The 55,805-nt window shown below is 65.4% G+C and carries 50 protein-coding genes and 2 pseudogenes; 33 read left to right on the top strand and 19 right to left on the bottom strand.

The window, feature by feature from the left end; all coding sequences use genetic code 11:
- Positions 1 to 1,089: undecaprenyl-phosphate glucose phosphotransferase (locus G3N61_RS16950; RefSeq protein WP_241017780.1), on the top strand; the 1,089-nt coding region annotated here is incomplete at its 5' end.
- Positions 1,090 to 1,199: 110 nt separating this feature from the next.
- Here G3N61_RS16950 and G3N61_RS16945 read toward each other — a convergent pair.
- Complete coding sequence (locus G3N61_RS16945; protein WP_043183486.1) at positions 1,200 to 2,123, bottom strand: LysR family transcriptional regulator; 924 nt, start codon at positions 2,121 to 2,123, stop codon at positions 1,200 to 1,202.
- Between the two features lie 213 nt (positions 2,124 to 2,336).
- Between G3N61_RS16945 and G3N61_RS16940 the strand changes: the two genes are divergently transcribed.
- From G3N61_RS16940 to polX, 9 genes are all read left to right on the top strand, one after another.
- Positions 2,337 to 2,999 carry an amino acid ABC transporter permease gene (locus tag G3N61_RS16940; protein ID WP_043183487.1) on the top strand — a complete coding sequence of 221 codons (663 nt, stop codon included), beginning with the start codon at positions 2,337 to 2,339 and terminating at the stop codon, positions 2,997 to 2,999.
- Positions 2,996 to 3,757, top strand: a complete 762-nt coding sequence (locus G3N61_RS16935) for an amino acid ABC transporter ATP-binding protein (RefSeq protein ID WP_205823124.1) — start codon at positions 2,996 to 2,998, stop codon at positions 3,755 to 3,757. Before G3N61_RS16940 ends, G3N61_RS16935 begins: the two co-directional genes overlap by 4 nt.
- Positions 3,758 to 3,803: 46 nt before the next feature.
- A complete protein-coding gene (locus G3N61_RS16930) occupies positions 3,804 to 5,117 on the top strand; it encodes an aspartate aminotransferase family protein (protein WP_205823123.1) in 1,314 nt (437 codons plus the stop codon).
- An 11-nt stretch (positions 5,118 to 5,128) separates the two neighbouring features.
- Entirely contained in the window at positions 5,129 to 5,809 is a 681-nt protein-coding gene (locus tag G3N61_RS16925) for a 3-oxoacid CoA-transferase subunit A (protein WP_043183493.1), read from the top strand.
- Positions 5,784 to 6,446 carry a 3-oxoacid CoA-transferase subunit B gene (locus G3N61_RS16920; protein WP_241017779.1) on the top strand — a complete coding sequence of 221 codons (663 nt, stop codon included), beginning with the start codon at positions 5,784 to 5,786 and terminating at the stop codon, positions 6,444 to 6,446. The genes G3N61_RS16925 and G3N61_RS16920 overlap by 26 nt, the downstream gene beginning before the upstream one ends.
- On the top strand, positions 6,443 to 7,645 hold the full coding sequence (locus tag G3N61_RS16915) for an acetyl-CoA C-acyltransferase (protein ID WP_205823122.1): 1,203 nt from the start codon (positions 6,443 to 6,445) through the stop codon (positions 7,643 to 7,645). The genes G3N61_RS16920 and G3N61_RS16915 overlap by 4 nt, the downstream gene beginning before the upstream one ends.
- Positions 7,646 to 7,715: 70 nt before the next feature.
- A complete protein-coding gene (locus G3N61_RS16910) occupies positions 7,716 to 8,489 on the top strand; it encodes an ABC transporter substrate-binding protein (RefSeq protein ID WP_235995908.1) in 774 nt (257 codons plus the stop codon).
- A 335-nt stretch (positions 8,490 to 8,824) separates the two neighbouring features.
- Positions 8,825 to 9,217: a TraR/DksA family transcriptional regulator gene (locus G3N61_RS16905; RefSeq protein ID WP_043183498.1), complete on the top strand. Its 393-nt coding sequence runs from the start codon at positions 8,825 to 8,827 to the stop codon at positions 9,215 to 9,217.
- A 155-nt stretch (positions 9,218 to 9,372) separates the two neighbouring features.
- The gene (polX, locus tag G3N61_RS16900) at positions 9,373 to 11,139 is read left to right on the top strand and encodes a DNA polymerase/3'-5' exonuclease PolX (RefSeq protein WP_205823121.1); all 1,767 of its coding nucleotides are present in this window, start codon (positions 9,373 to 9,375) and stop codon (positions 11,137 to 11,139) included.
- 54 nt (positions 11,140 to 11,193) lie between these two features.
- Here the strand turns inward: polX and ald are convergent, their stop codons facing one another.
- Complete coding sequence (gene ald / locus G3N61_RS16895; RefSeq protein ID WP_043183500.1) at positions 11,194 to 12,309, bottom strand: alanine dehydrogenase; 1,116 nt, start codon at positions 12,307 to 12,309, stop codon at positions 11,194 to 11,196.
- A gap of 331 nt (positions 12,310 to 12,640) precedes the next feature.
- Between ald and G3N61_RS16890 the strand changes: the two genes are divergently transcribed.
- The 5 genes from G3N61_RS16890 (at position 12,641) to G3N61_RS16870 (ending at position 19,750) form a co-directional block, all read left to right on the top strand.
- Positions 12,641 to 13,057 (top strand): DUF3995 domain-containing protein, encoded by a 417-nt coding sequence (locus G3N61_RS16890; RefSeq protein WP_043183502.1) that lies wholly within the window; start codon positions 12,641 to 12,643, stop codon positions 13,055 to 13,057.
- A gap of 841 nt (positions 13,058 to 13,898) precedes the next feature.
- Positions 13,899 to 14,636 (top strand): gluconate 2-dehydrogenase subunit 3 family protein, encoded by a 738-nt coding sequence (locus tag G3N61_RS16885; RefSeq protein ID WP_043183503.1) that lies wholly within the window; start codon positions 13,899 to 13,901, stop codon positions 14,634 to 14,636.
- Positions 14,636 to 16,414: a GMC family oxidoreductase gene (locus G3N61_RS16880; RefSeq protein ID WP_043183504.1), complete on the top strand. Its 1,779-nt coding sequence runs from the start codon at positions 14,636 to 14,638 to the stop codon at positions 16,412 to 16,414. The genes G3N61_RS16885 and G3N61_RS16880 overlap by 1 nt, the downstream gene beginning before the upstream one ends.
- Positions 16,411 to 17,823, top strand: a complete 1,413-nt coding sequence (locus G3N61_RS16875; protein ID WP_205823120.1) for a cytochrome c — start codon at positions 16,411 to 16,413, stop codon at positions 17,821 to 17,823. The genes G3N61_RS16880 and G3N61_RS16875 overlap by 4 nt, the downstream gene beginning before the upstream one ends.
- Positions 17,824 to 18,031: 208 nt before the next feature.
- Positions 18,032 to 19,750, top strand: a complete 1,719-nt coding sequence (locus G3N61_RS16870) for a cation:proton antiporter (protein WP_205823119.1) — start codon at positions 18,032 to 18,034, stop codon at positions 19,748 to 19,750.
- A gap of 75 nt (positions 19,751 to 19,825) precedes the next feature.
- Here G3N61_RS16870 and G3N61_RS16865 read toward each other — a convergent pair whose 3' ends face one another.
- From G3N61_RS16865 to G3N61_RS16850, 4 genes are all read right to left on the bottom strand, one after another.
- Positions 19,826 to 20,590 (bottom strand): SDR family oxidoreductase, encoded by a 765-nt coding sequence (locus tag G3N61_RS16865; protein WP_205823118.1) that lies wholly within the window; start codon positions 20,588 to 20,590, stop codon positions 19,826 to 19,828.
- 19 nt (positions 20,591 to 20,609) lie between these two features.
- A complete protein-coding gene (locus G3N61_RS16860) occupies positions 20,610 to 21,572 on the bottom strand; it encodes an arabinose ABC transporter substrate-binding protein (protein WP_241017783.1) in 963 nt (320 codons plus the stop codon).
- A gap of 246 nt (positions 21,573 to 21,818) precedes the next feature.
- Positions 21,819 to 23,717: a penicillin-binding protein 2 gene (locus G3N61_RS16855; RefSeq protein ID WP_205823117.1), complete on the bottom strand. Its 1,899-nt coding sequence runs from the start codon at positions 23,715 to 23,717 to the stop codon at positions 21,819 to 21,821.
- A 419-nt stretch (positions 23,718 to 24,136) separates the two neighbouring features.
- On the bottom strand, positions 24,137 to 24,481 hold the full coding sequence (locus tag G3N61_RS16850) for a DUF3564 family protein (protein ID WP_043183513.1): 345 nt from the start codon (positions 24,479 to 24,481) through the stop codon (positions 24,137 to 24,139).
- 651 nt (positions 24,482 to 25,132) lie between these two features.
- Between G3N61_RS16850 and G3N61_RS16845 the strand changes: the two genes are divergently transcribed.
- On the top strand, positions 25,133 to 26,344 hold the full coding sequence (locus G3N61_RS16845) for an SDR family oxidoreductase (RefSeq protein WP_043183514.1): 1,212 nt from the start codon (positions 25,133 to 25,135) through the stop codon (positions 26,342 to 26,344).
- Between the two features lie 55 nt (positions 26,345 to 26,399).
- Here the strand turns inward: G3N61_RS16845 and hpaR are convergent, their stop codons facing one another.
- Entirely contained in the window at positions 26,400 to 26,840 is a 441-nt protein-coding gene (gene hpaR, locus G3N61_RS16840; RefSeq protein ID WP_043183515.1) for a homoprotocatechuate degradation operon regulator HpaR, read from the bottom strand.
- Between the two features lie 152 nt (positions 26,841 to 26,992).
- Between hpaR and G3N61_RS16835 the strand changes: the two genes are divergently transcribed.
- From G3N61_RS16835 to hpaI, 7 genes are all read left to right on the top strand, one after another.
- Positions 26,993 to 27,682: a fumarylacetoacetate hydrolase family protein gene (locus G3N61_RS16835; RefSeq protein WP_205823116.1), complete on the top strand. Its 690-nt coding sequence runs from the start codon at positions 26,993 to 26,995 to the stop codon at positions 27,680 to 27,682.
- The gene (locus G3N61_RS16830) at positions 27,679 to 28,443 is read left to right on the top strand and encodes a fumarylacetoacetate hydrolase family protein (protein ID WP_205823115.1); all 765 of its coding nucleotides are present in this window, start codon (positions 27,679 to 27,681) and stop codon (positions 28,441 to 28,443) included. The genes G3N61_RS16835 and G3N61_RS16830 overlap by 4 nt, the downstream gene beginning before the upstream one ends.
- 22 nt (positions 28,444 to 28,465) lie before the next feature.
- Complete coding sequence (gene hpaE / locus G3N61_RS16825; RefSeq protein ID WP_043183519.1) at positions 28,466 to 29,929, top strand: 5-carboxymethyl-2-hydroxymuconate semialdehyde dehydrogenase; 1,464 nt, start codon at positions 28,466 to 28,468, stop codon at positions 29,927 to 29,929.
- Positions 29,930 to 30,089: 160 nt separating this feature from the next.
- The gene (hpaD, locus tag G3N61_RS16820; RefSeq protein ID WP_089453112.1) at positions 30,090 to 30,938 is read left to right on the top strand and encodes a 3,4-dihydroxyphenylacetate 2,3-dioxygenase; all 849 of its coding nucleotides are present in this window, start codon (positions 30,090 to 30,092) and stop codon (positions 30,936 to 30,938) included.
- A 33-nt stretch (positions 30,939 to 30,971) separates the two neighbouring features.
- Complete coding sequence (locus tag G3N61_RS16815; protein WP_043183523.1) at positions 30,972 to 31,364, top strand: 5-carboxymethyl-2-hydroxymuconate Delta-isomerase; 393 nt, start codon at positions 30,972 to 30,974, stop codon at positions 31,362 to 31,364.
- 20 nt (positions 31,365 to 31,384) lie between these two features.
- Positions 31,385 to 32,188, top strand: a complete 804-nt coding sequence (gene hpaH, locus G3N61_RS16810) for a 2-oxo-hept-4-ene-1,7-dioate hydratase (protein ID WP_043183524.1) — start codon at positions 31,385 to 31,387, stop codon at positions 32,186 to 32,188.
- 12 nt (positions 32,189 to 32,200) lie between these two features.
- Positions 32,201 to 33,007: a 4-hydroxy-2-oxoheptanedioate aldolase gene (gene hpaI / locus G3N61_RS16805; RefSeq protein WP_205823114.1), complete on the top strand. Its 807-nt coding sequence runs from the start codon at positions 32,201 to 32,203 to the stop codon at positions 33,005 to 33,007.
- 63 nt (positions 33,008 to 33,070) lie between these two features.
- Here the strand turns inward: hpaI and G3N61_RS16800 are convergent.
- Positions 33,071 to 33,379 (bottom strand): annotated as a pseudogene (locus G3N61_RS16800) (helix-turn-helix domain-containing protein); the annotation flags it as partial.
- A 310-nt stretch (positions 33,380 to 33,689) separates the two neighbouring features.
- On the opposite strand from G3N61_RS16800, the gene G3N61_RS16795 reads away from it, so the two are divergent.
- The 3 genes from G3N61_RS16795 (at position 33,690) to G3N61_RS16785 (ending at position 35,676) form a co-directional block, all read left to right on the top strand.
- Positions 33,690 to 33,848, top strand: coding sequence for a hypothetical protein (locus G3N61_RS16795; RefSeq protein WP_205823113.1), 159 nt, complete (start codon positions 33,690 to 33,692; stop codon positions 33,846 to 33,848).
- Entirely contained in the window at positions 33,845 to 34,870 is a 1,026-nt protein-coding gene (locus G3N61_RS16790) for a DUF6396 domain-containing protein (protein ID WP_205823112.1), read from the top strand. The genes G3N61_RS16795 and G3N61_RS16790 overlap by 4 nt, the downstream gene beginning before the upstream one ends.
- A gap of 116 nt (positions 34,871 to 34,986) precedes the next feature.
- Positions 34,987 to 35,676, top strand: coding sequence for a DUF3304 domain-containing protein (locus tag G3N61_RS16785; RefSeq protein WP_205823110.1), 690 nt, complete (start codon positions 34,987 to 34,989; stop codon positions 35,674 to 35,676).
- 174 nt (positions 35,677 to 35,850) lie between these two features.
- Here G3N61_RS16785 and G3N61_RS16780 read toward each other — a convergent pair whose 3' ends face one another.
- The 7 genes from G3N61_RS16780 to G3N61_RS16750 form a co-directional block, all read right to left on the bottom strand.
- Positions 35,851 to 36,201, bottom strand: a complete 351-nt coding sequence (locus tag G3N61_RS16780; RefSeq protein ID WP_205823108.1) for a PAAR domain-containing protein — start codon at positions 36,199 to 36,201, stop codon at positions 35,851 to 35,853.
- 29 nt (positions 36,202 to 36,230) lie between these two features.
- The gene (locus tag G3N61_RS16775) at positions 36,231 to 36,605 is read right to left on the bottom strand and encodes an ankyrin repeat domain-containing protein (RefSeq protein WP_205823106.1); all 375 of its coding nucleotides are present in this window, start codon (positions 36,603 to 36,605) and stop codon (positions 36,231 to 36,233) included.
- Positions 36,606 to 36,913: 308 nt separating this feature from the next.
- Positions 36,914 to 38,005: a porin gene (locus G3N61_RS16770; protein ID WP_205823104.1), complete on the bottom strand. Its 1,092-nt coding sequence runs from the start codon at positions 38,003 to 38,005 to the stop codon at positions 36,914 to 36,916.
- Between the two features lie 167 nt (positions 38,006 to 38,172).
- Positions 38,173 to 39,240, bottom strand: coding sequence for an ABC transporter ATP-binding protein (locus G3N61_RS16765; protein ID WP_043183528.1), 1,068 nt, complete (start codon positions 39,238 to 39,240; stop codon positions 38,173 to 38,175).
- Complete coding sequence (locus tag G3N61_RS16760) at positions 39,233 to 41,005, bottom strand: iron ABC transporter permease (protein ID WP_089453088.1); 1,773 nt, start codon at positions 41,003 to 41,005, stop codon at positions 39,233 to 39,235. Before G3N61_RS16760 ends, G3N61_RS16765 begins: the two co-directional genes overlap by 8 nt.
- A gap of 100 nt (positions 41,006 to 41,105) precedes the next feature.
- Positions 41,106 to 42,206: an ABC transporter substrate-binding protein gene (locus G3N61_RS16755; protein WP_205823102.1), complete on the bottom strand. Its 1,101-nt coding sequence runs from the start codon at positions 42,204 to 42,206 to the stop codon at positions 41,106 to 41,108.
- A gap of 218 nt (positions 42,207 to 42,424) precedes the next feature.
- On the bottom strand, positions 42,425 to 43,912 hold the full coding sequence (locus tag G3N61_RS16750; RefSeq protein WP_205823100.1) for a PLP-dependent aminotransferase family protein: 1,488 nt from the start codon (positions 43,910 to 43,912) through the stop codon (positions 42,425 to 42,427).
- A 102-nt stretch (positions 43,913 to 44,014) separates the two neighbouring features.
- Here G3N61_RS16750 and G3N61_RS16745 point away from each other — a divergent pair, with 102 nt between their 5' ends.
- From G3N61_RS16745 to G3N61_RS16720, 6 genes are all read left to right on the top strand, one after another.
- Positions 44,015 to 45,253 (top strand): multidrug effflux MFS transporter, encoded by a 1,239-nt coding sequence (locus tag G3N61_RS16745; RefSeq protein WP_205823098.1) that lies wholly within the window; start codon positions 44,015 to 44,017, stop codon positions 45,251 to 45,253.
- A 124-nt stretch (positions 45,254 to 45,377) separates the two neighbouring features.
- Positions 45,378 to 46,058 (top strand): response regulator, encoded by a 681-nt coding sequence (locus tag G3N61_RS16740; protein WP_043183537.1) that lies wholly within the window; start codon positions 45,378 to 45,380, stop codon positions 46,056 to 46,058.
- A gap of 181 nt (positions 46,059 to 46,239) precedes the next feature.
- On the top strand, positions 46,240 to 47,646 hold the full coding sequence (locus tag G3N61_RS16735; RefSeq protein WP_205823096.1) for a sensor histidine kinase: 1,407 nt from the start codon (positions 46,240 to 46,242) through the stop codon (positions 47,644 to 47,646).
- 571 nt (positions 47,647 to 48,217) lie between these two features.
- On the top strand, positions 48,218 to 50,824 hold the full coding sequence (locus G3N61_RS16730) for a M23 family metallopeptidase (RefSeq protein WP_205823094.1): 2,607 nt from the start codon (positions 48,218 to 48,220) through the stop codon (positions 50,822 to 50,824).
- 2 nt (positions 50,825 to 50,826) lie between these two features.
- Positions 50,827 to 51,492 carry a hypothetical protein gene (locus G3N61_RS16725; RefSeq protein ID WP_205823092.1) on the top strand — a complete coding sequence of 222 codons (666 nt, stop codon included), beginning with the start codon at positions 50,827 to 50,829 and terminating at the stop codon, positions 51,490 to 51,492.
- A 153-nt stretch (positions 51,493 to 51,645) separates the two neighbouring features.
- Positions 51,646 to 52,257 (top strand): hypothetical protein, encoded by a 612-nt coding sequence (locus tag G3N61_RS16720; RefSeq protein WP_205823090.1) that lies wholly within the window; start codon positions 51,646 to 51,648, stop codon positions 52,255 to 52,257.
- Here the strand turns inward: G3N61_RS16720 and G3N61_RS16715 are convergent.
- Positions 52,245 to 52,565 carry a hypothetical protein gene (locus tag G3N61_RS16715; protein WP_205823088.1) on the bottom strand — a complete coding sequence of 107 codons (321 nt, stop codon included), beginning with the start codon at positions 52,563 to 52,565 and terminating at the stop codon, positions 52,245 to 52,247. The genes G3N61_RS16720 and G3N61_RS16715 overlap by 13 nt on opposite strands.
- Positions 52,566 to 52,624: 59 nt before the next feature.
- On the opposite strand from G3N61_RS16715, the gene G3N61_RS16710 reads away from it, so the two are divergent.
- Entirely contained in the window at positions 52,625 to 53,356 is a 732-nt protein-coding gene (locus tag G3N61_RS16710; protein WP_205823087.1) for a hypothetical protein, read from the top strand.
- Positions 53,357 to 53,421: 65 nt separating this feature from the next.
- Here the strand turns inward: G3N61_RS16710 and G3N61_RS16705 are convergent, their stop codons facing one another.
- From G3N61_RS16705 to G3N61_RS16695, 3 genes and pseudogenes are all read right to left on the bottom strand, one after another.
- Positions 53,422 to 54,288, bottom strand: coding sequence for an MOSC N-terminal beta barrel domain-containing protein (locus tag G3N61_RS16705; protein ID WP_205823086.1), 867 nt, complete (start codon positions 54,286 to 54,288; stop codon positions 53,422 to 53,424).
- Between the two features lie 88 nt (positions 54,289 to 54,376).
- The gene (locus G3N61_RS16700; RefSeq protein WP_089453083.1) at positions 54,377 to 55,330 is read right to left on the bottom strand and encodes an ABC transporter substrate-binding protein; all 954 of its coding nucleotides are present in this window, start codon (positions 55,328 to 55,330) and stop codon (positions 54,377 to 54,379) included.
- Positions 55,331 to 55,367: 37 nt separating this feature from the next.
- Positions 55,368 to 55,805: pseudogene (locus G3N61_RS16695) on the bottom strand (cytochrome c); the annotation flags it as partial.

Here is a 55,805-nt window from a genome sequence, read left to right as displayed (position 1 = left end):
TTCGATCCGCTCGGCCAGGTGCTGAGCGTGGTCTGGCTCGGGTTGCTCACGTACGGGCTGATCGGCATCGGCGAAGCCGGCGTGTCGCACCCGAAGGTGCTCGCGCCGCTGGCGGGCGCCGCGGTGGTCGGTGCAACCGCGTACGGGCGTGTCGCGGTCGAGCGGATGCAACTCGCGCCGCAGGGCCCGTTCGCGGCGGTGTGCGTCTTCGATGACGATGCGCAGGCAGCCTCCGGCGGCATCGGCGGCGTGCCGGTGATCGACGACTGGAACGCGTTGCGCGACCTGATTCGCGGCGGCGAGATCGACGAGGTGTGGCTCACGCTGCCGATGTCGCACGAGTGGCGGATCCAGCGCATCGTCCGCGAGTTGCGCGACGAGTTCGTGGAACTGCGGCTGCTGCCCGACGTGCGCCAGATGGCCGTGGTCGATCGCTCGGCGACCGACGTGCTCGGCATGCCGGCGATCAATCTCGCGACCACGCCGCGCTCGGCGCCGGAGCTGTGGGCGAAGTTCGCGTTCGACCGGCTGTTCGCGTTCGGCGTGCTGATTCCGTTGCTGCCGCTGCTGTCGCTGCTGGCGATCGCGGTCAAGCTGTCGTCGCCGGGGCCCGTGCTGTTCAGGCAGCGCCGCAAGGGCGTCGACGGCCGCGAGTTCGACATCCTGAAGTTCCGGACGATGCGCGTGCATCGCGACCAGCCTGGCGTCGTGCGGCAGGCGTCGCGCAACGATTCGCGCATCACGCGCGTCGGCGCGTTCCTGCGGCGCACGTCGCTCGACGAACTGCCGCAGTTCTTCAACGTGCTGTTCGGGCAGATGTCGGTCGTCGGCCCGCGTCCGCATGCGATCGAACACGACGATTTCTACCGGCAACTGATCGACTGCTACATGTATCGCTACCGCGTGCGGCCCGGCATCACCGGATGGGCACAGGTGAACGGCTATCGCGGCGAGACCCGCAAGGTCGAGGCGATGGAAGCGCGCGTGAAGTTCGATCTGTTCTACATGCAGAACTGGAGCTTTTGGTTCGACATCAAGATCATCCTGTTGACGGTCGTGCGCGGCTTCATCGGGCGCAACGCGTTCTGACCGGCGGCCGGGCATTCCGTCAGCGGTGAATTCGAGTACGGCGTGCCATCGCGCTTGCCCGCCGCGCGTGCCGTGCTCCACATCGCGGCGCGCGGCGGCGGGAACGCGCGTCAGCGCATCACGAACGCGTCGGGATAGGCCGAGCGCTCGGCGGTATCCCTGACGCACGCTTGCGCGATGTCGAGCACGTCGCGCACGGCCGGATTGTTCTTCAGCGCATGCTGGTGAACGAGGTAGAAGTTGAACCACTGGCTCGAATCGAACGGACGCGCAACCAGTTCGCGGTTCGCGCACAGGTCGGCGGCGGTCAGCGCATTGAGCAGACTGACGCCGTCGGTGAGCCGGATGACTTCGCCGAGCGAACTCATGCTGACGCGCAATTCGTAGCCGAGCCGCCGGCGATCGCTTGAGTCGTCGTAGATCAGATGGTCGGACTGGATCGGCTTGATGTACTGCTGATCGGCAAGATCGTCGTAGGTCAGCAGCTTGCGCGCGGCAAGCCGGTTTTTGCGCGTCAGCAGCGCGACCATCTTCGCGCCGAACACCGGCACGAAGATCAGGCCCGGTTCGTGGATCTCGTAGGACACGATCGCGAGATCGAGGCGACCGCCTTCCACATCCGAGATGAGCCGTCCGCTCGCGGCGACGTCGAGCGCGACACCCGTGCCGTCATGCGCCTGCGCATACTGCTGCGCGAGCCGGGGCCCGAAGCTGTGGCACAGCCCCGGCGCGCAACCGATGCGCAGCGACGCGACGCCGTTGTCCTGCAACAGCGAAATTTCCTCTTCGATGCGATTCAGCCGGTCGAGCAACTGCACGGCCTCGTCGAGCATGTAGCGGCCGGCCGGCGAGATCTGCAGGCGCTGGTTCTCGCGCGCGAACAGCCGGATCCGCAGGCTGTCCTCCAGCCTCGCGAGGGCATGACTGACTGCCGACTGCGTGATGCCCAGCTGAACCGCCGCTTGCCGCGTGGAGCCGGCCGTGGCGATCGCATGGAAGATTTCGATGTCGCGCAGGCTGAAGTCGCTCCGCATGTTCGCTCCGGTCAATCAATTGATTAAAAAAGATCATATATTGACCGAAAAATAATTCAAAGCGAGACTGCGATCCAGTCAAACAACAGGCCGGTTCCTTTTGCTGTATTGGCTTTCGAGCCGTCGGCAGATGATGAATCAAATCGGTCACTCATCTTACGGAGACACCTTCAGCGCCGTTGCGCCGCCGCGCAGCGCGCTGTCCGCCATGCCATGTTCGATTTCCATCTCGTCTTCAAGTACCTGCCGATGCTGTTCGAAGCGGCCGCCGTGACGGTGGAGCTGACACTGCTCGCCACCGTATTCGGCCTGGTCATCGGCCTTGGCGCCGCGCTCGGCCGACTGTCGCGCCATCGTGTGCTGCGTGATGCCACGAGCGCCTACATCTGGCTGATCCGCTCGACGCCGCTGCTCGTGCAGCTCTTCATCATCTATTTCGGGCTGCCGCAGTTCGGCATCGAGCTGTCGCCGTTCACGTCCGGCGTGATCGGTCTGGCGCTCAACGTCGGCGCCTACAACGCGGAGACGATTCGGGCGGGCATCCTCGCCATTCCGCACGGGCAGATCGAGGCGTCGCGGTCGCTCGGCTTTGGCGCCGCGCGCACGATGCGGCTCGTCGTGCTGCCCCAGGCGCTCAAGCTGATCGTGCCGCCGCTCGGCAACAACCTGATCATTCTCACCAAGGACACGTCGCTCGTGTCGACCATTACGCTCGCGGAGCTGTTCATGCGCACGCAGCAACTGGTCGGCGCGACCTTCAAGCCATTCGAACTCTATTTCGCCTGCGCCATGATCTATGCATTGCTGACCACCGGTACGAGCATGGCGCTGCGCCAGCTCGAACAGCGTCTGATCCTGAAGGGAGGTCGCGCATGAACGGGGCCCAGCCGCAGATCGTCCTGCGCGACATCCACAAGACCTATGGCGCGCTCGAGGTGTTGAAGGGCATATCACTCGAGGTCCGCAAGGGCGAGGTGGTCGTGCTGATTGGCCCGAGCGGATCGGGAAAGAGCACGCTGCTGCGTTGCGTGAATCATCTCGAGACGCCGACGCGGGGCGAGGTGAGGGTGCTCGGCAGTCTCGTCAACGATCCTGCCCGCGGACACGGTGCCCAGGAGCGTTACCTGAATACGATGCGGATGAAGGTCGGCATGGTGTTTCAGCATTTCAACCTGTTCCCGCACCTGACCGTGCTCGAAAACCTGACGCTCGCGCCGATGCAGCTGCTCGGCATGGCGGCCGCGCAGGCACGCGACGAAGCGAGGGAACTGCTCGACAAGGTCGGCGTGCTCGACAAGCAGGATGTCTATCCCGGCAATCTGTCCGGTGGCCAGAAGCAGCGCGTCGCGATTGCACGGGCGCTGGTCCTCAAGCCCGACGCCATGCTGTTCGACGAACCGACGTCGGCACTCGACCCCGAGATGGTCGGCGGCGTGCTGGCGGTCATGGAGCGGCTGGCAAAGGCCGGCATGACGATGATGGTCGTCACGCACGAGATGCGGTTCGCGGAGCGCGTGGCGGATCGCGTCGTCTTCATGGCCGACGGCCGGATCGTCGAGGACGGCTGCCCGTCCGAGATCTTTCATCGGCCGTCGCACGAACGGACCCAGGCGTTCCTTGCCGACATCCGGTGAGTGCGCGCGACATCGAATTACCTTACGCAACCCGAAAAGGACGTCAATGAGCGACCATCTCTTTTATCAGTCTGCCGTGCAGCTGCCGACCATCGCGCGCGCCGAAGGCATCTATGCATGGGACACGGACGGCAATCGTCACATCGACGCGTGTTCCGGCGCCATCGTGGCCCAGTTGGGACACGGCCATCCGGCCATCCGCGACGCGATGCTCGCGCAGCTCGACAAGGTCGCGTTCTCGTACCGCACACAGTTCGAGAACCAGCCTGCCGTGGATCTCGCGGAGAAGCTCGTCGGCCTTGCCGGCGGCCGTTTCGATCGCGTGTTCTTCTCCAGCGGCGGCTCGGAGTCCGTCGAATCGGCATTGAAGCTCGCACGCCAGTACTGGGTATGCCGCGGCGCGCCGGCGCGCAGCGTGTTCATCGCGCGTCAGCCGTCCTATCACGGCTCGACGATGGGCGCGCTCGCGATGACGAGCTACACGCCGCTTACCCGGCCGTTCGAGCCGATGATCCAGCTTTATCCGAAGGTGGCTTCGCCGACGCAGTATCGCGTGCCTGCCGGGAAGACCGCGGAACAGCATGCGCTCGATTGTGCGGACGAACTCGACGCGGCGATTCGCGAAGTCGGCGCCGAACGGGTGGCCGCCTTCGTCGCGGAGCCGATCGGTGGCGCGAGCACGGGCGCCGAAGTGCCGCACGATGCGTATTTCACGCGTATCCGCGAAATCTGCTCGCGGCACGGGATCCTGCTGATTCTTGACGAAGTGATGACGGGTATCGGCCGCACGGGGCGCTGGTTCGGCTTTCAGCACTGGAACGTCGACGCCGACATCCTGTGTGTCGCGAAGGGGCTCGGCGCCGGGTACTACCCGACGTCGGCGATCGTCACCCGGGCCGAGCTGACCGACCCGATCCTGGCGTCGGGTGGATTCCAGCACGGTTATACCTACGCCGGCAATCCGCTCGCGAGCGCGACGGCGCTGGCCGTGATCGACGTGATCGAACGCGAGGGGCTGGTGGAGAACGCGGCCGTGACCGGCGACTATCTGCGCGACCTGCTCGACGATCTCGCGACGCGGCACGATTTCATCGGCGACGTGCGCGGACGCGGCTTTCTGCAGGCGATCGAGTACGTCTCGGATCGCGACGCGAAAACCCCGTTCGACCCGGCGCTCCGGTTCGGCGAGCAGGTGACGCGCGCCGCGCGTGAACAGGGCGTGATCGTCTACCCGCGCAAGTCGTTGATGGGCGAAACCGGCGACCATACGCTGATCGCACCGCCGCTGATCACGACGCGCGCGCAATGCGACGAGATCGTCGAGCGGCTCGACCGGGCATTCCGGACGCTCGGGCGATGAGGGATTCACGCATGGACAAGCGCATGCAACTGGCCGACGCGGTCGCACCGATCCCGGACGGCGCGTCGATCATGGTCGGCGGTTTCGGGTCGCCGGGCACGCCGTTCTCGCTGCTCGCCGAGTTGCAACGTCAAGGCAAGCGCGATCTGACGATCATCAAGAACGACGCGAACCAGGACAACTACGGCGTGTCGCGACTGATCGAGGCCGGTGTCGTGCGGCGGCTGCTGACGACGCATCTCGGCTTGAGCGGGCCCGCGCGGCGCGCATACCTGTCCGGCGCGCTGCAGGTCGAATTCTTTTCGCAAGGGTTGTTCGCCGAACGCATTCGCTGTGCGGGCGTCGGCCTGCCCGGCGTCGTGACCGACATCGAACTGCCGCCGGAACTCGGCGTGACGCGCGAGACGATTTCGGTCGATGGGCGGACGCTGTATTTCGAATCCGCGCTGCATGCGGATTTCGCTCTGCTTCGCGCCGACCGGGCCGATCCCGGCGGCAATCTGCGCTATCGCGGTGCGGCGCGCAACTTTTCGCCGCTGATGGCGATGGCCGCGGAGCGGGTGCTGGTCGAGGCACGCGTCGTCGACGCGACACCGATGGCACCCGACGACATCCATACGCCTGGCATTCACGTGCACGGCCTCATCCAGATCGACGGAGACAGCGATGAATACCAGCCCATCCAGCGCTGACCCGCGCCACGTGATCGCGCGCCGGGCCGCGCGCGAGGTGGCGCGTGGGCAACTGATCAATCTCGGCATCGGCCTGCCGACCCTGATTCCGTCGTATCTCGGCGATCCGCCTGCCGCCTGGATCCACTCGGAGAACGGCATCGTCGGCGTCGGTGCGCTGGCGCGCGCGGCCGATCTCGACCGCGAGTTGATCGATGCCGGCGGCGGCTACGTGTCGGTCGTGCCGGGTGGCGCGATCGTGGACAGCGCCGAGTCGTTCGGCATGATCCGGCGCGGGCTGGTCGACATCACGTTCCTGGGCGCGTTGCAGGTGTCGGCCTACGGCGACCTCGCGAACTGGCTCGTGCCGGGCGGCCTCGTGGCCGGTATCGGCGGCGGCGCGGAACTCGCGCAGAAGGCGCGCCGCGTGATCGTGACGATGCCGCACACCGACAAGAACGGCCGGCCGAAGATCGTCGAGCACTGCACGTTGCCGCTCACGGCCCGGCGCCGTGTCGCGATGGTCATTACCGAACACGCGGTATTCCGGTGCGACGCGGACGGGCTGACGCTGGTCGAGCGACTGGGAGCGATGAGCGTGGCGGACATCCGGAATCTGACCGATGCCGACTTCACCGTTGCCAGGGAGGCCGCATGACGTACACCGATCGCGACGCATGGATCGTCGGATATGCACGGACGCCGATCGGGCGTGCGTTTCGCGGCGCGTTCAACGATACGACGTCGCCGACCCTTGCGGCCCTGTCGTTACGCGCCGCGGTGGCGCGCAGCGGTCTCGATCCGGAACGGATCGACGACGTGATGCTCGGCTGCGCATTGCCGGAAGGCACGCAGTATTACAACGTCGGCCGGATGGCGGCGCTGGCGGCGGATCTGCCCGTCAGCGTAGCGGGCATGACGGTCGACCGGCAATGCGCGTCGGGACTGATGGCGGTTGCCATGGCGTCGGCGCGAATCGCCGGTGGCGAAGCCGACGCGATTCTGGCGGGTGGCGTCGAATCGATCAGCCTCGTCCAGAACGCCAACATGAATCGCTATCGTCAGCAAGACGAACAGTTGCTGGCCCGACACGCCGGCGCCTATATGCCGATGGTCGAGACGGCGGATGTGGTCGCGAGCCGATATCGCGTGTCACGTCGCGCACAGGACGACTACGCGGCGCTCAGCCAGCATCGTGCGGCGCATGCGGCCCAAGCGGGCTGGCTGCGCGACGAAATCGTCGCGGTCGACGTGCGCAAGCTCGAGCGGGACAAGGCGAGCGGCGACAGCGTGCCGCGCACGCTGCGCGTGAGCGAAGACGAGTGCAGGCGCCCCGGTACGTCGGCCGACGCGCTGGCCGCGCTCGATGCCGTGCGTGACGGGGGCACCGTGACGGCCGGCAATGCCTGTGCGCTCGCGGACGGTTCGGCCGCCTGCGCGGTCGTATCCGGTGCGATGTTGCGGACGCTGGACGCCCCGCCGCTCGGACGCATGATCGCGTGCGCGGTCGCCGGCTGCCGGCCCGACGAGATGGGCGTGGGCCCGGTGCCGGCCGTCCACAAGCTGCTCGCGCGCACGGGGCTGTCTGCTGCCGATATCGACCTGTGGGAACTCAACGAAGCATTCGCGTCGCAGGTCGTGCATTGCGTCGATGCGCTCGGACTGTCGTATGAAACCGTCAACGTCAACGGCGGAAGCATTGCGCTTGGTCATCCGTATGGGATGACCGGCGTGCGGATGGTCGGGCATGCGTTGCTCGAAGGGGCACGACGTGGCGTACGCCGCGTCGTCGTCACGATGTGCATCGGCGGCGGGCAGGGCGCCGCCGCGTTGTTCGAGGTCGCGCAGCGCGAGTGACCGCGCGATGCCACGTCGAACGCCTCGATGCGTTCGATTCACGATCAAATCGACATTCTGGAGACTGGAAATGACTTTGATGCAACGATTGACGAGGGTGGCCTGCGCGGCGCTCATCGGTGCCGCCAGCGTCGCGGCGCACGCCGACGATCTCGACAGGGTCCGGCAGACCGGCAACCTGACGTTCGCGCTGACCGGCAAGTATCCGCCCTTCAGTTTCATCGACGAGTCGGGCAAGCTGACCGGCTTCGACGTCGATATCGGCAATCGCGTCGCGAACCGGCTTGGCGCGAAGCCGGTCCCGGTCATGACCGCGTGGGACGGCATCGTCGGCGGGTTGCTGGCCGGCAAGTACGACGCCGTGATCGGCAGCCTGGCCATCACCGACGAGCGGTTGAAGGCCGTGGATTTCACGCGGTCGTACTATCGTTCGGGCGCGCAACTCTTCGTGCCGAAGGGCAGCACGGTGCAGGACATCGGGCAGCTGAAGGGCAAGGTGATCGGTGTCACGCTCGGCGAGACGTACGAGGCGTGGCTGCGCAAGAATCGGCCCGACGTGCAGGTGAAGACCTACAAGGGGCTGCCCGACATCCTGATCGACTTGCAGAACCGCCGTATCGAAGGATTCGTGACGGACCGCATCGCGGGCATCCTGACGATACGCGACAAGCATGTCGATGCGAAGCCGGCCGGGCCGCTGCTGTATCCGGAGAAGATGGGGATCGCGGTGCGCAAGGACAGCCCGAAACTGCTGGATGCGATCAACGCCGCGCTCGATACGATGCTCAAGGACGGCGAGTACGGGGCGATCAGCAAGCAGTGGCTCGGCGAGGACGTACGCTGAGCCCGCAGTCCACCCGGGTCGTGGCAAGCCGGCGGCGGGCGCGGCGTTCGCGCCAGCGCTCGCCATCGGCGGCGTCGCTTCGCCTGGCGATCGTGTCGTGATTTCGCGTCCGTCCCCAGTTTCACGAAACGCATGCCGAACGCTGCAGTGCACGCTGATTCCGGTCAACACATGCGTGTTCAATGGGTTTATCCTGCGTCGAATGCGTCCGGCACTTGTTGTCTCCGGCCGCACATCCGGACACGGTGGCAGGCGGTGACGCCTGCCCGCCGCGCACCGGCGCGACACCGCGCGCCGCAATGCTCCGCGCGGAACCCGGAACAGGAGAGACGGCCATGGCGCTCGACCAACAACAACGGCAGACGCTGAAACAGCGGCTGAACGAGAGCGAGCAGACGTTGCGTGCGGAGATCCGCACGAGCGAAGACCAGCGTGCGTCGGAATCCTACGCAGACCTTGCCGGCGCGGCGCCGGACGAGGGCGACGAGGCGAATGCGGATCTGTTCGTCGACGTCGATCATGCGTTGATCGGCATGAAGCTGACCGAACTGCGCGCGATCGGCCGCGCCCAGCAGCGGATGCGCGACGGCAGCTACGGCGAATGCATCGACTGCGACGGCTCGGTCGGCTACGAGCGCCTGCTGGCGCGTCCGGCCGCCGAACGCTGCACGCATTGCCAGTCGATCTACGAGCGGCACTACGCCACGACGCCGCGCGCCTCCCTCTGATTCCGACGACGCGACCGCAACGGCGCTGCACGCGATGCGCGGCCGGCGTACGATGATGAACGGGCGCCCGGCGGCGTCAGCATGCGGCGCCGGGTGGGCAGACGCCGTCGCGCACGCGCGCGGCGCCATCCACGTGGAAGGGAGCCACGCCGATCATGCCGATCCACAATGCCGGGTGTGCGGCCGTGTTCGCCGAGATCGCCGACATGCTCGAGATCCAGGGCGCCAATCCGTTCCGGGTGCGTGCCTATCGCAACGCCGCACGGACGATTGCCGACTACGGGCGCGATATCCCGACGATGATCGCGAACGGCGACGATCTCGGGAAGATTCCGTCGATCGGGCCCGATCTCGCGTCGAAGCTGCGCGAGATCGCCGCGACCGGCACCTGCGAGCTGCAGCAAACGCTGCGCCATGCGTTGCCGGGCGCGATCGTCGAGCTGCTCGACGTGCCGGGGCTCGGCGCGAAACGCGTGAAGGCGCTGCATGACGCACTGCACGTCGATTCGCTCGAGCAGCTTCGCGCGGAAGCGAAGAGCGGGCACGTGCGCGAGCTGCCGGGCTTCGGCGCGAAAACCGAAGCACATCTGCTCGAAGCGATCGACGACCGGCTGAAGCGCGACCCCCAACGCTTCCTGCTGCCGGATGCGGCGCATTCGCTGCTGCCGCTGCTCGAACGCCTGCGCGCGATCGCGGGCGTCGGCAAGGCCGTGCCGGCCGGCAGTTTCCGCCGCCGCCGCGAGACGGTCGGCGATCTCGACATCCTCGTCACCGCACGCGATCCGGTCGCCGTCGCCGAAGCATTCGTCGGCTATGGCGAGGTGGCGCGCGTGCTGGCGCACGGCAAGACGAAGTCGAGCGTCGTGCTCGCCAGCGGATTGCAGGTCGACCTGCGCGTCGTCGATGCCGAGGCGTTCGGCGCGGCGCTCGTCTACTTCACCGGATCGAAGGCGCACAACATCGCGTTGCGCAGGATCGCGCAGGCCGGCGGGTTGAAGATCAACGAATACGGTGTGTTTCGCGGCGACGAACGGATCGCCGGCGCGACCGAGGCGTCGGTCTATGCGGCGATCGGGCTGCACGACGTGCCGCCCGAATTGCGCGAGGATCGCGGCGAGATCGACGCGGCGCGCGCGGGCACGCTGCCGGCGCTGGTCGAGCGCAAGCACGTCCACGGCGATCTGCATGCGCATACCGATGCATCGGCCGGCCGCGACAGCCTGCGCGCGATGGCCGATGCGGCACGCGCACGCGGGTTCGCGTACCTGGCCATCACCGACCGGGCACCGCATGCCGGCGGCGGCCGCGACAGCTTCGACTGGCTGGCCCGGCAACTCGACGAGATCGATCGCGTCAATGCGTCGTTCGACGATTTCGTGCTGCTCAAGGGCGTGGAGGCCGGCATTCGCGAGGACGGCAGTCTCGATGTGCCCGATGCGATGCTCGGCCGGCTCGATCTCGTGGTCGGTGCGGTACGCGACGGCTTCGCGCTGTCGCGCGACGCGCAGACCGCGCGCATGCTGCGCGCGATGGACCATCCGCATTTCACGATTCTCGCGCACCCGACGGGCCGGGTGCTCGGCGAGCGCGAGGCATGCGAACTCGACGTGCCCCGCGTGATCGCGCACGCCGCGGCGCGCGGCTGCTTCGTCGAACTCGATGCACAGCCGCGGCGGCTCGACCTGCCGGACATCTGGTGCCGCGAGGCCGCGAAGGCCGGCGTGCCGGTGGCGATCGGCTCGGATGCGTGCAGCACGGACGAACTCGACAATCTCGCGTACGGCGTCGATCAGGCGCGGCGCGGCTGGCTCACGCGGCCCGACGTGCTGAACACGCGCACGCTTGCGCAGTTGAGGCCGCTGCTTGCACGCACGATGGGGGCGGACGGCGCGTCGAAGCGCAGCGGCGCGAAGGGCGCGTGAACGCGGCCGGCGGCGCGTGCCGCCAGCCATCAGCCATGCGTGAATGCGGTCACGTCATGCCAGCACGTCGGCCGCCGGCACATAGGGCAGGCCGAGCGCCAGCGCGACCGCTTCGTACGTGATGTGTCCGTCGCACACGTTCAATCCCGCGCGCAGATGCGGATCGTCGGTCATCGCCTGCTTCCAGCCCTTGTCGGCGAGCGCGAGCGCAGCCCCAAGTGTCGCGTTGTTCAGCGCGAAGGTCGACGTGCGCGCGACTGCGCCGGGCATGTTCGCGACGCAGTAGTGCACGACGCCGTCGACGACGAAGGTCGGGTCCGCATGCGTCGTCGCATGCGAGGTCTCGAAGCATCCACCCTGGTCGATCGCGACGTCGACGACGACCGCCCCGGTACGCATCGTCGCGATCATGTCGCGTGTGACGAGCCGCGGCGCCGACGCACCCGGCACGAGCACCGCGCCGATTACGACATCGGCATCGCGCACGGCTTCGTCGATCGTGTGCGCATTCGAGCAGACGGTCGTGATCCGGTTGGCGAACACGAGGTCGAGCTGGCGCAGCCGGTTCACGTTGGTGTCGAGCACGGTGACACGTGCGCCGAGGCCGACCGCCATCTGCAGCGCGCCAGTGCCCACCACGCCCGCGCCGAGCACGACGACATGCGCGGCCGGCACGCCGGGCACACCGGCCATCAGCAGGCCGCGCCCGCCACGCGGGCTTTCGAGGTGGGTCGCCGCGACCTGGATCGACATGCGCCCGGCCACCTCGCTCATCGGCGCCAGCAGAGGCAAGCCGCCGCCCGGGCCCGTCACGGTTTCGTAGGCGATGCAGACGGCGCCGGACTTCACGAGCGCGGCTGCCTGTTCGGGATCGGGCGCGAGATGCAGATACGTATAGAGGATCTGCCCGCGCCGCAACATCGCGCACTCCGCCGGCTGCGGCTCCTTGACCTTGATGATCATGTCGGCGCGCGCGAAGACTTCGTCGGCGCCGTCGCAGAGCGATGCACCCGCGGCCGTGTAGTCGTGGTCGAGCAGGCCGATCGCCGTGCCCGCGCCGCGCTGCACCAGTACGCGATGGCCGTGTCGTGTCAGTTCGTGCGCGCCGGCTGGCGTGAGGCCGACACGGTATTCGTGGTTCTTGATCTCTTTCGGCACACCGATCAGCATGAGTCGCCTCCATGGCCTTCGTTATCGTTGTCGTGCAGGTGCGCGATGCGGCGAACGATGCACGTGCGGCCGATCGCGCGGGGGCGTATCGATCGCAGTACTGGAATAACAGGGTAGTAGTGCGCGGAGGGAAGTCAAGCGGCCGGCCCGCGTGCGCCTGCGCGCACACTGCATCGCAACATGCGTCGTGGCGGGTTGCGACCGGACGTCGCAATGCATGTGTTGCCGGGTTTCGGTATCGTCACGTGTGTCGCGGGCCGAGGCCGCGCGCCGGAACCTTGCCGGCAACACATCGAGATAACGACACAACGAGACGAGGACACTGACCGCCATGACCGGAGCGTATTTCATCGTGCCGACGCTTAGCGCAATCGCACTCATTCACGTCTACTGGGCGTTGGGCGGGCGGCGCGGCAAGGGAGCGGCCATTCCGGAGCAGGACGGCGTGCCGCTGCTGCGGCCGACCGCCATCGGCACGCTTGCCGTCGCGGCGGCGTTGCTGGGCGGCGCGTGCGTGGTCGCCGCGCGTGCCGGCTGGCTGGGGCTGAATCCGTATCACGGCGCGATCACGTTCGCGGTCGTTGCGCTCGCATTGATCTTCGCGGTGCGGGCCGTCGGCGATTTCCGTTACGTCGGCTTCTTCAAGCGGATTCGCGGGTCGCGTTTCGCGCGGATGGACTCGCTGTATTACTCGCCGCTTTGCGCGGCGCTGGCGCTGTCCATCGCGTCGATGTTCTGGCCGTGGTGAGCGCGCGTCTCAGCGCGCAGGCGTAGCCCTCGCCATAAGGCATTCCACCGGCACGGCGTCGGTCAACCCTGCGCCGTTTTCGGCGACGAAGAGCATGTGGCCTTGCCGATGCATGCGCTTCACGTCCAAGTCGAGCATCACGGGCACGCCGTCGCGCGTGCCGACGGCCAGTGCTGTCCGGATTCCGGCGACAACTGCACGTGATGACGGGCGCCGGTCGTTCTTTCTTCCAGGTACGCATGACGCGCGGAGGCCATCAGGCCGCCATGCGAACCGGCTCCCTCGGATGCCCCATGTGGCTGGAAAGAGACAGCCTTCGGCCACGCTCGGTACACAACAATCCTCTGCCTGATACCGACATCGCCCGCTAATCGCGCGATCCTTGCACGTTCCGGCTTCCGGATTTTTCAATTGTTGCGATTTTCAATGCATTGAATTGCATTGACGCCTCTTTTATTGGAACCGGTTCCATATATAATCCGCGGCTCTTGTTGCCGGATCCGAAAGAGGGTCGTGCACGTCGCGCTTGCTGTCGGCAAACGTGGCGTCTAAGTTGAATGAGGGTCATGAGCGATGAGGGGCAAATGCGGGCAGATGCCGGTATTTGTCAGACGATAAGGCCCGCGAGAGGTCGACCCGTGCGGTGCAGCCTGAACGGGCGCGCTGCGCGGCTGCATGAAGGCGCTGCCGCGCGTTGCACGAGCGGTGCCTGCATCGAGGTTGTTCGCAACAGACGAAAGAACAGGACGGCCAGCCGCGTGCGGCATGGCTGCCATGCCGGATGTGCCGCATGCGGAGTGCGCGCGTCCGGGCCCCGATCCCCAACGATCAACATCCGACCATGTCCACGCCACCTGACAAACCCAACTCGCGCCGCCGTTTCCTGCGCACGTCGGTCGCGCTCGTGCCGATCGCGTCGGTCGCCGGCTGCGACCTGCGCTCTTCGTCGCAGTCCGCGACGACCGGCAACGCGCCCGGCGCATCGGCCAACGCCGAACGCGCTCCGTACAAGCCGACCTTCTTCGATGCGAAGGAATGGGCGTTCGTCCAGGCCGCCGTCGACCGGCTGATTCCGGCCGACGCCGAAGGCCCCGGCGCGCTCGAATCGGGCGTGCCCGATTTCATCGACCGCCAGATGGAGACGCCGTATGCGCACGGCGCGACCTGGTACATGCAGGGGCCGTTCCAGCAGGGCGTGCCCGAGCTCGGCTACCAGTTGAAGCTGGTGCCGCGCGACATCTACCGGCTCGGCATCGCGGCGGTCAACCGCTATTGCGAGAAGACCCACGGCAAGGCGTTCGCGGATCTCGACGCGCCGACGCGCGACACCGTGCTCGGCGCGCTGGAGAAGGGCGGCGCGCAGATCGACGACGTGCCACCCGGCGTGTTCTTCGGCCAGCTGCTGCAGAACACGCGCGAAGGCTACTTCTGCGATCCGGTGCATGGCGGCAATCACGACATGGCCGCGTGGAAGATGATCGGCTTTCCGGGTGCGCGCGCGGACTTCATGGATTTCGTCAACCAGAGCGGCAAGCCCTATCCGTACGGCCCCGTCTCGATCAACGGGGAGCGCAGCTGATGGCCGCAGAGAAAAAGCCGCATGTCGATGCGGTGATCGTCGGCTTCGGCTGGACCGGCGCGATTCTCGCGAAGGAACTGACCGAAGCGGGCCTGAACGTCGTCGCGCTCGAGCGCGGCGAGTATCGCGACACCTATCCGGACGGCGCGTATCCGAACACGATCGACGAGCTGACCTACAACATCCGCAAGAAGCTGTTCCTCGACCTGTCGAAGACGACCGTGTCGATCCGCCACGGCCTGCAGGACACCGCGCTGCCGTACCGGCAGCTTGCCGCGTTCCTGCCGGGCGAAGGCGTGGGCGGCGCGGGGCTGCACTGGTCGGGCGTGCATTTCCGGATCACGCCGGAAGAGCTGCGCCTGCGCAGCCACTATGAAGAGCGCTACGGCAAGAAGTTCATCCCGGAAGGGATGACGATCCAGGACACGGGCGTGACCTACGACGAGCTCGAGCCGTATTTCGACTTCGCCGAGAAGGTGTTCGGCACGTCGGGGCAGGCGTACAAGGTCGGCGGCAAGGTGGTCGGCGACGGCAACGTGTTCGAAGCGAATCGCAGCGACAACTTCCCGCTGCCCGCGCAGCTCAATACCTATTCGGCGCAGCGTTTCTCCGATGCGGCCAAATCGCTCGGCCTGCATCCGTACCGGCTGCCGTCGGCGAACACGTCGGGCCCGTACACGAACCCGTACGGCGTGCAGATGGGCCCGTGCAACTTCTGCGGCTACTGCAGCGGCTACGCGTGCTACATGTACTCGAAGGCGTCGCCGAACCTGAACATCCTGCCCGCGCTGAAGCAGGCGCCGAACTTCGAGCTGCGCTCGAAGTGCCACGTGCTGCGCGTCGACCTCGACGACACGAAGAAGCGCGCGACGGGCGTGACCTACGTCGACCCGGCCGGGCGTGAAGTGCACCAGCCGGCCGATCTCGTGATCGTGGCCGCGTTCCAGTATCACAACGTGCACCTGCTGCTGCTGTCGGGCATCGGCAAGCCGTACGACCCGATCTCGGGCGAAGGCGTCGTGGGCCGCAATTTCGCGTACCAGAACCTGTCGACGATCAAGGCGTTCTTCGACAAGGACACCTACACGAACCCGTTCGTCGGCGCCGGCGGCAACGGCGTCGCGGTCGATGACTTCAACGCGGACAACTTCGACCACGGCCCGCTCGGCTTCGTCGGCGGCTCGCCGCTGTGGGTGAACCAGGCCGGTGTGAAGCCGATCAGCGGCATTGCGACGCCGCCCGGCACGCCGCAGTGGGGCTCGGCGTGGAAGAAGGCCGTCAAGGACAACTACGCGCACACGATCTCGATGGACGCGCACGGCACCAACATGTCGTACCGCGACGTGTATCTCGACCTCGATCCGACCTATCGCGATTCGTACGGCCAGCCGCTGCTGCGGATGACGTTCGACTGGAAGGACAACGACATCAAGATGGCGCAGTACGTGACCGGGCAGATGAAGAAGATCGCGGAGGCGATGGGCCCGAAGGCGATCGGCGTGTCGACGCGCGAGTTCGGCAAGCACTTCGATTCGCGCGCATACCAGACGACCCACCTCGTCGGCGGCGCGATCATGGGCACCGACCCGAAGACGAGCGTGCTGAACCGCTACCTGCAATGCTGGGACGTGCACAACGTGTTCGTGATGGGCGCATCGGCGCTGCCGCAGGGCATCGGCTACAACCCGACCGGGATCATCGCGGCGCTGGCCTACTGGTCGGCGCGTGCGATCCGCGAGCAATACCTGAAAAATCCCGCTCCGCTGGTGACCGTATGAAGACGACGATGAACCACAACGTCGCGCGCCGGATGTCGCGCGCGCTGGCGGCCGGTGCGGCCTGGGCCGCGTTCGGCTTCGCGGGCTCGACGGCCTTCGCGCAGCCGGCAGCGCCCGCGGCGGCTTCCGGGCCGGCGGCCGCACCCGCGGCCCAATCCGCCGACGCGGCCCTGATCAAGCGCGGCGAATACCTCGCGCGAGCGGGCGACTGTATCGCGTGCCACACCGCGAGCGGCGGCAAGCCGTTCGCGGGCGGGCTGAAATTCGATACGCCGATCGGCGGGATCTATTCGACGAACATCACGCCGGATCCGAAAACGGGCCTGGGCGGCTGGACGGTCGAGGACTTCACGCGCGCGGTGCGCGAGGGCGTGCGCAAGAACGGCGACACGATGTATCCGGCCATGCCGTTCCCGTCCTATGCACGCCTGACCGACGACGACATGAAGGCGCTGTACGCGTACTTCATGCACGGCGTCGCGCCCGTCGAGCACGAGAACCGCGCGGTCGACATCGTGTGGCCGCTGTCGATGCGCTGGCCGCTCGGGATCTGGCGCAAGATGTTCGCGCCGACGCCGAAGCCGTTCGACGCGGCGCCGTACACCGATCCGGTGGTCGCGCGCGGCGCGTATCTCGTGCAGGGTCTCGGCCACTGCGGCGCGTGCCATACGCCGCGCGCGGTGACGATGCAGGAGCGTGCGCTGACCGATGCCGGCGGCCTCGACTTCCTGGCCGGCGGCGCGGCGATCGACGGCTGGGTGCCGACGAGCCTGCGCGGGGAGCCGCGCACGGGCCTCGGCACGTGGACGGAAACCGAGATCGTGCAGTTCCTGAAGACGGGCCGCACGCTGCGTACGGCCGCGTTCGGCGGGATGACGGACGTGGTCGGTCACAGCATGCAGCACATGACCGACGACGACCTGAACGCGATCGCACGCTACCTGAAGACGCTGCCGCCGCGCGTGCAGGGCGAACAGCCGCACGTGTACGACGCGGCTGCCGCGAAGGCGCTGCAGACCGGCGACGCAAGCAAGCCGGGCGCGGCCGTCTATCGCGACAACTGCATGGCCTGCCACCGCAGCGACGGCCACGGCTACACGCGCGTGTTCCCGGCGCTCGCCGGCAACCCGGTCGTGCAGGGCGACGATCCGACTTCGCTGATCCACGTCGTGCTGGAAGGCAGTGCGCTGGAGGGCACGCGCACCGCGCCGTCGACCTTCACGATGCCGCCGTTCGGCTGGCGCCTGTCGGACCAGGAAGTCGCGGACGTGTCCAACTTCGTGCGCACGAGCTGGGGCAATACGGGTGCGCCGGTGACGGCCGCGCAGGTCGCGAAGGTGCGCAAGAGCGTGCCGTCGACCCGGCCGGAACCGCCGCCGGGCGCGCGGTTCCCGCAAGCGTCGCGCTGACGGGGCGGCGGGGCGCGAGCCCCGCCTGTCCGATGTGCTTCAAGGCGCCGCCGCCCCTGCGCGGCGCCGTTCATTTCGCCGGGGTTGCACCCCGCAGAGGCGCGCCAATACGTGAAATTTTCGCGGCGGCGCGCCATTTTTCCGCCTCATCCCTTATCCTTTCGTTCTTGAACCTTACTAAATAGTTACAAGAACTTCGGGAGGGGGGATGCCTCATGACGTCAGCCTGATTGCGTTGCTCGCGGCCGGTTTCGGTCTCGCGATGGTCTTCGGTTATTTCGCGTCGCTGTTGAAAATGCCGCCGCTCGTCGGCTATCTGCTCGCCGGGATCGTGATCGGCCCCGGCACGCCCGGTTTCGTTGGCGACCTGTCGCTCGCGCAGCAGCTCGCCGAAGTCGGCGTGATGCTGCTGATGTTCGGCGTCGGCCTGCATTTCTCGCTCGGCGATCTGCTCGCGGTGCGCAAGATCGCGCTGCCGGGCGCGATCGTCCAGATTACGGTGGCCACGCTGCTCGGCGGCGGGCTTGCGCTCACCTGGGGCTGGAGCGTCGGGGCGGCGCTCGTGTTCGGGCTGGCGCTGTCGGTCGCGAGCACGGTCGTGCTGCTGCGTGCACTCGAAGGGCGCGGGCTGGTCGAGACGGTCAACGGGCGCATCGCGGTCGGCTGGCTCGTCGTCGAGGATCTCGTGATGGTGCTCGTGCTGGTGCTGCTGCCGCCCGTCGCGGGGCTGCTCGGCGGCACGCCGCCCGGCGACGCGCACGCGGCCGGCGGCAGCGTATGGGGCACGCTCGGCGTCACGATGCTGAAGGTCGCGGCGTTCATCGCCTTGATGCTGGTGGTCGGCAAGCGCGTGTTTCCGCGCATTCTGTGGCTCGTCGCGCGCACGGGCTCGCGCGAGCTGTTCACGCTGTGCATGATCGCGGCCGCGGTCGGCATCGCGTTCGGCGCGGCGAAGCTGTTCGACGTGTCGTTCGCGCTCGGCGCGTTCTTCGCCGGGATGATGATGCGCGAGTCGGAATTCAGCCGGCGCGCGGCCGACGAGACGCTGCCGCTGCGCGACGCGTTCTCGGTGCTGTTCTTCATTTCGGTCGGGATGCTGTTCGACCCGAAGATCCTGCTCGCGGAGCCGCTGCACGTGATCGAGGTCGCGGCGATCGTCGTGATCGGCAAGACCCTCGCGGCGGTTGCGCTCGTGATCGCGTTCCGCTATCCGTTGAACACCGCGCTGACGGTTGGCGCGGGGCTCGCGCAGATCGGCGAGTTCTCGTTCATCCTCGCGGGGCTCGGCCGTGCGCTCGGGCTGCTGTCGGCCGAAGGGCAGAGCCTGATTCTGGCCGTCGCGCTGATCTCGATCGCGATGAACACGCTGCTGTTCGCGATGATCGATCCGGCGCTTGCGTGGATCCGCAAGCATTCGGCGTTCGCGCGCAAGCTCGAGGCGCGCGACGATCCGCTCGCCGCGCTGCCGATGTCGACACCGCAGACGCACCTGACCGGGCAGGTCGTGATCGTCGGCTACGGCAAGGTCGGCACGCGGATCGCACACGCGCTGGACGAGCGCGGCATCGCGTATGTCGTCGTCGAGCAGAATCGCGAGCTCGTCGAGAAGTTGCGCGAGGATGGCGTCGCGGCCGTGTCGGGCGACGCGATCGAGCCGATCGTGCTCGTGCAGGCACATATCGCGCGCGCCGGGATGCTGGTCGTCACGCTGCCCGATGTGTTCGACGTGCGGCAGATCGTCGAGATCTCGCGCACGCTGAACCCGACGCTCGAGGTCGTGCTGTGCACGAACAGCGGCGACGAGGCCGCGCTGCTGTCGAACGAGGGCATCGGCACCGTGTTCATGGGCGAGTCCGAACTCGCGCGCGGGATGACCGAGCACGTGCTCGGCAGGATGACGAAGCCGGCCGCGGCCGCTGCGCATTGACGGCGCGCGGCATCGCGCCGCGCATCGGGCAGGGCGCGGCGGCCTGGGCGGCCGCCGGCCCTGCGTGCTTCAGTTTCAGTAGAACGTCTCGAGCGTCAGTTCCTGCGCCATCACGCGATTGCCGGCCAGCAGGCCGCCATCGACGGGCAGCGCCACACCGGTGATGATCCGCGCGGCCGGCGAGCACAGGAACAGCGCGGCCTGCGCGACGTCGTCGGGCGTCGCGAAATCGTCGAGCGGATACCACTTCCTCAATTGCTCGAACACCTGCGGGTTGCGTTCCACGCGCGCTTCCCACGCGGGGGTCTTCACGGTGCCCGGCAGCACGATGTTCGCGCGCACGCCGTCGCGGCCGTATTCGATCGCGAGCGATTTCGTGTAGCTGATCAGTCCGGCCTTCGCCGCGCTGTACGCCGGATGCCCGAGCGCATGCACGCCGTTGACCGAACCGATGATCGCGATTGCGCCGCGTCCGCGTGCCCGCATGCCGGGCAGCACGGCTTCGACGCTCACGTAGGTGGCCGTCAGGTTCGCGTCGAGATCCGTGCGCCAGGTGGCGGGCGTCGTGTCGCGCAGCGTGGTCGAGGCAGCGGTGCCCGCGTTCGCGACGAGCACGTCGACTGGCGGATGCGATTCGAGCATCGAACGCAGCCGCTCGGCGTCGGTGAGGTCGTCGACAACCGGCGACACGCGCGCGTCGCCGAGCGTATCGAGAAAGCGGTCGAGCGCCGCGCGGTCGCGATCGAGCGCGAGCACGCGGTCGCCCGCTGCAAGGAAGGTGCGGCACAGCGCCTGGCCGATGCCGCCGGCGGCGCCCGTGACGAGGGTGGTGCGTGTCATGTCGGCTCCTTGCGCGGGTTCACAGGCCGAGCGCGGCGCGCGCCTGCTTTTCGTTGTCGCGCGTGATCAGCGTGCCGGACGTCAGCACGAGCGGTGGCGGCGCCTGGTTCTTCGTGATCCAGTCGTACATGTTGATGCTCGTCTGGTAGCCGTGCTGGCGCGGATTCAGCAGGATCGACCCGTAGAAGCCCGTCGGTTTCGGCTTTGCGAATTCGTTGAGCGCGACCTGGCTGCCGTTGATGCCGACCGCGACCATCGCGTCGGCGCCGATGCCGCGCCCCTCGGCGGCGCGTACCGCGCCGACCGTCGTGTCGTCGTTCGAGCCGAACGCGACCCAGCGCTTGAAGTTCGCATGCTTGGTGAGCGCGATGTTCGCCGCGTTGAACGCGCCTTCGGTGTCGGCGGTCATTTCGGGCGCGTCGATCACGTTCGCGGCCGGGAAGCCGGCCGCCTTGAGCGCGTCGACCGCGCCGGTCGTGCGCTCTTTCGCGGTCGGCAACTGGTCGTACGCGATCCGGATGATGCCGACCTCGGCCGGGTTCCAGCCACGCCGCTTCGTCTCGTCGGCAATCGCCTGGCCGACCTGCTGGCCGATCTTGTATGCGGAGATGCCCATGTGCGGCACGCCCGGGAGCGGTGCGCCGTGGCCGTCGACGAGCTGGTCGTCGACCGACATCAGCTTGATCCCCGCGCGCTTCGCTTTCGCCGCGATGCCGGGTCCGAGCTTCACGTCGGGTGCACAGATGATCACGCCTTGTGCCTTTTGCGCGGCGAGGCTGTCGAGCGCGGTCGACACCTTTTCGCCGCTCGGCGTCGCGATCTTGATCAGCGTGAAGTGCTTTTCCTTCGCCGCCTGCTCGGCGAAGCGCCATTCGTCCTGGAACCACGGATCGTCCGGCTGTTTGACGAGGAAGCCGATTTTCACGTCGGCCGGGTCGGCGGCATGGGCGGGCACCCCGCCGACCAGCGCCGCGCTCGCCATGGCCAGTGCGAGCGTCTTCCAGTGGAATCGCATGCGTCTCTCTCCTTTTTTGTAGTCGCGCACGCGGGCAGGGCTGCCCGGCACGCGGAAAAATTGTAGGAGGAGGCAGCGGGAACGCTCAAATGATGCGCGGCGTTCCTAGAAAGTGGGACGGTGCCCGGTGGCGGGGAGGTGTGAGGGGGCGACGAGGCTGTCGGGGCGTGACGCGCGCGCCGAGGGGGTGGCGCGTCGCACGGGCTGCGTCGATCACCCCGCCGCCGAGTGTGCCTGTGCCGGCGCTCTCGACGGCGCGGCAGTCTTCAGCGGCGCGGCCGACTTGGGCGCAGCGGCCGTCTTCGCCTGCGTCGCCGCCGCTTTCGGCGCAGCCACCGTTTTCTGCGGCGCAATAGCCTTCGCCGGCGGCGTCTTCTCGGGCTCGACCGGTGCGTCGGGCGGCACGCCGAGCAACTGCAGCGAGCCGCTCGTGACCGACGCGAACACCGGGCCGGCCACTGTGCCGCCGTAGTAGCCCTTGCCACGCGGCTCGTCGATCATCACCGCGACGATCAGGCGCGGGTTGCTCATCGGCGCCATCCCCGCGAACAGCGCGCGGTACTTGCCCTTCGCATAGGTCGCGCCGACCTGCTTGCGCGCGGTACCGGTCTTGCCGCCGATCCGGTAGCCATCGACGCGCGCGCGGCGCCCCGTGCCGCCTTCGCCGACTGCCATCTCCAGCATCGAGCGGATCGACGCCGCCGTTTGTGCCGACGTCACGCGGTGGCCGCGATGTGCGTCGATCGTCTGCTGGTCGGTGCCGTTCTTCAGCAGCGACACGGGGTGCAGCGTGCCGTCGCCCGCATAGGCCGTGTAGGTTTGCGCGATCTGCAGCAGCGACATCGACAGGCCGTAGCCGTACGCCATCGTCGCCTGTTCGATCGGCCGCCAGCGCTTGTAGCCGCGCAACCGGCCCGACGCGACGCCCGGGAACGTCAGTTCCGGCGCGCGGCCGATCCCGTATTCCTGGTATTTGTTCCAGATCGTTTCGGCGGGCAAGTTCAGCGCGAGCTTCGCGAGCGCGACGTTACTCGACTTCTGCAGGGCCTGCGAGACCGTCAGCGAGCCGTGGTTCGACGTGTCGTGGATCACGGCCGGGCCGATCTTGTAGGTGCCCGGCGACGTGTTGATGATCGTGTTCGGGGTGACCTTGCGCTCGTCGATCGATAGCGCAACGACGAGCGGCTTGATCGTCGAGCCCGGTTCGAACGTGTCGATCACCGCGCGGTTGCGCAACTGCTGGCCGGTGAGGCGCGCGCGGTCGTTCGGGTCGAAAGTCGGGTAGTTCGCGAGCGCGAGGATCTCGCCGTTCTGCGCGTCGAGCACCACGACGCTGCCGGCCATCGCGTTGTTCTCGACCACGGCCGCCTTGAGCTGGCTGAACGCGAGCTGCTGGATGCGGCGGTCGATCGTCAGTTCGATCGTCGCGCCGTGCTGCGCCGGGACGAGCGGGCGCGTGTCCGACACGATGCGGCCGAGCCGGTCGCGAATCACCTCGCGTTGCCCGGACGTGCCCACCAGGCGTGCATTCGCCGCGAGCTCGACGCCTTCCTGGCCCTTGTCCTCGATGTTCGTGAAGCCGACCACGTGCGCGGCCGATTCGCCTTCCGGGTAGAAGCGCTTCGAATCGGCGATCTGCGTGATGCCGTCGATCGCGAGCTTGTCGAGCTTGCCCGCGGTGTCCGCGTCGACCTGCCGCTTGAGCAGCACGAACGTCTTGTCGTTGCCGAGGCGCCGCTTGACCTCGACGAGCGGCATGTCGAGCAGCTTCGAGATCTGCGGGTAGTCGGTGTCGGCAACCTGCTTCGGGTTCGCCCAGATTTCATAGGTCGACAGGCTGACGGCGAGCATCGCGCCATTGCGGTCGACGATGCTGCCGCGCGTCGCGTCGAGTTCGATCGTGCGCTGGTAGCGCTTCTGTCCCTGGCCGACGTAGAACTCCTTGTTCGCGACTTGCACCCAGAAGGCGCGGCCGATCAGCGCGGCGAACGCCAGGAACACGATGATCACGATCAGCTTCGAGCGCCACATCGGCAGGCGCGACGCGAGCATGGGGTTCTTGGTCGCGGCCGCGTACGGATCGGCGGGGTGGGTCTTCTTTTTCACGCTCATGCAATGGCCGGGTCGGGCCGCCGAAGGGCGGCTAGTCAGTCTGAATAATGGGATTGTAATAAATGAGTAAACACCGTGTGGGGAAAGTGTGTTCCGGCCCCGAGAAAAAGCGCGTGTCGGTGCGCCGGCAAGGGGCGGAATCGGGGAGGAAAGGCGGGGGATACGGCACTGCACCGACACGACGCAGCCGGCGATGCAAGGCGGGCGATTCGCTGCGTGTCGATCCGGGCGTGCGATTTCGGGGATAGCCGATGCCGGCCGTCCCCGGTGTGCGATCAATTGCCCGGATCGCGGTTATTTATTTGAACCGGAAAATGAAAACGCCCCGATATGGGGCGCCGTTAATGCTGAATATCGAAATGAATATCGTTGAAACCGGAATAAACCCGAAAACCGCAGACGAATTACATCGATAATTTCTATCGGGCGACGGAAATGAATTCCTGGTATTCCGGCTCGCTGGTGCAGCGATCGACGGCCTGCAGCCGCCACGCGCCGGGGTGATCGCCGGCGAGTACGGCGGGGCCCTGTTCGCGCTGCGTTGCATCGAACGACAGTCCCTTCAGCTGGCACACGGCATTCCCGCCGTCGGCCGCGCAGAGCGCCATCGCGCCCTCGACATCGCGAACCTTGCCCCAGGTCGGAAGATCCATGCCCTGATGTGCCTCGCGCGACCACAGCCCCTCGTCGGTATCGACCCACAGTACCGCGAAGGAATGCCGGGTTGCCGATTCGCTGCCATTAATCCGAATGGTGAGGCGCATTGTGATCGTCTCCTAAAAAAATTGACACATTCGACCGTTTTGACTTGAACAGTCTAGATAGACTGGTGTGAAACGCAAGTGATAAACCGCAATAAATCCGTATTGAGTTCATTGCGGTTTCAGATGGAACGACGTCTGACGATTCACGGTTATTCCGGTGGCGCGCGCAAACACGCGCGCACCGGCGATCGCGGCGCCGACGGGGGCCGGGGCGATCATCGAGACATGGGATGACCTCGTCGCGAGGCGCGTCGATCTGTCGCGCGCGGCCGGCCGCGGAAACCGGGCCGACCGAGGCGGCACGGCACCGTCGGAAGGCGGCCCGATCGGATGTTGCGGCGTTTTGACGGCGCGGCCGGGACGACAGACTCCGACAATCGCGTACAAATCGGCACACTTTCACGAAACTTTCGGGACAGACTTGCCTGCGGTCGGGCCCCACACTGGGATCTTCCCGATCCAGTGCCGCGGACGCCCGTCCTCGGCGGCTGCCGCCGCCTCGTGCCAGAGACGCGATCGACGCGATCGCGGGCCGCACGCCCGATCGGGACTGCCGGGGCGCGCGTCAGGCCCCGGCCCGGCCGGTGAGCCGTGCGCAGCCCGCAACCGCGGGCGTCGCGCCGCCCGGCCGACTCTTCGAAGGAGACTATCGTGCTGATCTGGAAAACCGCGTTGTCGCTCAACTGGCGGACGAGCCTCGTGTCGCCGGCCAGCGCACCGGTCGCGGCGGCGAACGTCGGGCGGCTGGTGCTGACCGGCGCAACCGGCTTCATCGGCAGTACCGTGCTGACGGCGCTCGTCAATGCGGGGCTGCTCGACCGCATCGTCTGCGTCGTGCGTGCGCAGGATCGCGGCCACGCCGTCGCGCGGCTGCGCGAGGCGGCGCTGCGAGCGGGGCTGGCGCCGTACTGGGCGTCGCGCCTGACCGATGCGAACGTGATCGTCGGTGCGCTCGGCGACGTATGGCAGGGCGCCGACGCGTCGCGCCTCGCCGCCGCGACGCACGTGATTCATTGCGCGGGCCATGCGTCGCCGGCCGACGGCGCACACCTGCGGGCCGACATCGCCGATGCGGTGCGCTTCGCCGAACGCTTCGCACGGGCGCCGCGCCTGCAGCGCTTCGTGTATGTCGGCACCGCCTACGCGCATGCGGGCCGCGGCGGGATCGTGCAGGAAGAGACGGCGGGCGACGCGGCGAACGACGTCGCGCACGACGAGGAAGGCCTGCCGGGCGCGGTGCTCGCGGCGGACTACCTGCACGCGAAGGCGCAGACCGAGCAGCGCCTGCGCGCGCTCGGGCTGCCGCTCGTCGTGGTGCGGCCGTCGCATGTGGTCGGCCACACGGTGCTCGGTACGCGGCCCGCGCCGAATTCGTTCTGGATGTTCCGCCTGGCGCATGCCGCGCGCCGCTTCACCGCGCGGCCGATGACGCGTATCGATATCGTGTCGGTGGACGACGTGGCGCGCGCGACGATGCTGCTGGCCGTCAAGCCGACGCTCGCACACGACCTGTATCACGTGTCGGCCGGCGACGAGGCGCCGCAGGTCGCGCAGATCGTGCGTGCGATGGACGAGGCGGCAGGGATGACCGGCGCGCCGCGCTACGCGGCGTGCGCGCCGGCCGAGTTGCCGCTGGTGGTGCGCGATGTGCTCGGGCGGACCGATCCGGCCCTCGAGCGCGTGATCGGCCGGGCGCTGCAGCGTTGCGGGGAATTCGCGACGGTCGATCGCGTGTTCGACAACCGCCGCGTGCGCGACGAAATCGATTTCGAGCCGTTGCCGTTCATCGACTACGTCGAGGAGTGCATGCGCACGTCGCGCGGCGTGGCCGTGACCGAGCTGATGCGCGGCGCGGTGCACTGATCGCCCGCGCTGCACTGGCCCCCGTTTCCGCCGCTGGCGGGAGCGGGGGCTGTCATTACGTGTTGCCGCCGAGCTCGATGAGCCGGTCGAGCGCGCGATAGATGTCTTCGAGGCCGTCCTGGCCGAACCGCGACTCGAGTTGCTGGTACTGCTCGTCGATCCGCGGACCGATTTCCGTGACCAGTTTCCTGCTTTGCGGCGTCAGGCTGACCAGCAGCCGGCGCTGATCTTCCTGCGCGCGCGTGCGCGTGATCAGGCCGTCGCGCTCCATCCGTTCCAGCACGCCGGTGAGGCTCGGGCTGAGGATGCAGCAGCGTCGCGCGATCTGTCCCGCTTCGAGTGCATGCGCCGGTTCGCCGTCGAGCACGCGGATGATCCGCCATTGCTGTTCGGTCAGCGCGAATTCCTTGAGAATGGGGCGAAACAGACCCATCAGCGTTTCGCGGGCCTCGAGCAGCAGCATGGCCAGGTTGCGATGGTCGAGCGTACGGTTCATCGGGGTGAGCAGTGGACGGGGACGCATCAATCTTAACAGCCGCCGGTAGTGAATTTCGCATATCAGGGTAATCGAGGTTGCCAGCGCCCGATTGTTTACTTAAGATGTTAACTATTGACGATGCGCCGCGACGCGCGGCAGGGGAATGACGCATGGAGCTGTCTTGCACGACCGCCGCGGCGCCGCCGTTGCCGGTTGCCATCGGTACTGTCTACGGTGCGCTGCTCAACGAGCGCGCGGCGCTCGACGCGCTCGGCGATGCCGTGAACGCGCCGCCTTACGGCCGCCCGCCGCAGGCGCCGATCCTGTACATCAAGCCCGCCAATACGCATGCGGCCGACGGCGCGGCCGTCGTCGTGCCGGCCGGCGTCGACGCGCTGGAGATTGGCGCGTCGGTAGCCGTGGTGTTTTCGCGCCGCGCGACCCGCGTGCCGGCTGAACGGGCGCTCGACTACGTGCGCGGCTTCACGCTCGCGAGCGACGTGTCGGTGCCGCATCCCGATTACTACCGTCCGGCCGTGCGCTTCAAGTGCCGCGATGGTTTCTGCCCGCTGGGCCCGACCATCGTGCCGGCCGCCGCGCTGGGCGATGTCGACGCGATCGGTCTGACCGTGCGGATCGATGGCGAGGTTGCCGTGTCTGCCTCGACTGCCACGCTGATTCGCCCGGTGCGCGAGCTGATCGCCGACGTGACGGCCTTCATGTCGTTCGACGCGGGTGATGTCCTGCTGCTCGGCGTCGCGGGCGGGGCACCGCGCGCCCGCGCGGGCAGCACGATCGAGATCGCCGCCGCCGGCATCGGCACGTTGCGGCACACGCTGATCGCGGAGGAAGCACGATGAAAACCGCACGCGTCATTTACAACGGCGCCCTGCATGCGGCCGAACCGGCCGACGACGGCGCGATCCGCCTCGATACGGGGCGCGTCGTCGCTGAGGAGGGGGTCGAATGGCTGCCGCCCGTCGCGCCGCGCACGACGTTCGCGCTCGGCCTCAACTATGCCGACCACGCGAAGGAACTCGCGTTCAAGGCGCCGAGCGAGCCGCTGATCTTCCTGAAGGGGCCGAACACGTTCATCGGCCACCGGTCGCGCACCGTGCGCCCGGCGGATGCGACCCACATGCATTACGAGTGCGAGCTGGCTGTCGTGATCGGCCGTCCGGCGCGCAACGTGAGCCGTGCGCAGGCGATTGACTACGTAGCCGGTTACACGGTCGCGAACGACTACGCGATCCGCGACTATCTCGAGAACTACTACCGCCCGAACCTGCGCGTGAAGAACCGCGACACCTGCACGCCGCTCGGGCCGTGGTTCGTGAACCGCGACGAGATCGGCGACGCGGGCGACCTGACGCTGCGCACGACGGTGAACGGCCAGGAGACGCAGCGCGGCAGCACGCGCGACATGATCTTCGACGTGCCGGCGCTGATCGAGCACATCAGCGGCTTCATGACGCTCTCGCCGGGCGACCTGATCCTGACCGGCACGCCCGAGGGGCTGGCGGATACGAAGCCGGGCGACGAGGTCGTCACCGAGATCGAAGGGATTGGCCGGCTCGTGAACACGATCGTCGGCGAAGCAGACTACTATCGCGCCGGCTGAGCCCGTCGCCCAAGGAGAGAGCATGACCATCAAGCACTGGATCGACGGCCGCGAAGTCGAAAGCCGCGAGACGTTCACGACGCTGAATCCCGCGACGGGCGACGTGATCACCGACGTCGCATCGGGCGGCGAGGCCGAAGTCGACGCGGCCGTGCGCGCCGCGAAGGAAGCGTTTCCGAAATGGGCGAACACGCCCGCCAAGGAGCGCGCGAAGCTGATGCGCAAGCTCGGCGAGCTGATCGAGAAGAACGTGCCGATGCTCGCGGCGCTCGAGACGCAGGACACCGGCCTGCCGATCGCGCAGACGAGCAAGCAGCTGATCCCGCGCGCGTCGGAGAACTTCAACTTCTTCGCGGAAGTGTGCGTGCAGATGAACGGCCGCACCTATCCGGTCGACGACCAGATGCTGAACTACACGCTGTACCAGCCGGTCGGCGTGTGCGCGCTGGTGTCGCCGTGGAACGTGCCGTTCATGACCGCGACGTGGAAGACGGCGCCGTGCCTCGCGCTCGGCAACACGGCCGTGCTGAAGATGTCCGAACTGTCGCCGCTGACGGCCGACCAGCTCGGCCGCCTCGCGCTCGAAGCCGGCATCCCGCCCGGCGTGCTGAACGTCGTGCAGGGCTACGGCGCGACGGCCGGCGATGCGCTGGTGCGCCATCCGGACGTGCGTGCGGTGTCGTTCACCGGCGGCACCGTCACCGGCAAGCGGATCATGGAGCGCGCCGGTCTCAAGAAGTATTCGATGGAACTCGGCGGCAAGTCGCCGGTGCTGATTTTCGACGACGCGGATTTCGACCGCGCGCTCGATGCGTCGCTGTTCACGATCTTCTCGATCAACGGCGAACGCTGCACGGCCGGCTCGCGGATCTTCGTGCAGCGCACGATCTACGACCGCTTCGTGCAGGAATTCGCGCGCCGCGCGAACAACCTGATCGTTGGCGATCCGTCCGATCCGGCCACGAATCTCGGCGCGATGATCACGCGCCAGCACTGGGAGAAGGTCACGGGCTATATCCGCATCGGCGAGCAGGAAGGCGCGCGCGTGGTCGCGGGCGGCGCGGACAAGCCGGCGGGCCTGCCCGACCATCTGCGCAACGGCAACTTCGTGCGGCCGACCGTGCTGGCCGACGTCGACAACCGGATGCGCGTCGCGCAGGAAGAAATCTTCGGGCCGGTCGCGTGCCTGATCCCGTTCGAGGACGAGGAGGAAGGGCTGCGGCTCGCGAACGACACGTCGTACGGCCTGGCTTCGTACATCTGGACGCAGGATGTCGGCAAGGTGCATCGCCTCGCGCGCGGCATCGAGGCCGGGATGGTGTTCGTGAACAGCCAGAACGTGCGCGATCTGCGCCAGCCGTTCGGCGGCGTGAAGGAATCGGGCACCGGGCGCGAGGGCGGCGAGTACAGTTTCGAAGTGTTCGCGGAGATCAAGAACGTGTGCATCTCGATGGGTTCGCACCACATTCCGCGCTGGGGCGTGTAACGGGCGCGGGTCGTCTGGCAGCACGCATGATTCCTTAGCCGGCACGCCGGCCAAGCATGGGGCTGGAGTAACCGCTAAAGCGCTAACTCCAGCCGACCGCGAAGCATGGGGCTGGAGTAACCGCTAAAGCGCTAACTCCAGCCGACAGGAGACTTGAACGATGGGCAAACTGTCCCTCGCCGCGAAGATCACGCACGTGCCGTCGATGTACCTGTCGGAATTGCCCGGCAGGCATCACGGCTGCCGCGAAGCGGCGATTCGCGGCCATCAACTGATCGGCGAGCGCTGCCGCGCGCTCGGCGTCGACACGATCGTCGTGTCGGACGTGCACTGGCTCGTCAACGCCGGCTATCACGTGAACTGCAATGCGCAGTTCTCGGGCACGTACACGAGCAACGAGCTGCCGCATTTCATCCGCGACATGCAGTACGCGTATCCGGGCAACCCGGCGCTCGGCCAGTTGATCGCCGAGACGGCCAGCGAGCGCGGGATCGCAACGCGCGCGCACGAGATCGACAGCCTCGAACTCGAATACGGCACGCTCGTGCCGATGCGCTACATGAACGCCGACCAGCACTTCAAGGTCGTGTCGATCGCCGGCTGGTGCATGTGGCATCAGCTCGACGAAAGCCGGCGCTTCGGCGAGGCGCTGCTCGAAGCGATCGAGAAGAGCGATTCGAACGTCGCGTTCCTCGCGAGCGGGTCGCTGTCGCATCGCTTCAACGACAACGGCAGCCCCGAGGAATCGATCCACCAGATCAGCCGCGAATTCTTCCGGCAGGTCGACCTGCGCGTGGTCGAGCTGTGGAAGCAGGGCGATTTCAAGACGTTCTGCGCGATGCTGCCCGAGTACAACACGCATTGCCACGGCGAAGGCGGGATGCACGACACCGCGATGCTGCTCGGCTTGCTCGGCTGGGATCGCTACGATAAACCCGTCGAGATCGTCACCGACTATTTCGCGAGTTCGGGTACCGGGCAGATCAATGCGATCTTTCCGTTGTCCTGAGCACTACGCCACGCATTCGACAGGAGACTCGCCATGCCCCATATCGTCGTCGAATACACCGCGAACATCCGCGACGACGCGCGCATTCCCACGCTACTGCGCACGATCAACGAAACGCTGATCGCGCAGGGCGGCGTGTTCCCGACGGGCGGCATCCGCTCGCGCGCGATCGAGCTGCACGACTACTGCGTCGCCGACGGCACGGAGGACGACGCATTCGTTCACGTGACGCTGAAGATCGGCTCGGGCCGCACCGACGCGCAGAAGAAGGCCGCGTGCGACGCGCTGTTCGACGCGATCAAGGCGCATTTCGCGGCGCTGTACGCGAAGCGCTACCTTGCGCTGTCGATGGAACTGACCGAGTTCAGCGAAAGCGGCTCGTACAAGCACAACAACATCCATGCCCGCTACAAGCGGGCCGGCTGAACCCCATTCCCGATCCGACCATGCTCGAACCCGCCATCATCGACCAGCTCGCGCAGCGTCTGCACGACGCCGAGCGCGAACGCAAGCAGATCCGCCAGATCTCGCTCGACCATCCCGACATCACGATCGACGACGCGTATGCGATCCAGCGCGCGTGGGTGGCCCTCAAGCTCGCGGAAGGCCGCACGCTGAAGGGCCACAAGATCGGCCTCACGTCGAAGGCGATGCAGAACACGTCGCAGATCGACGAGCCCGACTACGGCGCGCTGCTCGACGACATGTTCTTCGCCGACGGCGGCACGATTCCGACTGGCCGCTTCATCGTGCCGCGCGTCGAGGTCGAGCTCGCGTTCGTGCTCGGCAAGCGGCTGACGGGCCCGGACTGCACGATCTTCGACGTGTACGACGCGGTTGACTATGTGGTGCCCGCGCTCGAGATCATCGACGCGCGCAGCCAGTCGATTGACCCCGACACGAAGCGTCCGCGCAAGGTGTTCGACACGATCGCCGACAACGCGGCGAACGCGGGCGTCGTGATCGGCGGGCGGCCCGTGAAACCGCAGGACGTCGACCTGCGCTGGGTCGCGGCGATCATGTCGCGCAACGGCGTGGTCGAGGAAACGGGCGTCGCGGCCGGCGTGCTGAACCATCCGGCGAACGGCGTTGCGTGGCTCGCGAACCGGCTAGCGCGCTTCGACGTCGCGCTGGAGCCGGGGCAGATCGTGCTTGGCGGCTCGTTCACGCGGCCGTGCGCAGCGCGGCCGGGCGACACGTTCAGCGTCGACTACGGCCCGCTCGGGACGATCCAGTGCTACTTCGAATGAGGTGAGCGAACGATGCAGATGCCTTCGAATGTCTTCAAGGCCGCGCTCGCGCGCGGCGAGGCGCAGATCGGGCTGTGGCTCGGGCTCGCGAATCCGTACAGCGCCGAGGTGGTTGCGGGCGCCGGGTTCGACTGGTTGCTGATCGACGGCGAGCACGCGCCGAACACGGTGCCGACGATCCTCGCGCAACTGCAGGCGATCGCGCCGTATCCGTCGCATCCGGTCGTGCGCGTGCCGTGGAACGATCCGGTGATCGTCAAGCAGGTGCTCGATCTCGGCGCGCAGACGTTGCTCGTGCCGATGGTGCAGAGCGCGGATGAAGCGCGCGCGGCGGTGGCGGCGACGCGTTATCCACCGCATGGCATTCGTGGTGTCGGCAGCGCGCTGGCGCGTGCGTCGCGGTGGAATCGTGTCAGCGATTACCTGCATCGCGCGAATGACGAGATGGCCGTGCTCGTGCAGGTCGAGACGCGGGCGGGGCTTGATGCGATCGATGCGATTGCGCGGGTCGAAGGTGTGGACGGCGTGTTCATCGGCCCGGCGGATCTGGCCGCAGATCTTGGGCATCTCGGCAATCCGGGGCATCCGGATGTGCAGGCGGCAATCGACGGCGCGATCCGGACGATCAAGGCGGCCGGCAAGGCACCGGGGATCCTGAGCGCGGATGAGGCAGCCGCGCGGCGTTATCTGGAAGCGGGGGCGCTGTTCGTCGCGGTCGGCGTGGATACGACACTGCTGGCGAGGAGTGCGGAGCGGTTGGCTGCGCAGTTCAAGGGGAAGGGCGGCGAGGCCGTGAAGAAGGGGGACGGGACGTATTGACGAACCGGTAGCGGCTGGCGGTTTCCGCCTGCTGATGCGGCACACCCATCCGTCGCGGTGCGAACCCGCCTCCATATACCCCCCCGGCGTCATCCCCAACGCCCGCCGGACCATGTCGATGAACGCGCTCGCATTGTCGTACCCGGGATCGAGCGCGATCGTCGTCACCGGCGCGACATCGGCAATCCTTTCCAGCGCCCGCAGCAGCCTGGCCTGCTGACGCGACTGCGCGAACGTCAGCCCCGACTCGGTGACGAAGCGGCGATACGTCGTCCGCGGGCTGATGCCAGCCCATCCCTCCAGCTACCGGCTGTCCACGAGGTTCGTGGCCTGCGCGTTGACGATCTTCATGGGCCGTTGGTTCTGCGGCCGCGTGCGCCACAGCATCCCGGATCGTGCGAGGTCTCGCCAACCTCAATGCTGCACTGATCTGAGGACGGTTAGAATCGCGCTGGAGAACCCATCTCATGCCAATGAAAAAGAGTGCGCTCGTGACGGCCGCCATTGCAACGCTGAGTCAGCGAAGCGTGGCCATCGATAGGGCGTAAGTGCAGCTGAAGTGGCTGATATCCCTGCGGTGAATCTGAGTAACCGAGCATTTGAATTGCCTCATGGCGATGCTATTTAATACATCGGCCATCCGAAAGATAGGCCAGATACATTCAGGCGCAGGAATCGACGGATGAGCAAGAATCAAGACATCCAACATGCAGGTACGCAACCGATGACCGGGTTTGTGTTGCTGTTCGTCGACTGCCTGTGGGCCACGATGCCGTACCGTTCGGTCTCCGCGTCAAATGGTGGCGGTATCGGTGGCACTGACGAGTCGGGCCGCGCATGAAAATTTTGATTGATGCATTGCGCTTCTCGCTCGCCGCTTTACTGCTCGTCACCACGGCGCATGCAGGCGTCCTGACTTCCGTTGGTCATCAGTGGACCACTGCTACGTCTGATCTCCCACGCGACGAAAAACTGCCGCTCTTCGATCCACATCGAAAAGACTTCACCTGCGTAGTTGAGGCACAACGGGTGCCTCCAGTGGATCCACAGGCGGACATGTGGTTTCAGCAAGCGTTGACCTTGGACGATCCGGCCGTACCCGCTGACAACATCGACTATGCGAAGGTGTATCAGCTCTATCTACAGGCCGCTGGAAGAAACCACTGGAAGGCGATGCTGAACCTCGCATCGCTGATTTTGAGCAATCGTTCCGGCGTACCGGAACACGATCCCGAAGCCGCGATTCAGTGGGTCGAGAAGGCCATGAGGCTCGATATTCCCGATGCATACGACCGGATGGGCGTATATCACCTCGACGGGGTGGTCAAGGGCGGCGGTGCAAGCAAGGCGTACGCATTTTTCCAGCGAGCAGCCGATCTGGGGAGTCCGGCCGCGATGGCTTTCCTTGGCTACAAGCTGGCCGCGTCTTACGACAATCCCGGTGAGGGTTTCTGGGCCAACCAGGCGGTGGGAACCCGGATGCTCGAATGTGCGCTGGCACAGGGATATGGCGATGCCGCAGAGAAACTGGGTTTGATCTACGCCCGTCCCAATACGCTCGAGGCAAAACGCCGTGCACTGAACGTCTTGCATGAAGGCGTCAAGCTGGGAAGCGCCAAATGTGCCGATAGCCTTGCGGCGGAATTCGACGGGATGGACCTCGACAATGGCACCAACCTGGTCGGCCATATCGACAAGGCACGTGCAAGACGCTATGGCAAAGTCGCCGATGTCCTGAAGCTTTACGATGGGCGATTGAAGCTTCCCAACCTGGACAAGATATTGCCCATGCCGCCAGCGCCGCTCCCCAAATGGAACGGCGATATACAAACGCTGATCAATACCGCGAAGGCGGTCACTTAGCCGACGAGGCGACCAAGAGCGACGCCGCGCACGCGATGAGGTTTCGAACGCGCGTCAAGTCGCATTGGGTCAACGCCGGTCAGAAAGCAGTTCGAGGAAGCAAGTTGATTCGCTCAATGAAAAACGTACCAGCGCGCCGCAGCACGCGACCAGCAGCCATGCCGGTGCGGTTTCTGGCTGCGCTCGCGTTAGGCGTGCTGGTGGCCGGCTGCCATCAGGAGGCGTCGCAGGCAGGCGCTGCCGCGCAGGTGGTGCCTGCCGCCAGCGCGGTCGAGAATCCGGCGTCGGTCAGCGGATTGAATTACGCATCGTATGGGGTTGGAAGTTTCTCCATCACGGATTCCGAGGGTCGAAGCGGGGGAGGTCCGAACATCGCACCGGTTGGCAAGACCGGGGAACCGAGTGGGGGTGGCTCCGAATCGTGCTGCGTCTATGTGCCGGAGAAGTGGCGTGACGGCATGACGGTGCACGTGCGTTGGGAGCGTGACTCGCACCCATACGACGCCAACGACCGTAGCGGCGACCAATGGCTCGAAGCCGTGGCAAAAGTGCCGCCGTATGGACCCACGCAGTACAACTTCGTGGTGCAGTTCCTCGAGGACGACCGGATTCGCGTCCGCGTCGACGACGGCAGTTCGCTGGACAAGCCGGCCAGCAACGATCCGTATGTCGTTCAGGGTGTGCTCGACGCCACGGCGAACGCGCAGATGCAGGCGCTGCGCGTTCGCGACAAAGCGGCCGAGGCATACGACCGGCAACTGCAAGAAAGGGTGGATAAGGCGTTGAATCACGAGGCGGGCAAATGAGCCTGATCCAATAGCGGAAGTGCATGCCGGAGGCCAGGTCGTCCTGGCGAAGCGAAGCAGGCGTGGAGCGAGGGGCGTGCCAAAGCCGTTGATCCGAAGAGGGGCTGCATGGGCTATGACTGACTTCCGCCAAAAGAGGAACTTGGTGACGACCTATCCGAAATGCTGGTGATGTCACTCGTTCGCCAGAAATTCTTGTTGGCTAGCGATCAATGACGCGCCACATGCGGTTTTCATCCCGTCCAGCGCTACCGCGCGGCCTTCGATCGTGTACTGGCTCGAGCCTTGAACGATTGGATAAGCGCCGTTGCACTTCGGACACGAGACAATGTGGCCGACGCCAGATGCGGACCTGCCGTTCAAATTCGAGAGTCCAAAGCCTTGGAGCACCATACCGCCGTGATCCGTTGTGTCGCCTTTGCGGATGATGGCCTTCATAGTGAGGGATGCATCCGTCCAGAAATGAAATCCGACAATATCGTTCGATTGCCTGGCAGGAGCGTCGAGGTAGATGCTCGATGCCATGAAATCGGTATCGAAGTTGCGAAGCAGATCTATTTGCCCGTTTTCAGGAGGTGAATTATTTCGGTGTTTTTGCTGATCTCAGCAACGTCCAGAGGCGTTTGGTCGAATTCATTCTTCAATTGCTTCTTGGCTCCGCATTTCAGAAGAAATTTAACCGATTCTACTTGCTTCATCATAGCTGCCTGATGAAGCGGTGTATTGCCCAAGTCACCTACAATGTTCACATCGGCGCCAGCATCAATCAGCACTCTCATATCGTCAATGGCACACTTGCGCGCGGCAAGATGCAAGAGAGTATCGTCCACCGCTCCTCGTTGATTTGGGTCGGTCAGTTCAAGGCCCAAAAATTCAGGGTGGGTCTTGTACTTCTCAAAAACAGATTTCAGTTGCTCTTTTGAGGACATTTTGGCGTGCATTTCCTATTGTGATCATCCTTCAGATTCTGAAGGCGATTTTTCCAACCGGTAAGCTTTTGGTCATGCCGCCCTGGTAGCCACTTTTGATCCCATGCCTCGTACAATTTAATGCACTTCTCGGCATGGTCGATTTGTCGAGAACGTGTCGAACAGTCGTTACTGCCAGGAGGAGGCGTATCACAGAAGCCTTTAGCATATTGGTCGAGCCGTGCGGCGACAATCGGTGATTCACCGTCATGCCGCCGCGCGTGGGGCCAAAAGACAGCCCCGTGCGACACACGCCCGCCGCATCCGGCTCAGAACCGCTGCTGAATCCCCGCCGTCACCCCGACTTGCGTGGTGCCGTACCCGTTGACATCGCGCGATACGCCGACCTTCTGCCCGTGCTGCCCGATCGCAAACGCACCGGCCGCGTACAGCACCGTGCGCTTCGACAGTGCGTACTGCGCGCGCATCGACACGAGCGTCGGATCGGCGTCCGTGCCGCCCTTGATGTTCTGGTGATACACGGCGCCGATCAGCGAGAACGTCGGCGTGAACTGGTACGAGCCGCCGAGCCAATACATGTCGCTCAGCTGGTTCGCGGTGCTCGTGCGATACGCGCGCTTGTAGTTCCGATAGCCCGCCATCGTCTTCAGGTTGCCGAAGTCGTAGCTCAGGCCGGCATGAATCCCCTGGATGTAGTTGACCGGATCGGCCGGCGTCACGCTGTCGGACGCGCCATTCTGACGGTCGAACGCGACCACTGCCGCGAACGGGCCGCCCTCGTAGCCGATCGCCGCATCGTACTTCGAACTGGTCTTCACGCTGCCCGGCACGTTGCCGAAGCCGTACATCGCGCCGAACTTGAAGCCGCTGAATTCGCCGTCGTAGCGCACCGCGTTCGACGAGCGCGTGAACATGCCGTCCTTGCGGCCGCCGGTGGCCATCGACGACGTCGCCCACGAGTAGTTCTGCGCATACCCCATCGGGTCGAACGGCAGCATGTAGTCGTAGGTGACGGTGAAGTTGCGGCCGAGCGAGATCTCGCCCCACTTGCCTTTCAGGCCGACGGTTGCGCGGCGCCCGAAGATCGAATCGGGGCCGTCGTCGGACGCGCCGTTTGCGAGATCGATCCCGCTTTCGAGACGGAACACGGCCTTCAGCCCGCCGCCGAGATCCTCGACGCCGCGCAGGCCCCAGCGCGACGTGTTCTTGTTGCCGGACTTGAGCTTGTACGAATTGCCGCCTTGCGGCGCCGCGTGGTTGGCGAACTCGATGCCGGCATCCATGATCCCGTACATCGTGACCGACGACTGTGCGTGTGCTGCGCTTGCCGCGAGGCTGGCGACGGCGGCCGAGCCGGTCAGGACGGCGGCGCGAAGGGAACGTTCTGCGCGTGACTTCATTGACGGTGTCTCCTTGGTTCTTGTGAGTGGGTGAAACGGGGTGAAGCGAATGCGGCGCGCAGCACGCCGCGGCGGACGCGGGGGAGGCGTCCGCCGGACCTGCGTGTCATCGGTTGGCGGGATGCGCGCGACGTGCATGCGCGGCGGCGAGCGGGCCGCCGCGCGGGTCAGCCCGCTTTCGCGAACGCCCAGCAGTCGTTGGTCGGGAATTCGATCCAGTGCTTGCCCGCTGCGCGCGGCATGTGGCCGAACGCGCGCAGGCGCATGTCGCCGCAATGGAACAGGTATTCCCAGCGGTCGCCGAGATACATCGACGTGACGAGATCGGCTTGCAGCCGGTTCGCGCCCGGGCCGTCGGCGACCTGCACGCGTTCGAGGCGGATCACGGCCTGTGCGTCCTGGCCCGGCGCGAGCGTGTCGCGTGCAAGTGCGCGGATTTCCCAGCCGTCGCCCGCGAGCGTCACGCATTCACCATCGATCGCCGCGACGCGCGCATCAATCCGGTTGTTGCTGCCCATGAACTCGGCCGTGTACAGCGAGCGCGGTGCGCCGTACAACTCGGCCGGCGTGCCTTCCTGCTCGATGCGGCCGTTGCGCAGCAGCAGGATGCGGTCGGACATCGCCATCGCCTCGGTCTGGTCGTGCGTCACGCACAGGGCCGACAGCCCGAGCGACACGATCAGCTCGCGCAGCCAGGCACGCGCTTCTTCACGCAGCTTCGCGTCGAGGTTCGACAGCGGCTCGTCGAGCAGGATCACCGGCGGGTTGTAGACGAGCGCACGCGCAATCGCGACGCGCTGCTGCTGGCCGCCCGACAACTGATGCGGAAAGCGTGCCGCGAGATGGCCGAGGCCGAGCTGGTCGAGCGCGGTCTGCACGCGGCGCTTCTGTTCGGCCGGTGCGACGCGGCGCAGCTTCAGCCCGTAGCCGACGTTGTCGGCGACGGTGCGGTGCGGCCACAGCGCGTACGACTGGAACACGAGGCCGAGCGAGCGCTGCTCGACGGGCAGGTCGACGCGCTGCGCGCCGTCGAAGAACACGCGGTCGTCGAGCTGGATACGGCCGTCGGACGGCTGTTCGAGGCCGGCCACCGCGCGCAGCAGCGTGGTCTTGCCGCTGCCCGACGCGCCGAGCAGGCACACGACTTCGCCGGCCTTCAGTTCGAACGACACGCCCTTGAGGATCGGGTTGGCGCCGTAGCTGAGGTGCAGGTCGTCGACGATGAGCTTATCCATGAAGTTTCACTCCGAAACGCAGGGCCACGCCGAGACCGGCGCCGACCATCGCAATGTTGATGACAGAGAGCGCGGCGACCTGGTCGACGGCGCCGGTCGCCCACAGCGACACGAGCAGCGCGCCGATCACTTCGGTGCCGGGCGACAGCAGGTAGACGGCCGTCGAGTATTCGCGCTCGAAGATCATGAAGATCAGGAGCCACGCGGCGAGCAGGCCGAAACGCACGAGCGGCAGCGTCACGTCGAGCGACACGCGGCTGCGCGTCGCGCCGACGCTGCGGCCGGCTTCCTCGAGCTCGGGGCCGACCTGCAGCAGCGCGCTCTGGATGAGCCGCATCCCGTACGCGAGCCACACGACCGTGTACGCGATCCAGATGCTCCACATCGAATTCTTCAATTCACGCAGGCCGGGCACGAACAGGAAGATCCACAGGAACGCGAGGCCGGCGAGCAGGCCCGGCACCGCGCGCGGCAGCAGCACGAGATAGTCGAGCAGCTTGGTGGCCCAGTCGGGGCGGCGGTGGCCGGCGAACGCGACGAGCGAGTAGAAGCCGATCGCGAGCGCGCCGCCGATCACGCCGATGCCGAGCGTGTTGACGATCGCGCGCACCAGGTTGTCCTGCTCGAACAGCTCGATGAAGTTCGACAGTGTCAGCACTTCGGCGAGCGCGACGCCTTCGCCCCAGTTGGTCACGAACGCGCGCAGCACGATGCCGGAGATCGGCACGATCACGGTCAGCATCAGCCACAGCGCGACGATCGCGAGCGCGACCCAGCGCCATACGCCGAGCGGCAGCACCGTCGCGCGGCCGGCCTTGCCCTTCACGGTGACGAAGCGGTTGGCCGTCTTCAGCAGCCGGCGCTGCAGCAGCACGAGCGGGAACGTGATCGCGACGATGCACACGGCGACCGCGGCCATCAGGTGATACGACGGCACGCCGAGCTTGTTGGTCAGCTTGTACAGGTAGGTCGCGAGCACGAGGTGGCCTTCCGGATCGCCGAGCACGAGCGGCAGCCCGAACACTTCGAAGCCGAGGAAGAACACGAGCACGCCGGCGAACAGCAGCGCGGGCATCGTCATCGGCAGGCTGACGTCGAGCGCGACGCGGAACGGGCGGGCGCCCGTCACGCGCGCGGCTTCCTCGACGTCCGAGCCGAGATTGCGCAGCGCGGCCGACGAGTACAGGTACACGTGCGGCACGTGCGTGAGGCCGACGATCACCGTGATCGCGAAGATCGAGTACACGTTCCAGGGCACGTTTTGCACCCCGAACAGTTCCTTGAACCACACGGAGTAGAAGCCGACCGGGCCGGCCGCGACCACGTAGCCGAACGCGAGCACCATCGGCGACACGAACACCGGCGTGAGCAGCAGCGGTTCGAGCCAGCGGCGGCCGGGCAGGTCGGTGCGCACCATCAGGAACGCGAGGATGCCGCCGAGCGGGATCGAGATGAACAGCATCCCGCCGGCGATGATGAACGAGTTCTTCACGGCCGACCAGAAGTCGGGATCGCTGAAGATGAAGCGGAAACCTTCGATGCCGAGCGTCTTGTTCGCGTCGAAGAACGGCGCGGACAGCAGGCTCTGGAACAGGATGAAGCCGAGCGGCAGCGCGACCGCGACGGTCAGTACCGCGACGACGATCCAGCGCAGCATGCCGGCGAGCGGCTGCAGGCCGTTGGCCGGCAGCGCGGGAATCGCGTCGCGCGGGCCGGTGGTGGGCGGCACGGCCGGTGCCGTTCCGCGGGTGCTGGTTGAAAGCATGAGTTCGCCCCTGCGGCCATCCGGATGGCCGCCTCAAGGAAGTCGGTAAGGGGAAGGGGCCGCCCGCGCCGTGTGCGGCGGGCGGCCGGCAGTCAGCGGATCAGCGCTTGATCGCCTGCTGCCATTGCTTCAGGAAAGCGAGGCGCTTCGACTGGTCGAGATAGACGAGCAGGCCGGTGCCGATCTGGATCGGCTTCAGCGAATCGCCGAGTTCCTTCGTGAGGCTCGCGGCCGACGTTTCGCCGGTCACGTCCGTACGGATCGCGTACAGGTTCGCCTGGTTCGCGATCAGCGTCTGGCCGCGCTTGGACAGCAGGTAGTCGACCCACAGCTTCGCGGCGTTCGGGTTCTTCGCCTTCTTCGAAATCGTGGCGAGACGGCTCACGACCTGCGTGTAGTCCTTCGGAAACACGTAGCCGATCGACTTGTCCTTCTTCGCCTTCGCATACGCATACGAACCGATGATGTTGTAGCCGATCAGGTTCTCGCCCGACGAGATCCGCTCCATCATCGCGCCCGTGCTCGACTGCAGCTTCGGGCCGGTCGCGCCGATCGCCTTCACGAGCTCCCACGTGACCTTTTCGTTCACGTGCGCGTCCTGCGTCAGGTAGTTGAAGCCGACGCCCGATTTCTCGATGTCGTAGGTCGTGACCTTGCCCTTGAACTTGTCGGCCTGCGTGGTCAGCAGCTTGATCAGGTCGGCACGCGTCTTCGGCACTTCGTTCTCGGGAATCAGGCGCTTGTTGTAGACGATCGCGAGCGGCTCGAACGTCGTGCCGTACGCCAGCTTCTGGTACTGCGCCCACTGCGGCACGTTCGCGCTTTCGGGCGAGTCGTACGGGGCCATCAGGCCGTCGTTGACGAGCTTGACCTGCAGGTCCATCGCCGAGCTCCACAGCACGTCGGCGCTGGTGCTGCTCGCTGCGTTCTCGCTGATGTAGCGGTTGTACAGCTCGGTGCTGTTCATGTCGTTGTACTCGACCTTCACGCCGTACAGGCTTTCGAAGTCCTTGATCAGCGGACGCACGAGGCCCGTGTCGGTCGTCGAGTAGACGATCAGCTTGCCTTCCTTCTTCGCGGCGTCGATCACGCCCTGGTAATTCCCCGGATACCCGGCCGGTACCTGCGCGGCGGCGCTGCCGGCGGCAGTGCCCAGAACGACCGCCAGCGCGGCGGCGAGGTGCTTCGGTGCAAACGGCATGTCTTCCTCCAGTTACGTCTAGGTGTTGTTCGAGTGGAGCGGATGTTAATTGCGGCGCACTTTCAGCCTGCTTTCATTTCGGTTCACAATCGTGTTCTTTGTGTCATGGATTTCCCGAGGTCGAAGCGGCGGCGGCCGCGCGTTTCGCGGCGCGCGGCACGATCTGGCATCGGAGGGAGGCGCGTTGCCGCGGGGCGCGGCAACGATGGCGAGGGCGGCTACGCGGGTTGCGCGAGAAGCTTGCCGAGGATCCGGCCGCCATGCCGCGCGTGCGCGGCCGTCAGCGCGGAATACCCGACGACGACGCCCGCGTCGCACCGGGCGCTTCGGCAGAATCCGCTGATCGGCTGCAATTCGACGCCGGCCGCCTGGGCCTGCGCGACGTACGCTGCGTCGTCCATCCCGGGCGGCAGCCACAGCACGAAATGAAAGCCCGCGTGTTCGCCGGACACCGTATATCGCCCGGCGGCGTGTTTCGCCAACTGGTCGAGCACGATGTCGCGCCGCTGGCGGTACGCGTGCCGTGCGGCGCGCAGATGTTTCGCAAAATCGCCGTGCGCGATGAAGCGGGCCAGCGCTAGCTGCGGCGCCACGCCGACCGAGCGCGCGGTCGCATGCCACACGGCCGACAGCGCCGGCCGCAGTTCCGCCGGCACGACCATGAAGCCGATGCGCAGCCCCGAGAACAGCGTCTTGTTGAACGAGCCGCAGTAGATCACGCGATCGCACGCGTCGAGCGATTTCAGCGCGGGCAGCGGGGCGGTCTGGTAGCTGAATTCGCCGTCGTAGTCGTCTTCGATGATCCACGCGCGGTTGCGCTGCGCCCAGTCGAGCAGTTCGAGCCGGCGCGACACCGACATCGTGACGCCGAGCGGCGCCTGATGGGCGGGCGTCACGTAGGCCGCACGCGCGCCGGGATGCCGATCGAGCGCCCCCGTGTCGATGCCTTCCCGATCGACCGGTACGCCGATCACGGTCGCGCCCGCGATCGTGAAAATCTGCCACGCCGACGCATAGCCGGGATCCTCCATCAACACCGTCGAGCCCGGCGCGAGCAGCGTGCGCGCGACGAGATCGATCGAATGGCGGATGCCGGTCGTGATGAAGATGTCCGCCGCGTCGCATGGGATGCCGCGGTATTCCCGCAGGTACGCGGCGATTTCATGGCGCAGGCTCTCGACGCCTTGCGCCGGCGTCGCCCCGAGGTCGTTCGCCGTCGCCGCAAGCAGGCTGGCCCCGAGCGCCTTCTTCCATTGCTGCATCGGCAGCAGGCCGGGATCGGCCAGCCGCGCGACGAACGGGACGCCCGGACGCACGCCTTGTTCTGGCACGGCGGTGTCGGTCGCGCGCGGCGGCGCGGGGCGCGGGTCGGAAGGGGGAAGTCCGTTGTCGCGCGATTGCGCGGCCGCGCGCAGATAGCTGTCCGGCACCACCGCGCAGACCCGCGACCCCGACCCTTGCGTGCGTGCGATGTAGCCCTCGGCGCACAGCCGGTCGTACGCCGCTTCGACGGTTCCCCGGGCGACACCCCAGCGTGCGGCGAGGGTGCGGCTGGACGGTAGCGGGCTGTCGCCGGGCAGCAGGCGTTTCAGGATCGCGTCGCGCAGCGTGTCGGCAATGCATTCCTGCTTCGACTGCGGACTGCCCGTGGACAGCCCGGCAGGGCACGGCAGATCGAGCGGAATCGCGGCTTTGCCTCGCGCCATAGTGGTCTAGTCAGTGTCGGATTTAATGGCCCTTCAGCTTATATCACTTTGACCTTAGATTGCTGTTGACCACATCAATCCGACCGGAGACGGGCTCACCGCATGAAAACGCGTTCATTACCCCAGTGGGGCTGGCTGTTCCTGTTGATGCTCGTCGTGTGCCTGCCGCGCGTCACGATCGATGCGTACCTGCCGTCGCTGCCGGCGATGGCGGACGCGCTGCACGGCACCGACGCTCAGTTGCAGCTCACGCTGACCCTCTACATGGTCGGCTATGCGCTGTCGATGCTGGTGTCGGGGCCGTTGTCCGACCGTTACGGCCGCCGTCCCGTCCTGCTCGGCGGCCTGTGCCTTTACGTGGTCGCGAGCGTCGCCTGCGCGTGGTCGACCAGCATCACGACGATCGTCGCCGCGCGCATCTTCCAGGCGTTGGGCGGCTGCAGCGGAACGGTGATCGGCCGCGTGATCGTGCGCGAGCGTTTCCCGACCGCGATGCAGGCCACGATGCTGGGGCGGATCTCGGCCGGCATGGCGCTGTCGCCGGTGATTGCGCCGCTGGCCGGCAGTGCGGTTGCCGAGTGGCTCGGATGGCGCGGCGTGTTCGGATGGCTGGCGGCGGGCGGGGTGGTCGCGACGGCGATGGTGCTGCGCTACCTGCCGGAGACCCGCGAAAGCGATGCGCGGCCGGCGCTGGGCGCGGGGCTTCTGCGGACGTACGCGAGCCTGCTGCGCGAGCGCCGTTTCCTGCGCTACTCGCTCGCCATCAGTTTCGCGTACTGCACGTACTACCCGTTCATCGCGGAATCGTCGACGCTGTTTCAGCGGCAACGCGGCGTATCGGGCCCGGTGTATGCCGCGATCTTCGGCCTGACCGTGCTCGGCTACCTGATCGGTTCGAACGTGTTCGCGCGGACCGGTACGCGCTGGAAGGCCGATTCAGTTATCGCGGCGGCGGCGGGCGTCAATCTGGCCGGCGCCGTCGCGTTGTGGATCGGCGGTGCGATCGCGCCGACGGCGGTGGCGGCGCTCGTCGTCCCGATGTTCTTCGTGATGGTTGCGGTCGGGATTGCGATCCCGGCCTGCCAGTTCGCGGTGATGCAGCCATACACGACGATCGCCGGGACGGCGTCCGGGCTGTTCTTCTTCATCCAGATGGCGATCACGGCCGCGTGCGGCGGCGTGCTGGCGTGGCTGTCGGACGGCACTGCGCGCCCGATGATCGTCGTGACGGTCGTCGCGAGCGTCGCGTTCGTGGCAGTGGCGGTCGGCCTGCGCGAGCGGCGGCGCGCAGGCGACGGGTCACGCTTCGCGACACGGAACCGGCCCGCCGCCGAACGCTGAGCGTTGGTCGGCCGGCCCGGCCGACGCGCGCTCGCGTCGGCGGCGCAACCGGTGTTTCCGCGAGGCGTCGGCATGGAAAGGATCATGTAATGTAGCGGCCTGTCGCTGACCTTACGGAATCCCCATGCGTGTGCTGCTCGTCGAAGACAATCCGAACCTCGCCCAGTCGCTGAACGACGCGCTGAGCGCGGCGCGCTTCGCGGTCGACCACATGGCGGACGGCGAGGCGGCCGACCACGTGCTGCGCACGCAGGATTACGCGCTCGTGATCCTCGATCTCGGGTTGCCGAAGCTCGACGGGCTGGAAGTGCTGCGGCGGCTGCGCGCGCGCCGCAATCCGGTGCCGGTGCTGATCCTGACCGCACACGGGTCGGTCGAGGATCGCGTGAAAGGGCTCGATCTCGGCGCCGACGACTATCTCGCGAAGCCGTTCGAACTGACCGAACTGGAGGCGCGCGCCCGCGCGCTGATCCGCCGCAGCCTCGGCCACGAACATTCACGGGTCGAATGCGGGCCGCTTTCGTACGACAGTATCGACCGCAGCTTCCAGCTCGCGGGCGAGCCGCTGTCGCTCACGCCGCGCGAGCGCTCGGTGCTCGAGGTGCTGATCCTGCGCAACGGCCGCGCGATCAACAAGGAAACGCTGTCGGAGAAGATCTTCGGGCTCGACGAGTCGGTCAATGCCGATGCGATCGAGATCTACGTGTACCGGCTGCGCAAGAAGCTTGAAAACACGGGCGTTGCGATCGTCACGCTGCGCGGGCTCGGTTATCTGCTCGAAGCGAAGGCGGAGGCGGCGGAATGAACCGCCTCCGCGCTCACGCTCTTTGCGCGGGGCCGATGTACGCGTTGACACGCTGCGCCGGATCGACACGTTCGCGGCCCGCCAACGATACGCCTGCCATTCACGGCCGACCGCGCGGGCACGGAGAAGCGCGCCCTGCACGCTCCGCCATGCTCCATGGGACGGGCCGGCGGGAGGCACGGTGACCCGCCCGAACCTGCGCACCCAGGTCGCGCTGTGGCTGCTGCTGCCGCTGCTCGGCCTGCTCGCGCTCGACTCGTGGCTCACGTACCAGCGCGCGATGAACGCCGCGCACGTCGCGTTCGACCGCACGCTGTCGTCGTCGCTGAAATCGATCCGCGAAGGCGTGCGGCTCAACGATGGCGAGATCGAGGTCGACCTGCCGTATCTCGCGCTCGAAATGCTCGAGTCGAGCGACGGCGGCAAGATCTACTACCTGATCCGCGAGGACAACGGCCACACGATCACCGGCTATCCGGACCTGCCGCTGCCGCAGGGGCGCGACGCGGGCGACGGCGCGCTGTTCGTCACGCGCTACTACGACGTCGTCTATCGCGGCGAGCAGTTGCGGATGGCCGCGTTGCGCATCCCGGTGCACGACGTGCCGACCGCGCAGTCGCGCATCGTGTGGGTGATGGTCGGCGAGACGATCGAGGCGCGTCAGGCGCTCGCACGCGAAATTCTGGTGGGATCGCTGCTGCAGGAAGGCTTGCTGGTCGTGCTGGCGCTCGGCATCGTGTGGCTCGGCGTCGGGCGCGGGCTGCGGCCGTTGAACCGGCTGTCGGCAACGGTCGCCGCGCGCAGCGAGGACGATACGACGCCGCTCGATACCGGCGCGATGCCGAGCGAACTCGCGCCGCTGGTCGAGTCGATCAACCAGTACATCGGCCGCACGCAGCGGATGCAGGTCGCACGGCGCCGTTTCTTCGCGGACGCGGCCCATCAACTGAAGACGCCGCTCGCGGCCGTGCAGGCCGGCGTCGAGCTCGCGCTGCGGCCCGACGAGCAGCCACGCGCGAACGGGCACCTGCGGCGCGCGAACGGCGCGGTGCGGCAGGCCGCGAAGATCGTCCAGCAACTGCTGTCGCTGTCGCGGCTCGATTCGGACAGCGGCCATGCGATCGCGCACAAGCCGGTCGCGCTGCACCGGCTCGCGCGCAGCGTGACGCTCGACTGGTCGCCGGTTGCACGCGCGCGCGACATCGATCTCGGTTTCGAGCACGAAGCCGACCTCGACGTGCACGGGCAGTCGGACCTGCTCGGCGAGATGATCGGCAACCTGATCGACAACGCGATTCGCTATGCGGGCGACCGCGCGGTGATCACGGTGCGCGTGTCGCGCGATGGCGAGCATGCGCGGCTCGATGTCATCGACAACGGGCCGGGCATTCCGGCGGACGAGCGCGATGCGGTGTTCGAGCGCTTCCATCGCGGCAGCAAGACGCAGACGGTGGAAGGGACGGGGCTTGGGCTGTCGATCGTGCGCGAGATCGCGCGCGTGCATCAGGGCAATGTGACGCTTGATGATGCGGCCGGTGGCGGGCTGGTTGTCACGATCCGGTTGCCGGTGGCTGATGGGAATGGCTGACGAGGTGCGTGGCCGGATCCGCTGAAGTTGGACTGCATTGAAACAGAATGGGCCTGAGCGCAATTGCAACGGCCATCTGAATTGAGTTGGTTCGCCGATTCAGGGGGAACTGACATTTCGCCTGCGCTGCCGGGAACGGCATTGTCAAATTCCGCGCGTCTTTGCCGGTTACTGGGTGCTCCAACCGGGGGCAGTTGCATGTCTATAATATTAGCAATCCATATTATTTGACGCGGATCCCGAATTTCGCCCGCATTGCAGGGTATTTCGGGTTCTTTAACACCCGCGTGTATGTCATCCGACGGAAAAATACACCTCGAAATTTCGGATTCGTCTCATGGACATTCTGCGCATCGGCGGCGAACCTCTCACTTCGCGCGGTTCGGGTAGCGCTATCACGCTGGGCGATAGCGGCATTACCTCAACGCTGCGCTAACGCAATTCAAACGTCGGATGGCTGGCGGAGTGCCTGTCACGGCAATCCCTTCGGTATTGATGGCCAACCGCTGGCCGATCAGGCGATTGCTCCCGACGACATGCCATTTTGCGAACTGAGTTTGTGGAGCCGCTCATGCTTATCAGCTTCCCCTTCCTGGGCACGCCTCAGCCGCGAACCGAGGACGACAGGAACGACGGAACCTTTGGCCTCGGTGAAAAGAGCGGCAAAGGCAGTTTCCCCGTTAGCCATCAGTTCGGTTGGCATGGCGGTGTGCATCTGGTCGCGCCAGGCCCCGACGCGAATCCGGAACCGGTGCGCGCCATTGCCGACGGCGAGGTCGTGTTTGCGCGTCCCTGCGCTGCCAAGCCGGAGCAGAACCCTACCGAGCAAGAGCGCGACGCTTACCCCTTGCTCTACTACGCAGGTTGGACCAGCAATGGTGTGGTGATCCTCAAGCACCAGACTGAAATCGGCGAGGGTGTCGAGGTCGTCTTCTATTCGATCTACCAGCACCTGAAGAGCGTGGCGATCAATTCGGCCACCAAGGCAGCGTGGGCGAAAGGCGACAAGATCTATCGCAAAGACCCGATTGGCCAAGCAGGTGAGATTTACGGTAGGCCAAACCGCATCCATTTCGAAATCGTTGCGGACAAAGCGAACGTAGAGAAGCTGATGGGCCGCAGCGAAGGCAAGCTGCAAGCCTCCGAGGGACGACGCAATTGCGTCTGGGGCGACATCCATATCGTGTTGCCTGCCGGTACGTCTATGTACGCGGTCAACCCGCGTACTGAAACCAGGAGCTACGTCGTGCGCGTCTTCGATTCCACCGTGGGTGCCGCCAACGATACGCTCGAAAGCGTCGCGCAACGGTTCAGTACGACGCGTGAGCGGATTCTTGCGCTGAACGGCAAGACTACGGTGCAGGCAGGCACTTGGTGGTCGAGAGTCTCAGGCTCGGAACAACATGCTTTGAAGAAGCCCGCGCCGACCATGCAGCAACGCACTATTCGCGTGCCGGCCGTCTACGGGGTGGCAGCCACCACGCCGCCTGACGACCTGACCGCCGAGGCATGGGCGCAATGGACCGTACGGCCCATCGGTCAAACGAAGGAGGTGCTTAACGTTGCGCTGAGCGAAGCGCGAGGCACCATCACTCTGACTACGCGTGACGCTGTGGGGGATCGACGTGGTGGCGTTGAAGAAGCAAAGGGCGGTTATAGCCTATACAAGACCGCGACAGACACGTATCCCGGATGCCCCAGTGCAGGCTACGAGATGCTGCGTTTCGGTCGAATCCTGGGGCCCGACGCGCCGGCCGCCACAGATCTGCATGAGGGCCGCATGCCGCATTTCCGCAAGATTGCTATTGGCGGTGGTGTCACAGGCTACGTGGATCTCAATCGTATCGGCGTGAAAGTCTACAGCGACGCAGACTTCCCGCACTGGCTGGGGTGGACATTCATCGATGACGATACCGACGGCAACAGCAGGTGCGATTCGACGCAACTGCTCGACATGATCGAGCCGATGTCGCCAACGCCCGGTGCCGACGCTGCCACCCAATACCGAAATCGGCTGATCCTTGCCTACGCCAAAACGCAGGCCGGTGAATTGCGTGACCGACTCACCTACTGTGTGGTCAAGATGCCCACCGAGTGGGCACGTGACGATTTCGACAAGCGCTGGGATTGGCTGAAAGGCACCGACGGCGAAAGTCCAATCGGCAACATCGTGTTCCCGATTTGCTTGGGCGATCCGGCCTACGAATGGCTCAAGCGCCACCATCAAGCGTTGGCGTTTTGGGAGGAGGCGGTAGAGAAAGGACTAACCCTGAAAGCGGAACATTATCATTTTCATCCGATGCAGTTTATTTATGTCTTTAAAAAAAGCGGATGGCTTAGCCCCGCTGAATTGAAGCAAGTGGTTCCAGCACGAGCTTTGCGAGGCCTGGGGCCAGGCGCATCCACTCAGATCGTGTATGAAAGTACGAGGGCACAGGCTGGACAGTTGGTTGAGACGAATCTTATCGAGTTGAATCGTGCCCTGAGAAAATACGGCATAAATACTCCCGAACGTATGGCTGCCTTTCTCGGAAATTCGGTGCCTGAAACGGCTTGGTTGCGAGTGATGCAAGAGGAGGACGCCGACAGTCGTTGGTATGCTCCTTGGATAGGGCGTGGTTTCCTTCAGCTTACCCATTCAAGCAACTATCTAGGCTATTGGCACTGGCGTGGGCGCGGGATTGATTCATCGATTGAAGTTAGACTGAGGCAGTCTCAGAAGCAAGCTGATACTCAACGAAGCAACCAACCACTGAAGGATATGGAGCGACAATTGCCTGTACAGATGCAGGGATGGCGCGAGGATGTGCGCCGAATTGCGTTTGATGCTGCCGATAGTTCTGGATACTACTGGAGCGTACACAAGGCAAACTATGAGGTGGATAAGGCTTCACCCAATATTCGTCGTTCGTTCACATTGCATATCACGAGTCAGCAGCGACGTAGTCAACCATTTGCATTCTATGAGAATGTGTCTTTTCGACGGGTGAGCTGCTTGATAAATCTGCCAGGTCATCTCGACCGCGATAACCCAAGGCTGAATGGTTTGGTGGATCGTTATCATGCTCACGCGTATGCGCAAGTATTATTGCTTGATCAGCCAGTATTTCCTAACGACAGTGGCGTGCGACAGTTCCTGCCTGAGGACTATCAAGTGAAAGGGGAGGCGCCGCGATAAATATGAAATACTTAATATGTAAGATCGTCTTCGGGCTGATTTTTTGTGCTAGTAATCGATATGTATTGGCGCATGATAAAAACAAGGAGGCGCTGGCCATTGCAGATCATTCTGATGTCATGCCTGCTGGCATGCAGCGCTATGTTATTTTTATGCGCGATTGCGCTATTGAATTTTTCGCAAAAAAAGGTGGAAATACTCGGACCTACATGGAAGGCGGTAGCTCCTACGCGGATTTTTCACTGAATCATCAGGCTGTGCAAAAATCGTTGAATTTTAGTTTAAATTGCCGTAAAGGGGCTGCAGCTGATCTTTGCTCGAAACTGTTGCCTGTTGAAGATTTTGAAAATATTCACTACTACAAGATACGTCGCCTGGAGAGGCTGCATCCGCTTTACTTTGGGGTTGCACAAATTTCGTCATTTCCTCTTAACAACTTTCGGCCCGGTCAGGTTCGGGAGCTGGATTTTTGTTTAGGGGATGGTTTACGTACGCTGCGTACCGACAGAGGAGGTATAGAGATCGGTTACGATTCTCGTGATATTTCTGAGACGGTGGGCAAAAGTCTTCAGAATTCCTCGGAGAGAGCTCTTCCCGAAGTGCTTGAAATCATTCGTTCGATCCACTTTGTGTCACCTGATGATGAGATGGATGGGGGTGTGATTTGATTCCGACGGGGGGTAATTTTATTGTGTGAATTAAAATCGCACGATATGTGGATAATTTATTTTGTTTTGAATAATTTCATGAGGGATTGTTTCTATAATATTCACGGTGCCGCGCTTCTTGTCGTGCTGTTGTCGGTGCTGTCGACCTCGTCCTTGGCTTCGAAGGGTTGCATACACGGCGATTCAAAAGAAGTTCACATAGCGCGATCAAAGGAAAATGGGTCGGTAGTCAAAATCGATTATTGTTGGAGGGGTGGTACCGGTGACGTTGTTATTGATTTGATAAATGATAAAATTCAGCAGAAGTATAAATTTATTGTTGATAATGAGGCGTATTCAATAGGTGTCAATTCATCTATCGATTTGACGGGCCAGGGTGGGCGTGATCTCGGAATAGCGAATGGAAAAGGAAGGTCTGGAGAAGGGATGTGGTACTGGATTTTTGACGGAAACTCAAGGTCATACAAATTTGTTGGAGAGGCGCCACTGCTTCGGAGATCAAAGGCAAAGAATGGGCCACTTTTTGCAATCGTAAGCGGTAGTGGGGATGTTCAGGCGACGCGCTATAGTTATCGAATCAAAGGAGGGAAATTGGCGGTGGTTGGTGCGATAAGCTTTACACCTGTCGATGATGCATATGACATTTCTTTGATGATCTGTGCTTCTGATATTCGGTGCGGGGAGGTCGGAAGGCTAAAAAATATTTCATCGGAGCGAGCACAGAAGTGCATGGAAGGAGTCGATGATTGCAATTATCTTAAATAGAAATCGAGAACAGGATCAGGTTTGCTTCCAGCTGAGTGGTCGATATCGACGTTAAGGTTTACAGCGACGCCGATTTCCCGCACTGGTTGGGATGGGCCTTTATCGATGACGACACTGAGGGCCACGGCCGTTGCGATTCGATGCAACTGCTTGACCTGATCGAGTCGATGACACCTGCATCCGGTGCAGAAGCGGAACGACCAATTCCGCAGGATGGGGCGGCGCCCGGTGTTGCCGTGATTGAAGCTGTCACCCGATACCGCAATCGGCTGATCCTTGCCTACGCCAAGACGCAGGCCGGCTTCCACGTGACCGACTCACCTACTGTGCGGTCAAGATGCCGACCGAGACTCCGCAGGAGGAGCACATGAGAATGCTTTTTTCTGCCGTCGTTGTCTTGATTGAATTGGTGCCTGCTTACACGAGCGGAGCAGCGTTGGACGACTCCAAACTTTCGGCACCCGAATTCGACAAACAGCGTGAGCTTCGAGGCGTAGGCTCTTGTCGCTTCACTATCGAAAGCCAATCTGGATTTGAGGAATATCGTCTTGGTTACGGGCGGGAGGAGTACGCAACGTATTTAACGCAGCTACCTGGTATTCGGTCGAATACTGCGATAACGCTGACACTTGGCTGTGCGAGTGACGACAACGGCGATGTCGATAGTGCCATGGCCCTAAACGATAACATCATCAAGTCCGCGCGAATCGGACATTGGTCGCTATCGAAGCGTGCTGCTCGACAGAGGGAGCCGAAGCTTGTCGTCACGAATGTGGCGAACGGAACTACCCGGGGCTACGTCTTGATGGCGATTCCAAACAAAATCGACTCGCAAGGCACCTTGGGCTTCTGCGTTACCGACCAACAACAGGTCTCATTCGGCGGTGCATCTCTGTCAGCTGTTGCACGGAAGGGAGAAAACATCGCTTGTGAATCTGATACAGGGGATCAGGCTCGTTCCTTCCCGGAGGCTTGGCGTAACACGATACTCGCAAGAACGACGTGTGCTTCCTCTGATTTTTCACTGTCCAATTGGTCGCGTGCAAACTCGACAGCAAGGATGGAAATCGAGCAAGTTCAACGTGCCTCACTGGTGTGAGGAATCATCGCCCGGCGTCGATCGCCGGGGCATTCGACCATTTCTTGAACATGTGAACGCCCGACTCAATCGCCGAACCCGATCTCCGCTTCCAGCGACTGGCCGACTTCGAGCCACGTGCCCGCGCCTTCGACGACGATCGCGTTGATGCCGAACGTCAGTTCGCCGTCGAAGTTCGGGTTCGCCCGATAGGTCTGCATCGTGTCGGTCGGCTCGTGCGGCCACGCCGGATCGGGCGCCCCGGTGACCTGGTCGATCGTCGGCATCGGGCAGCGCGTGCACAGCTTCACGAGACGCAGCCGCACGGGCGTCGTGCCTTCGGTGTCGAGATGTTCGACGAAATCCTCTTCGTACGCGGCGAGATCCGACACCACGATGTTCGGGCGGAAGCGGTTCATCGGAATCGCCGGCGCACCTTTCGCGGCGAGCCGCGCGTTCAGGTCGTCGAGCGACGACTGGCCGATCACGAGCAGCGGGTAGCCGTCCGCGAACTGCGTGTGCGTATCGATCTCGCCGGTCCACTTGCGATTGCAGCCGCGGCGCGCGTCGGGCCCGAAGCGCGCGAGCTTCGTGGGCATGCCGAGGAACTCGGTGAGCCACGCGGCCGTTTCGGCGCCCGTGTCGATCGCGTCGACGGTGTCGCGCCAGACGGTCGCGGCCATTTTCGGCGTGGCAGGCGATACGTCGCCGTCGAGCGGCGTGCGGATCTCGCGCATGCCCGGCGCGTTCAGCACGAGCGCATCGCTGTCGAGCACGGTGCGGATCAGCGCGAGGCGCGGGTGTGTGCGCTGCGTGATCATCTGACCGGCAGGGTCGGTGATCAGCCAGTGGCGGTCGTACGCCAGGCCCGTTTCGAGCAGTTGCGCGCGCGACAGCGCGATGCCGGCACAGGATTTGATCGGGTAGATGAAAAGTTCGGCGATGGCTGGCATGACGCTGGCTGAAGGCGGATGACGAGACTGCGATTGTGCCAGATCGCGCCGCAGCCGTTTGGACGGCTGCGCACCGTCGCGCGGCCGGTCATGCGAGCGGGAAGCCCGGATCGAACGTCGTGCGCACGTCGAGCGGCTGGCGCAATAGCCCCGCCTTCAGGTAGAAGTCGGCCGTGCGCTGTTGTTCGGCGATGACCGTCGCGTCGATCGGCAGCCAGCGCGTGTTGCGGCGCTCGAACTGCAGCCTGGCGGCTGCCGGCGGAATGCCGATGATGCGCGCGAGTGCCGCGGAATACGCGTCGACGTGCCGGTACGACCATGCCTGCGCGCGCACGACGCGCCGCAGGAAATCGTGCAGCACGTCGCGCTTCGACGCGATTGCCGCGTCGGTCGCCGCGATGTAGCTGAGGCCCGACCACAGTCCGCGGCCGTTGACGAGCACGCGCGCGCGGCCGCTGGTTTCGGCGAGTGCGGTATAGGGCTCCCAGGTCGCCCACGCGTCGATCGAGCCGGTTGCGAGCGCAAGCATCGTATCGGCCGGCGGCAGGAAGCGGAACGAGACGGCGTCGGGCGGCAGGCCGGCCGCGTCGAGCGCCTTCAGCGTGACGAAATGGCCGATCGAGCCGCGCGTCGTGCCGATCCGCTTGCCCTTCAGGTCGGCCGCGCCTTTCAGCGCCGCATCGGGCCGCACGAGCACCGCCGTGCCGTACGGATCGGAACGGTTCGCACCGATTACCTTGACGCGCGCACCCGACGCGAGCGCGAAGATCACCGGCGCGTCGCCGATCGGCCCGCAGTCGACGGCGGCTGCGTTCAGCGCTTCCGCGAGCGGTGCGGCGGCCGGGAACTCGGTCCACGCGATGTCGTATGGGAGGCCGCTCAGTTCGCCGGCCGCTTCGAGCAGGGCGCGCAGCCCGCCTTTCTGGTCGCCGGCGCGCAGCAGCGGCCGTGTGCCCGATTGCGCGCGCAGTGCGGCCGGGGCTGCGGCGATCGTGGCGAGGGCGCTCGCTTGTGCGAGGAAATGGCGTCGGGTCGGATTCATCGTGAAGTTCGGTTGAAAGAGACGGTCAGGGATTTACTCAATGCGGGAGCCCGGCCTGCACGTCGCGCACGGGTTCCGTGTCGACGCGCAGCAGCAGCGCGGTCAGCGGATCGCCGTTCGCTGCCGGTACGGCCGATCGTGCGGTGGCGTCCGAGCGGCACAGCAGGTCGGCATCCGACCAGCCGGCGCTGCCCGGCAGCGCGCGCGCCCGCAGCCAGCCACGGCGATCGGCGAGAAGCTGCGTGCCGCCGAACGCGTCCGGCGCCACGCCGGCGATCGTCGCGAAGGCGAGCCATGCATCGGGCGTCGACGCCACGCAATCGGCTCGCGCGGCGCCGGTCGCTTGCACCATGGGCGCACCGCGTGCCGTGACGAGCAAGGTTTGCCAGCGCGCATCTTCCGGCGGGGGCGTCGCGCCCGGCGCGAGCGCGACGATGCGCACGCGCTGGCCTTCGCGCCAGCGCTCGCGCGGGTA

It is taken from the genome of Burkholderia sp. Ac-20349 (assembly GCF_017104865.1).
Classification (GTDB): domain Bacteria; phylum Pseudomonadota; class Gammaproteobacteria; order Burkholderiales; family Burkholderiaceae; genus Burkholderia; species Burkholderia aenigmatica.
Note: the sequence above shows the minus strand (reverse complement) of the source record. Positions and strands in the feature narration are given on the sequence as shown.

What these genes read in the sequence shown, in the direction of transcription:
- G3N61_RS16945 (WP_043183486.1), bottom strand. Translation starts at nt 2,123, where the DNA reads ATGCGGAGCGACTTCAGCCTGCGCGACATCGAAATCTTCCATGCGATC.
- G3N61_RS16940 (WP_043183487.1), top strand. Translation starts at nt 2,337, where the DNA reads ATGTTCGATTTCCATCTCGTCTTCAAGTACCTGCCGATGCTGTTCGAA.
- G3N61_RS16935 (WP_205823124.1), top strand. Translation starts at nt 2,996, where the DNA reads ATGAACGGGGCCCAGCCGCAGATCGTCCTGCGCGACATCCACAAGACC.
- G3N61_RS16930 (WP_205823123.1), top strand. Translation starts at nt 3,804, where the DNA reads ATGAGCGACCATCTCTTTTATCAGTCTGCCGTGCAGCTGCCGACCATC.
- G3N61_RS16925 (WP_043183493.1), top strand. Translation starts at nt 5,129, where the DNA reads ATGGACAAGCGCATGCAACTGGCCGACGCGGTCGCACCGATCCCGGAC.
- G3N61_RS16920 (WP_241017779.1), top strand. Translation starts at nt 5,784, where the DNA reads ATGAATACCAGCCCATCCAGCGCTGACCCGCGCCACGTGATCGCGCGC.
- G3N61_RS16915 (WP_205823122.1), top strand. Translation starts at nt 6,443, where the DNA reads ATGACGTACACCGATCGCGACGCATGGATCGTCGGATATGCACGGACG.
- G3N61_RS16910 (WP_235995908.1), top strand. Translation starts at nt 7,716, where the DNA reads ATGACTTTGATGCAACGATTGACGAGGGTGGCCTGCGCGGCGCTCATC.
- G3N61_RS16905 (WP_043183498.1), top strand. Translation starts at nt 8,825, where the DNA reads ATGGCGCTCGACCAACAACAACGGCAGACGCTGAAACAGCGGCTGAAC.
- polX (WP_205823121.1), top strand. Translation starts at nt 9,373, where the DNA reads ATGCCGATCCACAATGCCGGGTGTGCGGCCGTGTTCGCCGAGATCGCC.
- ald (WP_043183500.1), bottom strand. Translation starts at nt 12,309, where the DNA reads ATGCTGATCGGTGTGCCGAAAGAGATCAAGAACCACGAATACCGTGTC.
- G3N61_RS16890 (WP_043183502.1), top strand. Translation starts at nt 12,641, where the DNA reads ATGACCGGAGCGTATTTCATCGTGCCGACGCTTAGCGCAATCGCACTC.
- G3N61_RS16885 (WP_043183503.1), top strand. Translation starts at nt 13,899, where the DNA reads ATGTCCACGCCACCTGACAAACCCAACTCGCGCCGCCGTTTCCTGCGC.
- G3N61_RS16880 (WP_043183504.1), top strand. Translation starts at nt 14,636, where the DNA reads ATGGCCGCAGAGAAAAAGCCGCATGTCGATGCGGTGATCGTCGGCTTC.
- G3N61_RS16875 (WP_205823120.1), top strand. Translation starts at nt 16,411, where the DNA reads ATGAAGACGACGATGAACCACAACGTCGCGCGCCGGATGTCGCGCGCG.
- G3N61_RS16870 (WP_205823119.1), top strand. Translation starts at nt 18,032, where the DNA reads ATGCCTCATGACGTCAGCCTGATTGCGTTGCTCGCGGCCGGTTTCGGT.
- G3N61_RS16865 (WP_205823118.1), bottom strand. Translation starts at nt 20,590, where the DNA reads ATGACACGCACCACCCTCGTCACGGGCGCCGCCGGCGGCATCGGCCAG.
- G3N61_RS16860 (WP_241017783.1), bottom strand. Translation starts at nt 21,572, where the DNA reads ATGGCGAGCGCGGCGCTGGTCGGCGGGGTGCCCGCCCATGCCGCCGAC.
- G3N61_RS16855 (WP_205823117.1), bottom strand. Translation starts at nt 23,717, where the DNA reads ATGAGCGTGAAAAAGAAGACCCACCCCGCCGATCCGTACGCGGCCGCG.
- G3N61_RS16850 (WP_043183513.1), bottom strand. Translation starts at nt 24,481, where the DNA reads ATGCGCCTCACCATTCGGATTAATGGCAGCGAATCGGCAACCCGGCAT.
- hpaR (WP_043183515.1), bottom strand. Translation starts at nt 26,840, where the DNA reads ATGAACCGTACGCTCGACCATCGCAACCTGGCCATGCTGCTGCTCGAG.
- G3N61_RS16835 (WP_205823116.1), top strand. Translation starts at nt 26,993, where the DNA reads ATGGAGCTGTCTTGCACGACCGCCGCGGCGCCGCCGTTGCCGGTTGCC.
- G3N61_RS16830 (WP_205823115.1), top strand. Translation starts at nt 27,679, where the DNA reads ATGAAAACCGCACGCGTCATTTACAACGGCGCCCTGCATGCGGCCGAA.
- hpaE (WP_043183519.1), top strand. Translation starts at nt 28,466, where the DNA reads ATGACCATCAAGCACTGGATCGACGGCCGCGAAGTCGAAAGCCGCGAG.
- hpaD (WP_089453112.1), top strand. Translation starts at nt 30,090, where the DNA reads ATGGGCAAACTGTCCCTCGCCGCGAAGATCACGCACGTGCCGTCGATG.
- G3N61_RS16815 (WP_043183523.1), top strand. Translation starts at nt 30,972, where the DNA reads ATGCCCCATATCGTCGTCGAATACACCGCGAACATCCGCGACGACGCG.
- hpaH (WP_043183524.1), top strand. Translation starts at nt 31,385, where the DNA reads ATGCTCGAACCCGCCATCATCGACCAGCTCGCGCAGCGTCTGCACGAC.
- hpaI (WP_205823114.1), top strand. Translation starts at nt 32,201, where the DNA reads ATGCAGATGCCTTCGAATGTCTTCAAGGCCGCGCTCGCGCGCGGCGAG.
- G3N61_RS16795 (WP_205823113.1), top strand. Translation starts at nt 33,690, where the DNA reads ATGAGCAAGAATCAAGACATCCAACATGCAGGTACGCAACCGATGACC.
- G3N61_RS16790 (WP_205823112.1), top strand. Translation starts at nt 33,845, where the DNA reads ATGAAAATTTTGATTGATGCATTGCGCTTCTCGCTCGCCGCTTTACTG.
- G3N61_RS16785 (WP_205823110.1), top strand. Translation starts at nt 34,987, where the DNA reads ATGAAAAACGTACCAGCGCGCCGCAGCACGCGACCAGCAGCCATGCCG.
- G3N61_RS16780 (WP_205823108.1), bottom strand. Translation starts at nt 36,201, where the DNA reads ATGGCATCGAGCATCTACCTCGACGCTCCTGCCAGGCAATCGAACGAT.
- G3N61_RS16775 (WP_205823106.1), bottom strand. Translation starts at nt 36,605, where the DNA reads ATGTCCTCAAAAGAGCAACTGAAATCTGTTTTTGAGAAGTACAAGACC.
- G3N61_RS16770 (WP_205823104.1), bottom strand. Translation starts at nt 38,005, where the DNA reads ATGAAGTCACGCGCAGAACGTTCCCTTCGCGCCGCCGTCCTGACCGGC.
- G3N61_RS16765 (WP_043183528.1), bottom strand. Translation starts at nt 39,240, where the DNA reads ATGGATAAGCTCATCGTCGACGACCTGCACCTCAGCTACGGCGCCAAC.
- G3N61_RS16760 (WP_089453088.1), bottom strand. Translation starts at nt 41,005, where the DNA reads ATGCTTTCAACCAGCACCCGCGGAACGGCACCGGCCGTGCCGCCCACC.
- G3N61_RS16755 (WP_205823102.1), bottom strand. Translation starts at nt 42,206, where the DNA reads ATGCCGTTTGCACCGAAGCACCTCGCCGCCGCGCTGGCGGTCGTTCTG.
- G3N61_RS16750 (WP_205823100.1), bottom strand. Translation starts at nt 43,912, where the DNA reads ATGGCGCGAGGCAAAGCCGCGATTCCGCTCGATCTGCCGTGCCCTGCC.
- G3N61_RS16745 (WP_205823098.1), top strand. Translation starts at nt 44,015, where the DNA reads ATGAAAACGCGTTCATTACCCCAGTGGGGCTGGCTGTTCCTGTTGATG.
- G3N61_RS16740 (WP_043183537.1), top strand. Translation starts at nt 45,378, where the DNA reads ATGCGTGTGCTGCTCGTCGAAGACAATCCGAACCTCGCCCAGTCGCTG.
- G3N61_RS16730 (WP_205823094.1), top strand. Translation starts at nt 48,218, where the DNA reads ATGCTTATCAGCTTCCCCTTCCTGGGCACGCCTCAGCCGCGAACCGAG.
- G3N61_RS16725 (WP_205823092.1), top strand. Translation starts at nt 50,827, where the DNA reads ATGAAATACTTAATATGTAAGATCGTCTTCGGGCTGATTTTTTGTGCT.
- G3N61_RS16710 (WP_205823087.1), top strand. Translation starts at nt 52,625, where the DNA reads ATGAGAATGCTTTTTTCTGCCGTCGTTGTCTTGATTGAATTGGTGCCT.
- G3N61_RS16705 (WP_205823086.1), bottom strand. Translation starts at nt 54,288, where the DNA reads ATGCCAGCCATCGCCGAACTTTTCATCTACCCGATCAAATCCTGTGCC.
- G3N61_RS16700 (WP_089453083.1), bottom strand. Translation starts at nt 55,330, where the DNA reads ATGAATCCGACCCGACGCCATTTCCTCGCACAAGCGAGCGCCCTCGCC.